Source organism: Paenibacillus sp. J45TS6 (genome assembly GCF_018403285.1).
Taxonomy (GTDB): Bacteria; Bacillota; Bacilli; order Paenibacillales; family Paenibacillaceae; genus Paenibacillus.
The window spans coordinates 1-57,671 of the sequence record NZ_BOSJ01000007.1 but is presented as its reverse complement, the minus strand read 5'-3'; the positions used below and the strand labels follow the sequence as shown (position 1 = coordinate 57,671).

Sequence of the window (57,671 nt, the reverse complement as noted above, 5' to 3'; positions counted from 1 at the left end):
TTTACACTTGGTGCAGGAATGTTTAGCTATGCGGAGATCTCCTCACTTATCTCTCCAGAAGGTCTGCTCTTTTTACTATTCTTCTCGGGTATTGGAGTGGTCTGCTCCTATGGTGTGTGGGCCCGGCACAAGAATCTTAGTAAATCCCCCTTCTATGCTTTATCCGGGTTGATCATCATTGCTTTTGTAGTCCTTATCGTTGTACCTCTTGGGTAAAAAAAGGGGGTATCCCTTTGCTTCTACGTATCTCTTGTTTACAATGGATACGTTAGTATCAAGAAGTAAAAGGAGGTAGTCCCTTGAATATCCTCATTGCCGAAGATGAACCCCATATTGAAAAGCTGCTTATCTCCTGTGTTCAGGAAGTCTCTCCTTCCGCTGATATTTATACAACAGGGAGGTCCAGCGAGGCGCTCAACATCGCCCGCAACCGAGCAATAGATCTATTTATTCTGGACATTCAGTTAGAAGATTACAAAGGGACACTGCTAGCTCATGAACTCCGTTCCATGGAACGTTATTCATATACACCTATCGTATTTGCAACTGCGCTTGCGAATGAGGAGCTGACTGCATATCGGCAAATCAAATGCTACAGCTTTTTGATCAAGCCTTTTACGAAGGAGGAAGTGATAAACGTACTGCATGATACCATCCGGTACAGCCAGCATTTTGCCTTAGAGCAACGCGTGAAACCTAAAATGCTACATATCGAACAAAAGAGTCATATCTTCGAATATGAACAAGATCTTATTGTATACATTGAATCATTCGGTAAACATCTAGAACTGCATGTGAAGTCTGCACAAGAAAGCTCCATCAGATCTGACCGCATTTCGGGATTATCTCTTAAAAAAATGAAGGAAATGCTCGGTAATGGCACTTTCGTTCAGTGTCATAAAAGTTATATTATTAACACTTCGTATATTTCTAAAATTGATAAGTCCGAAGGCTTTGTAGAACTGACGGGTATAAATTCAGCCATACCAATTGGCAATAAATTCAGAGACGCGCTGATGAACAGAGGCAGCGTATGATTTATTTTCAAATTCTGCTCGACACCATTATTATGCTTGTACTCTGTTATGCACTGGCGGGACAGCCGCTTCGGCTTGAAAAAAAAGTCCTAATGTGGTTCCTTTGCTTTCATGGACTATGCGTATTATTTCGATATCAAGGCTCGAGCATTCCAGGATTTGAGATCAACAATTATGATTTGTTGCCTGTGAATAATCCCTTACTGTTATTTTTGCTATTCCTAGGTGTCTTAATCCTCAACAGTTCTCTAATTCAGCCCTTATCCGATATGAAAACGATCGTGGTGACGTTCCTCAGTTTCCTAACCTGGATTCTGATTCGTACGTTTAGCATTGCTGCTACAGAATTCGTAATAGATCAAGAGGCAGCGTTATTCCCTTATGTCCACCGAGGGGGCACGCTGTTTATAGCGTTAGTGATCTACTATGTTCTCATCATCAAAAGAGGAAATTCTTTTCTTGGAGATTATAGCGGCGTATTTACCAAAATAATGTTGATTCAGTCTGCGCTAGTCGTCTTTGTGATGATAACTTATGCGAATTTTGAAACCTCATTTGTGACTCAGAATTTGTTGTTCATTCTGATTATCTTCTCCCTCGTCATCAGCATGAATCTCTGGATTATTTACGAGCAGAATAAACGATCCCGTCATGAAAAAAGAGTCTCTGCCATAGAACAATACCTCCCCGTCATTGATGAACTGGTATCCGAGGTGAGGGCAAGACAACATGAGTTTCATAATAAGTTGCTAGCTATTCACAGCATTGTGGAGACGGCTCCCTCTCTTCCAGAAGTCCGCTCCCAAATTACGGCCTATACAAAAGATGTCATGATGCAAACCGAGATACGTGAAATCCTACAGCTTGATAGTAAAGTCATCGGCGGGTTTCTGTATACTAAAATAAAGATTGCTGAGCTTAAGAAGATAACACTGACGCCGCATGTTCATACCCTATTTTCTCAGGTGCAGACCGAGGAGCATCAGTTGGTTGAAATCTTGGGTGTTCTGATTGATAATGCAATCGAAGCTTCCTACCCGGGAGATGAGATCGTTGTTAGTGTTACACGGAATCAAGAAAAATCCTTTACGGAAATTACCGTCATGAACCCTCACCCACCTAAATCTAGTACACAACTCATGCAAATGTTCTCAAAGGGGTATACCACCAAAAGTCAGGCACACGGCAATCGCGGATATGGCTTATATAATGTGAAGCAGATTGTTTTACAGCAAAAAGGAAAAATCATTACACGTAATATAGAAATAGAAGGGATCCCTTATCTCTGCATTGGTGTTCAAATTCCATAGAAATGTTAAAGCATAAACAAGGGTTTTACGGGAACGAAAAACGTTCATTCCTGTAAAACCCTTGTTTGTTCCTAATCTATTGAACCTGATCTGTGGACAAGCTATATTGTAGACACTTAAGGAGGTAAGCGCATGAAGAATTTATTGCTTTTGGAGTGGAGAAAGCTGCGATGGCCTGTTCTTCTTAGTATGGTGGGTCTCACCATAACTATTGCTATTTTGAGCGGAACAATATATAAAAGCTACTCGCTTGAACATGATTTAGAAGCTTGGGAAGTGGGAATTGCCATCATCGTTTTTCTATTTCCCTTGATCTCCGTTCTCCCTGTAGGCTGGCTGATGTATTTTGAGAGGAAAGATCAGTTTTTAATGTACACTCTTCCAAGAGTGAAAAAAAGCCGCTATCTGTTATCCAAATGGATCGTCGTTGCAAGTAGTTCATTTCTGATCATGTTCGTTGCTATGTTCATCGGTGTCATTACAGCTCTCTATATTAAACCTAACATTGTACCCGAGTATGGTTTGATAAATCCAGATACGGGAGAGCTCATGCCCAGGCTGGAAAGTCAGCATTTCATGGGGGCCATGTTTGTACATCATCCCTTAACTTATGGATTTTTACTTAGTTTATGGCAAGGGTTATTATCAGCGATTATTGCCACGCTTGGCTTTATCTTGTCTCTATTTATCAGCAATATATTTATTATTCTTACAGGACCCTTCATCTATGTCATTATGGAGAATTTCATCTTTCAGATTCAGCCTCTTAGAAACTCTCTTAGAATCTACCGAATCTATCTTAGTTTTAGCCCTGAATTTTACGATACAGCCAAATACGGATATTGGCCGCTCTTGATCGGACCACTACTTGCTCTGCTCTTCACAGCATTCATTGCATTATATTGTAGAAAAATCAAAAAAATTACGGTCTATCCGTCGTAGGAGGGATTCCGTATGAGAGCTATTTTTCTAAGAGATATTCGTCGTTTTTTATCTTTGAGACTCCTATTCCTGATGCTCGGATGTACTCTATTCAGCCTTGCGAAACGCCGAGGATTCTCACAGTCTTACGATAGCTTTGTGCTATCTATGCTGTCTGATCATTACTACATTACTTTTTTTATGGTTCCTGTGTTTCTCTACATCCTGTTTACCCATCTAGAAATGGATATGGAGTATGTACTGATTCGTTCCAAGAAGTTTGCGTATTATTTTATCGCGAAAGCAGCCGCTATAACTATGAATGTGTCCATTTTTGTTCTGCTTCAACTTGTCGTGTTTCTGGTTGTTGGGATCGGGCTGGAGGTAAACTCTATTTTTCCTTCACCTGATTCGCAAAATTCGTCACTTGAAGTGCTGATTATGCTAAGTCACTATTTTCATTATCCATGGCAAGCTGCGATCGTAACCACACTTTACATGATAATGGGACTCAGTATACTTAGTATTTTTTTCTGGGCACTCCATCACTTTCTGGAGAAAAGGACATTCGCAATCCTTATCATTACACTTTATTTTCTAATGGTGTTTGCCATGAAATCCAAAATTACAGGACTCACCCGAATTCCTTTCATCTTTATTAATAACTACATTATCTTTATGTACAATCTAACGTACCCTTATGGATTGCAAATCAGCTTGATAACACTGGCTATGATTGCCGGAGTTACAGCTTATGTGATTAAGAAACACTGGAATAAGCGTCCTGAATGGAAAATAGCCCTACGAATACCAAGCGGTATTACTTCTTACTACGGTGCTCAGCTCTTTTCAGCTAAAAATGGGGCTATTCTTCTTGCATTCGTTATAGGGTTTGGACTATGGAAACTGCTACAAGTACAGACTATGCCGAATAGTACACAAACTGATTACTTAATCTATGCCTTCTGGGGACATGGACATGGATATATGAACATGCTGGATTGGATTGCGATGATCCTGATCAACGGGGTACCCATTTATCTGCTCGCCCATTTTCTAGAGAACGAGAAAAAAGATCACAGCATTTTACTAACGATACGTCTGCGTTCAAAATGGCACTGGGGAGCCGCAATATTTGGAGTCAGCACTCTCTTCTTACTCATGTATACACTATTGCTAACTGGCGGGCTTCTGCTTCTAGCAAATGTCGGGGGATTCCCTGCGGGTGAAGGCACCCTTATTCCGGGTCTATCGATCGGTATGAATGAACTTATGCTGTATCTTATAGGATCCAAACTACTTGATCTGTTATTTCAGTTCCTATTCCTATTTGTTATCTTTCTATGGACCCGACACATCATCGTTGCCTTCATCGGTATTTTAGTAATGTATGCTCTATACTTATTTCCTTTTTCATGGACAACTTATATTCCAGTCGGCTTATCGAGTCTTGCACAAAATCTCAATTTCACAGCACTCGCTGATTCTTCTATTCCTGGGCTGCCGGGTAAAATAATCATGCTCCTGCTTGGGAGCCTTGTCATCATACCAAGCCTATATGTACTCCTCTTTGGGTACAAGAAACGCTTTCAGTAGAATAAGTGCACCAAATGAAAAATAAAAACAACGAAGAGGTGATATAAAGTGTCAGAGATTCGCGTTGAAGGCGTATCAAAAGCTTTTCATGGTATTAACGTACTATCCGATATCCATCTGGAGATTGAAAAAGGTTCTACCATCGGAATTGTTGGTGCGAACGGTAGCGGAAAATCAGTTCTCTTCAAGATCATCTGCGGGTTCACTGCGCCCGACCAAGGTGCTGTATTTGTTAGGAACAAACGGCTGGGTAAAGATATTGATTTTCCTGAGAATGTAGGTGTCTTTATTAACTCTCCCGGCTATATCGGAATTTACAGCGGATATAAAAACCTGAAATTCCTTGCCGATATCAATCGTAAAATAGGCAGTATAGAAATTAAGAACGCCATGAGACTTGTAGGACTAGACCCTGATCTCAAAACAAAAGTAGCCCATTACTCCCTTGGCATGAAACAGAAACTTGGTATAGCACAAGCTATTATGGAAGGACAGGATATTCTGGTGCTGGATGAACCTTTTAACGCACTAGATTACCAAACCTACAACGATATGAAAGAGATTATCATCAGGTTAAAAGAAGAGAACAAAACGATGCTGTTAACGAGCCATAATTATGAGGACCTCGAGTCTCTATGCGATACGCTCTATATTATCCAAAACGGACAGATGGAACTGTTGACAGAAGAACGTAAAGCCATGTATTTTAAAAGACGATAGATTGATCATTTGAAGTGAACCCTATTGAGTAGACACTTTTTAAAAAAAGGGATACGCCGTATTTAAGCGGCAATGAGATGACTTCGGTATGCTGTATGCTGCAGAAGTCATCTTTTTTATGGGTGTAGAGAATAGAAAAACCCCGAATAGGGCCACTTTCTTAAAGTGTCTACTATTCAGGATTCTGTTCAATGTATGAAACGATTACTTTTCTTTTATGTGGGGGTAATATCGCAAAATAGTGCAAATCCTATTTAATGACTAACCTATTTTGCTGGTTTGCTCGTAAATTTCTAACCCTTCTTCTTCATGATTACCAACAATAAATTGTATATGATTCTGAGAAACAATTAGACTATGCGTTTGCATTTCTTTTTTCTCATTGATTTGTTTTACCCCATCCAAGATAATTCCTTCTGTGACACCTGTTGCACTAAACAAGCAGTCTTCTGATTTCACTATTTCATCAAGTAACCAAATATGCTTTGGATCGCTAACTCCCATTTGTAGGCAACGTTCATATTCCTGCTCGGTTTGAGGCAGAAGCTGCCCTTGAAAATCACCATTAAATCCTTTTTGTGCAACAGCTGCAATTACACCTTCTGGCGCACCGCCAATCCCAATAAATAGGTCAACTTCACATTGTTCTATCGATGTAGCCAAAACGCCTGTGATATCCACTTCAGAGAATAGCTTAACCCTTGCACCTTCTTCGTGTACATCATCAATCCATTGTTGATGGCGCGGGCGGTCTTGAATCATTACTGTTAACTCGTTAACCTGTTTACCTAATGCCTTTGCAACCCGGTGCATATTATCTTTAAGTGAATCTTCTAAGCAAATAGCTCCCTTTGCTTTCTTGCCACATGCTATCTTTTTCATGTACATATCTGGAGCATGCAGCAGTGTCCCTTTAGGCGCAACTGCTAATACAGCTAGGGCTCCATGCATCCCTTTAGAAACAAGGGTGGTTCCTTCAATAGGATCAACAGCTAAATCTACTTTTAATTCTTTACCTGCTCCTAATTCTTCACCTATATAGAGCATCGGTGCCTCATCCATTTCACCCTCACCAATGACAACGGTGGATGCAATCGGTAATTGATTCAACACGTTGCGCATCGCATTTGTTCCCGCTCGGTCTGCCTCTATTTTATTTCCACGACCTATCCATGAATACGTATGAAGTGCAGCCATCTGTGTAACTTTCATAAAATCATTAGTAAAATGCTTAATTTGTACAGTCATTTTCCTCATTCCTTTCAAAAAAGACAATAAAAATCACCCATCCTTAAAAGTATGTTTTGAAACATCATTCAATTAAGGATGGGTGACGACAAAATTACACACATGAATCAATTTCATAACTCGTTAAATCAATTTATAACTCATGAAAAGATATTATGAAATTGATTCACATACAGAAGATTTTACGGTTTGCAGAAATACTTCTAGAATGGCTGCTGCTGATGTTGCTCCTGGATCTTGTGCACCAATCGAACGTTCACCTAAACGACTGGAACGGCCGCGTTTTGAAAGCATATCCTTTGTAGAAGCTGCACCATCTTTAGCGGATTGCACAGCAAGTTCGAACGATTTTATAAAATCGCCTTCTTGCTCAAATGCATCTACTAATGTATTACGTGCTGGAATTAAAGCATCCATCATCGTTTTATCTCCAAGTTCCGCTTGACCGCGCTCTTGAACCCCGTCTACGAATGCCACCCAATACTCCTTCCATGCCGTATCATCTAATACTTCTTTCCCTTTTAGCGCTTTTGCACCACGCATAAAACCTGTAGCATAAAGCGGGCCGACAGATGAACCCACAGCACTCAAAAATGTACGCCCTGAAGTCGAACTTAATTTCACACAATCTTGTTCCTCTGCTAACGGTCCTTCAAGCTGTTCCTTTACTGCTTGCCAACCGATTGACATGGTTACACCATGATCTCCATCACCAAGCTTACGATCAAGCTCGCATAAATAATCTTTTTGTTCTTCTATCATCTCTACTACATTAAATAAGAATTGTTTAAATTGAGTTGCTGATATTTCCATTATTTGCTCCCCCTATCGTTGTACGTACATCGGGCAATCTGCCGCAAAGTCTATCATTTCTGCTAATTCATCATTCAATTTGGCAATGGAAACAGATGCACCCCCCATTTCTAAGGATGTGCTGTAGCTTCCAACAAAAGAACGATGAATATGAATGTTCTTACTCGATAAAATTTGCTCAACTCTTCGGAACATAATATATAGCTCCATATTCGTTGTTGAACCTAAACCATTCACCAGAACAGCCACCTTGTTACCGCTTTCAATAGGCATATCTTTTAAAATATCTTCCACCAAACGATCTACTACTTCATCAGCCGTTTGTAATTTACCCTTTTCAATACCAGGCTCTCCATGATGCCCTAAGCCGATCTCCATCTCATCTTCTGCTAGTTCAAAGCTAGGCATCCCTGTTTGTGGTAATGAGCAAGGTGACAGGCCAACCCCCATCGTCCGAGTCACATCGTTCATCTGTTTAGCTACACGAACAACATCCTCAATGGAGTAACCTTTCTCAGCCGCTGCTCCTGCTGCCTTAGTTACAAAAAATTCTCCTGCAATACCACGGCGCTTATGCATCTCCTTTTTAGGTGCTGAGGCCACATCATCCGTGACAATAACGCATTCTACTTTAATATCTTCCTCAAGATCAGCAATTTCTGCTGCCATGCCGAAGTTCATTAAATCGCCTGCATAATTCCCATAAATATAAACGACACCTTGTCCGTTATCTATTTTTTTGGTTACTTCAACAATGGGATCAGGTGACGGGGATGCAAAAATATTTCCTACAGCCACACCATCAGCCATTCCATAACCGACATATCCCATAAAAGCCGGCTCATGTCCTGATCCTCCGCCAATCAGTACACCTACTTTGTTTGTTTCTTCTTGGCGAACGGCTACCAGCGCTCTTTTATTTTCCTCTAATTGCTTCACATAGTTAGGAAAGGCTTTCACATAACCTTCGATCATCTCATCGACAACATTCGTTGGGTTGTTCATTAATTTTTTCATTACAGCGAAACCCTCCCGTTCATGTAGATCTTTTCTTGTTCCGAAATCTGCTGCACTTTACGGGCAGAATTTCCTCCAGGGAACGTTGAGCTTAAGTACATTTCAACCACTTTTTTTGCTGCTTCAATCCCGATTACTTTTTCGCCTAAAGTAATAATTTGTGCGTCATTACTTTTGCAAGCTCTCTCTGCAGAATAAACGTCATGAGTGGTAGCGGCTCTAATCCCTGGTACTTTACAAGCTGCGATAGCCATTCCTAGTCCAGTGCCGCAAACAAGAATCCCTCTGTCCAGTTTATTCGCCATGATGTCTGTTCCTACCTCAAATGCAACCCCAGGATAATCAATAGCTGTACAATCATCTTGTGAGCCGTAATCTACAACTTCATGTCCTAATTCTTCGATATATTCCCATAAAGCCTGTTTTAAACCGTGAGCATTATGATCTGAACCTAAGCCAATCTTCATGTTACGTCCCTCCCCTTCATTCCTATCTATTTATTTATATTTTTGTTTTCCAAGAATTACAACACTATTTTCACATAATATTCTTTCATTTGTCAATTTTTAAACTTTCGTTTACTTTCGTTTATTATCGATAAAAGAATATAGAATGAATATTCTATTGTTTTTATGTTAGTGAGCTGGAGCTACTTCTGCAGATAATTGTTCTTGCTGTACATCTTTAGGCAGCTTCACAAAAATCATAATGAACGTGCTAATCACATGCATTGCTATATAAGCCCAAATCACACCTGACGCTCCTAAACTTCCAATGAGCGCACCAGCAATAGCGGGTCCTAAAAATGTACTTAATCCAGCCCCTAAATTTAGGATAGACATGGCTGCTCCGCGATTTTCAGGTGCTAGCGACGGTACTAATGCAGAAAGCGGCACATAAGCGGCCAAACACGAACCAAAACAAATGGCTGCAGTGATCGTTAACAAGTAATTCGCACCGAAGAAGTAAGGGAAATAGTAAAGGCAAGCCAATGATACAGCGCAACCTATACCTCCGATCCACATCACGGTAAATTGCCAGCCAATTCGGTCTGCAGCTGCCCCCCAAATTAGATTAAAAACAACATTACTTGCCCATAGTGCTCCATAAATTTGAAGCCACTGTGACATCGTAAATCCTGAATCAATCATATAAGCAGGTAGAAATACGACCAGTCCATATGCACCGGCTGTATTGATCGCGCGTACAATTCCGCCCAGTCCAACTTTGGGACGTTCAAAAGCAATGGTGATCCCCTTAGTTATTTGCTTTAACGCCTGTTTTATAGTTAACTCTGTTTTCTCAATATCAGTCTTGCATAATAAAATACCAAATATAGAGCCGATTGTTGTGAATGCCAAGGCACTCCAAAGGGTATTCATTTCTCCTAAGATTGGTAACGCAAAACTAGAATAATAAGCTCCGAGCATATTTAGTCCGCCCGCAAAGGACACCCAAAACCAGCCTACAGCCGTACCCAGTCTTTCAGCCGGTGCATAGTAAGTAATCCATACTAGAAAAGAATAAGCAAATAAAGGATAACCAAGACCACGCAGTGCATAGGTTGGTAACATGACCGATAAATTCATCGTTGGAATACCAACGGTTAAGAAAACCAAGGTACCCAGTACGAATAGGACAAGCCCGGTAATCATCATTTTACGGGGACCATAAATTTCAGCTAATACTCCCGACAGCCAAGATGCAAAAGCAACTGCAATCCCATAAAAACTTAATAGGGTTGCTACCTCTTGTACTGTCATGTTATTTTGGGTCAGATAGGTTGAAAGCCAACCTTGTTCTAATCCATCACCGATCATAAAAATCAAAACACCCAAGTAACCCATCATCATTTTTCTGTCCATACCTAGTTTTCCAACTGATACAGCTTGCAAGTTCGATTTCATACAAGGTTGCCTCCTAAGATGTGCTGGTTTATAGATTTGGATTTAGAACAACCTTTAACGAATCGCGTCCACTCTTCACTAATTCAAATCCTTTTTGATACTCTTCCAGAGGTAGAATGTGGGTTACAACGCCTTCTGTCGGCAAGTCCCCGTTACTAATCCCTTTAATAACTGGTTCATAGCAGTATGGACCAAGATGAGATCCCAAGACATCTAGCTCTTTACGGTCTGAAATAATAGACCAGTCCACCGTTACTGGGTCTTTAAATACACTAAATTCAACAAAACGGCCTAACTTACGAATAAGCTTCAGTCCTTGTTCAACCGATTTTTGAGCACCCGTTGCTTCAATATATACGTCACATCCATACCCATCTGTTAAATCGTTAATGATTGTATAGATATCATCTTTCGCCGGATTCAATACCATATCTGCCCCGAACTGTTTTGCCAATTCTAAACGATCTTCAAATAGATCAAGTACAATTAACTTGGATGGTCCGGATTTTTTAATGGCACCAATCATTCCTAGACCTAATGTACCTGCACCTGCTAAAACAACTACATCTTCCAGTTCAATTTTGGCTCTTTGTACTGCATGATAAGAACACGCATATGGCTCAATTAAAATAGCTTTTTCGATAGGCAACTCGGTAGGAACTTTATAGTTAATTCCTTCCTTCGTAAATTTCATATACTCTGCCATACCGCCATTCACATTATTTTGGAACCCATATAGATCATGTTTTTGACACATCCAGTATTGACCACGCTTACAAAAACGACATTCTTCACAAGGAACGATCTGTTCCGAAATGACGCGATCACCTAATTCAAAATCATCCTTCACATTCTCTCCGATAGCTACCACATGACCAATAAACTCATGCCCCGGAATCATCGGTGCTTTAATATATGCCGGCTGATCCGCATCCCCCCAGAAACTTGGTGCACCGTCATATGCTTTTGCATCACCTGCACAAATACCGCATGCTTCTACTTTTATTAGAATTTCTCCTTCTCCAACTTTCGGTACCGGAACTTCCTCTAAACGATAATCACCAGGTTCATATGCAACAACTGCCTTCATTGTTGTAGGGATATCCTTCACACTTTTCACTACTTTTTCAACTACGACTTCATTGGTTTGAATAGTACTCATTTATTTTCTTCCTCCTTCGTATGATTAAAAGCGCTTTCATTCTTTTGCTTGCTTTATATTACCATCTATTTTTTCGAATTTCAATGTTTTATTTTTGTTTTCTTTTGTTTATTTTCTTTTCTTTTCATAATAAAAGAAATCGTTTACAGTATATATAGGCCTGTATTTCTTTTTAAGTTCATTGACGTGTTTATTCAAAATATAGTTTTTCTTATTCGATCTAGCAGCATCATCATATTTAGGGGGGTGTTTAATAGATCACTGTTTTTCCATACAGACTCTGTATATATTTATGATGAATCTCTGTTTTATCTTATTTTAAGACTAGAGTATGGTATGAATATGTTGTAAAATGATTTATGCAGAGACTTTTTTTGTAATTTAATTATGTACACGAAATATTCCCGTTCTCTTTTGTTTCCGCTGTATTGACTATGTTATTATGAAAAAACAATAATAAATAATAAAAAACAAAAGGTGAGATATGAAAAAGATTTTTGCTCAGGAACGTCATAAAATGATTTTAGATAAATTAGCGCAACAAAGTAGTGTCACTATTAAAGAACTTGCTTCTTCATTGAATGTATCTGAAGCAACATTACGTACGGATTTAACCAAATTAGAACAACAAAATCTATTACGCAGGACGCATGGTGGTGCCATTTTAGTTGATCCTAATGAACTAGATACTAGCTTCTCAACAAGACAATTGAAAAATAAAGATGAGAAAGTTGCGATTGCAAAAGCTGCGATGAAAACGATTTTAAACAATCAATGTATTATGTTAGATGCCAGCTCTACTGCATTAGAACTTGCACATCAACTAAAAGATTCACCTTATCGACTTACCGTAGTGACGAGCGGCTTAAAAGTAGCGATGGAACTCAATGATTCCCCTCAGATTACAGTCATTTTATTAGGAGGGATCGTTAAACAAGGTTCTTGTTCACTCGAAGGGACACTCGGAGCGGAAATATTAAATAAAATCCATGTGGATCAACTTTTCACATCTGCCAATGGTTTTTCAGAAGAAGCGGGGTTTACAGACTTTAGCGTTTACGAGGTAGAACTGAAAAAAAGAATGGTGAAGGCTGCAACGAAAACAACCGTTTTACTTGACCATACGAAGATTGACCGCAATTCCATTGCCGCCTTTGCCGAAATCACGGATATTGATACTTTCATTACAGACCAACCTGTTTCCGACAAATATTTAGAATTATTTAAGAAGCATCATATAGAACTCATTGTTACTGATTAACTCATTACTTAAAAAGCGAGGGATATATATGAAATTCACGGGATATGACAAAAGCTTTAGCATTGAGGATAAAGTAGCTATTATTACAGGTGGAGCAAGTGGTATTGGTTATGCTGTTGCTCAATTATTTTTAGAAAAAGGTGCTTCTGTTGCACTCTTGGATTTAAAAGACGATGTTTCAGAAATTGCGACTGCTTTACATACCTCAAAGGCCATTGGTCTATCATGTAATGTGACAGACAATCAAAGTATGGAAGAAGCCATTCATCAAGTGCAGTCTCATTTTGGTAAAATTGATATTCTTGTAAACTGCGCTGGCGTTGTCTTCTTAGATGATGCAGAAAATATTTCAGATACGTACTGGCAGAAAACATTAGATATTAATGTAACAGGTACTTTTAAAATGGCACAAAAAGTTGGAAATATTCTCATCAAGCAAGGCACCGGTGGGAAAATAATCAATTTAGCATCACAAGCCGCTTTAATTGCACTGGATAATCATGTTGCTTATTGTGCAAGTAAAGCCGCTGTCTTAGGCATTACCCGTTCTCTTGCATTTGAATGGGCACAATTTAACATTAACGTGAATGCAATTTCACCAACCATCATCTTAACCGAACTCGGGGAGAAAGCTTGGGCTGGAGAAGTAGGCGAAAAAGCGAAGAAAGAAATCCCTCTCGGTCGTTTTGGTTATCCGGAAGAAGTGGCAGCTGTAGCATTGTTCTTGGCATGCGATGCCTCCAATATGATTACGGGTGAAAACATCGTCATGGATGGAGGTAACACTATTAAATAAACAGGGAGTTTTACCATCCCCCTGTTCATTTGAAATGCAGCAAAGATCAATAAATCAAATTATAAATTACACCGCATAAAGAGAGGCTTATCCAGAAAATTTACTAACACATCTGGGTAAGCCTCATTCTATAGCTATTTACTCAACTCTTCTGATATGAACTCCCATTCTTTAGATACTTACTTCATTTTTTCGAATGTCTCGCAGGAAGCTCCTCTCTACACAGCTACAGTACGATTCATCCCTATACCGAGGTCTTCATCATCGCTAGCACCTTATGTATCGTCATGCAAGAAAAAAAGATTCAGCTCTCGGTAAATCTCGATAATCTGTTTCATCGGCATACGCACTAGCCCGCTTGAAGAAGGCGCCACGAATTCATGCATCCCGGCTAGAAAAGGCTCTGGCTGAAACCCCCAATTGACTTTCGTCCTTTTCGTGTACTGCGTGTAGACCCCTTTTCCTACAAAACAAGCCACTTCCGGGCGATACTTCTCAAGCTTCTGCTTCAAAATTTCCCGACCTTCTGCATACTCTTCCTTCGTTATATCATCTATGCCGACGGTTGGTCTTGCCACAATATTGGTAAAACCATATCCCAGCTTCAGCAGATCCTGATCTTCTTTTGCCTCATACAGGCGCGGGGTCAGTCCCGATTGATGCAAGATCCGGTAAAAGTTATTTCTCGGATTGGCATAATGATGTCCGGTCTCGCCTGACTTAATACTCGGATTAAAGCCGATAAATACAACCTGAAGCCCATGCTCCAGATGATCGGATATGGGTTCCATCTGATATCCTGCTCCTTTATTTCTTGAGTCTGCTTGATAAATCCTAATGTTAATAGATTACCCAAGCGAGTCTAAAGATAACGTAGTTCGTTAATTAATACTTACAAAGAACCGTTCATTTCCCGTCCCACAATTCTACCAAGATGCTATAATGTAACAAGTGTTTCTGAAATATTCAGAAAAAATGTGAACCTTTTTATAGAAAGAAGCTGACAAACTTATGATTTTAGACATCTTGCTTGAAGTTGTCCTGCCCGTATTTGTACTGATTGGGGTAGGCTCATTAATGCAGCGTGTGTTTGAACTCGATCTATATACACTCGCCAAAATTAACTTTTACTTTATTACTCCGGCTGCCGTGTTTATGAGTATGTATTTATCGGAAATGTCCGGTGAATTGCTTGGAACGATAGCCCTCTTTTATGCAATGTACTCCCTTATTCTCTATTTAATCGGCTGCATTGTGGCGAAATCATTCAAGTTCAACAAAGGAATGAAAGCTGCTTTTAACAACAGCATCATGCTGGACAATGCAGGAAACTACGGTATGCCCATTAGTGCACTTGTATTCAAAGGCGATCCGCTTGCCGCTTCGATCCAGGCTTTTATTATGTCGATGCAGAGCTTGCTGACGTTTACATATGGGGTGCTTTCGATTCAAGGGGCGCAGCTAAAAGGGAATTACCGCAGTCTTGTTGTCGGTTTTCTTAAAATGCCTGTCCCTTACGCCCTGCTGCTAGGTATTCTATGGAATGCACTCGATGCACCGCTTCCTACTTTTCTGTCGATGCCGTTAACTTACGCTCAGCAGTCTATGGTTGCTGTCGCGCTGTTGACCCTTGGAGCACAAATTGTAAAATATCCGCTTAGACTAGGACGGATCACCGTATATGTCAGTATGTTCATTCGTTTGCTAATAGCTCCTGTAATCGGCATTGCACTTGTATATCTTCTCGGTCTGGAAGGAATGACAGCACAGGCCCTCATCATTGCTTCGGGTATGCCGACTGGCGTTAATGCTTCTATCCTGGCAGAAGAGTACCGGAATGAACCTGACTTTGCTGCTCAAACCGTTCTCATTTCTACACTATTTAGTGTCGTAACGCTGATTGGACTCATTGCCATTGCTCGTACTTTTTAATCGCTTGGCAAGCTCGTTTGCTCCAAGCGATTGGCATGTAAAATGTTAAAAAATCCTCTTCCCGTTTAATGGGAAGGGGATGTAATAGAAGTCCAACATCGTACCAAACAGATGTTGGACTCTTTTTTTCTATAAATAAAAAAAGAGTAATACAAAATCCCCATCACTTTAAAGACATATAGTGTACGATTTCAGCAATTCTTTTATGGATAATTTTTACAGTAAAATGCTATACTAAATAAGGATTTAGTCAATCGTGTTTTAATGTCTCACATTTGATCTAAAGGAGCTAAGCTGATGAAATTGCTAACCATGTATCAATTAGCAAAATGGATATGTATTCTATGTGTAGGTACGCTCATATTCAATGGTTTCTTGTATTATCAATTTCAAAAGCAAGAACTCCTGTACAGTCTCGTTCCCGCCATTGTGCTAGCCTTAATTACAGGTATGTTCTTACTCACTGCAGCTAATAAAAAGGCTTGAGCATTTCATAGTAAAAAGCGTCTCCCATCCGTTAGGTTAGAAGACGCTTTTTACTATGATTTTTCATTATTCTCTTTTCACGAAAAAACCTTCATACACACATTCTTCCACTGGATTGCTTCTTGTTCCCGATGCGCCTCTGCAAACTCCTCTGCAATCGCTTCAAATTCCCCTTCTATAATAAGAAGAGAATTGGGACTTCGTGTCGATACCATCCGCTCATAAGCAGCCACTGCCTGATCTACCCCTTGATGGACCATTACTTCCGCAAGAGGTCTTGCGATGGCATAAGGAAGATCTTCCGGTTCTTCCCCAAGCACAATATCCATCAGCGTTCTGTTCAGCACCTGTAACCCTATATGATCAGCATTACACATTAGAATTACCGCAGATCCCGTATCCGGCAACAAAAGAAAGTTCGAACGAAAACCTGTATCTCTTCCGCTGTGAGATAGTACTCTTGCTCCCTTATAGTCACCCATAAACCAAGCACAGCCCACATCACTCATCTGCCCGCCCCAACCTGTCTCTGCATGTGGTGACCACATTTCCTGATAACTTTTTCGGTGTAGGATCGGTGTGAACTTTGTGAAAGGAGCGCTCTTCCCTGCTGCACCAGAAGCTGCCAAATGTACAAGAGCCGCCTCGCACATCTCCTCTGCACTCGAAAGAAGAGTCGAACTTGGCCCATGAGCCCGGTGATAAGGGAAGATCTGGCTCACACATGTCCTGTAGCTTCCTTTTGCATCAAAAACATGGGGACTCGCGATCTGCTCTGGATTTACATTCCGTTTATAAAAATCACTATGGTTCATCCCCATCGGATTCAAGAGATATTCTTTCATATAGGACTCAAAAGATAACCCCGAAATTCGGCTGATGAGATGACCCAAGATTTCATATCCGATATTGCTGTAACCGAACTGCTCTCCAGGAGCCGCATCCAGGCTCTTGTCACGAATCCCGCGTACATAATGCTCAAGCGCATGTTCTTCATATACAGGAGAATGCCATTCATAATCCTCTTCATCCGGCATGCCGGAAGTGTGGCTTAGCAGCTGGCGAACCGTAATCTCACTCGCCCTGTCATCCTTCATCAGAAAATAAGGAATAAGATCTGCGATCTTACTGTCGAGAGAAATGGCTCCCTGCTCTACAAGCTGCATGACTGCACTTGCTACAAAGGTCTTCGAGACGGAAGCCGTATGAAACAAGGTGTCCCCTTTTACGGGTTCATTTGTCTCTATATTTTTTACACCATAGCCGTCTGCTACGATGATTTCATGTTGATGGACAATGCCGACAGCAAGCCCAGGCACACCTGTATTTTTCATAAATTGCTGGATGATCTGATCTGCTCTTTGTTTCTTTGTCATTAATATTTCTGCGTTCATTCTTCCTCCGATTTCTGGCCCTAACTATGGCAATGTATCTGTATTTTTTCCGTTTTTCTGTACTCGGTGGACTCGCTCTGTAAACTTGCCGTTTTGGTTATAAAGGATCAATGGGTACACCCCTCTTCGTTTTTTTAGTAAATCTTACTTTAGTAATAATATACGGATTTACATTTTATGGCATTGTATTAAATAGATATAATAAAACTCTACGAATCGCCTCCACCAATACGATTCCCCTATATATAAGGTTGTGAAGTAAGAAACATCTACGATAAAATAGGATGATATTCATTTATATGGAATCTTTATACTTTATAAATCGTCATTAACAGCACTACCTGTAGAGAAACTTACATAAGTAAATGGAGGACGAATGAATGAGTGAACAACGCGTCATTACTGCCGAAGATCTGTACCGCCTAGTCTGGACCAGTGATCCATCCGTATCCCCAAATGGTGATCGTATTGCCTATGTATCTAAAAAGGTCAATCCGGACCGAGATGGTTATCACTCTCATATCCGCATACTTGAACGAAACAGCCACGAGGATATGCCTTTTACCAATGGAGAACAAGATAGCAATCCTCTTTGGTCTCCCGATGGGAGCAAGCTGGCCTTTTTACGTAATAAAGAAGGGCAACGTCAAATTTGGACAATTGCTGTAAATGGAGGAGAAGCGCAGGTTGTTACCTCTGCCAAACATGGGGTCAGCGGATATCAATGGTCACCGGACAGTTCGCAGCTGCTGTATCGCAGCCAAACTCCTTCTGCGAAAGAAGAGTCTTCTATAGAAACCGATATAAGTAATACATCAAAGACCTCCCCTCCTAAACCGTTGGAAGAAGAAATTATAGATCGCTTGCGGTACAAAGCAGACGGTAGCGGACGGTGGAATGGCCGTAGATCTCACTTGTTTGTACATACTCTTGGAAATACGGAAGCAAATCAGCTAACAACAGGTGATTACGATATTGGCGATTTTTGTTGGTCACCGGATGGAAGTCAGATTGCATTCACTTCGAGTATAGCGGAGGAACATAGTCTAGAGGACCTCGATCTCAGTTTAATGAATGACGTCTATGTCATGACAAATAGCGGAGAAAATCGCCGTAAATACACATCGTCCAATACCACCATTTATTCGGTTTGTTTCTCTCCAGATGGACACTCTTTAGCCGTGTTTGGAAGTGATCATTCCCACCTCAATGCCACTCATGCCGGACTGTACATCCGATCTTTAGATGAAGATGCAGCTTGGACACCGTTAACCAAGTCATATGATATCCAGCTAACGAACTCCATGGTGTCAGATATGCGTTCCGGTATTCGTTCCAATGGTCCTGTATTTAGCGAAGATGGTGCCTACATTTACGCTCTTGTTACTCGTGAAGGCGGCGTTAATCTAGCAAAGATTTCCGTATACGGCGAAGGATACGAATGGGTATCGTACGGTAAGCGAGATATCTATCAATTCGAATTGTTGAGAGGCGGCCATTTCATCCTCGCAGCAGCAGACCTGACTCATCCTGGTGATTTATATGAATTGAGCCCTGAGACAGGTCAAGAGAACCGGCTTACACAGCATAATGAACAATTACTAAACGAGCTGATCATTGCTACTCCCGAAGAGTTCCAAATGGAAGCTTCTGATGGCGCTTTTCTTCAAGGATGGATTATGAAACCAACAGGTACGAAAAAAGGAGACAAAATCCCGACAGTGCTTGAAATTCATGGTGGTCCGCATGCCATGTATGGATACACCTTTATACATGAATTTCAGTTGCTCGTGGCAAGAGGATACGCGGTAATCTACACCAATCCGCGCGGCGGGTATGGATATAGCCAAGAATTCGTAAGCAGTGTACGAGGCGATTATGGCGGAAGAGACTATCAAGATTTAATGGAATTTACCGATTATGCGGTTGCACATTATGATTATATTGACGAAAAAAGACTACTCGTTACGGGAGGAAGCTACGGCGGTTTTATGACAAACTGGATAGTCGGTCATACGAATCGCTTTAAGGCAGCGGTAACGCAGCGTTCCATCTCCAACTGGATTTCATTCTATGGGGTAAGCGACATCGGTTTCTTCTTCACGGAAGATCAGATTGGCGGGAATGTGTGGGAGAATACGGAACTACTATGGAAACACTCCCCGCTAGCTTATGTTCACAAAATAGAGACACCGCTCCTTATTTTACACGGTGAGGAGGATCTTCGCTGCCCGATCGAACAAGCAGAGCAGCTGTTTAATGCCTTGAAACGTTTGGGTAAGAAAACACAGTTTATTCGTTTCCCTAAAGCAAACCATGACTTATCGCGCGGCGGTCATCCTGGACTTCGGGTAAAACGTCTGAATCATATTGTTCGCTGGTTTGATGAGCATAAAGATCTGTAGAGCCGTATCATAAATCAGTTACTTAAACATAAGGAATCATCCCCTCTTTTAACCAAATAAACGAAAAAAGACAGCCAGAACAAATCTTGTTCTGGCTATCTTCCTTTTATAGAAACACATCGTACCTTGTCATGCTTCTAGATCAACTGTTTGCCTGCTCCAGCTATAATTTGTTTGACCTTCATTTCCAGGCTGATGATGCTCTCTTTCTGGGCAACAATCTCCCCCGCAATCGTTGCGAGCTTTGTTAGCGAGGCGAGCACTTCTGCGCCTTCTTTCTTCTTCACAATGACATTGAAGTTTTTCATTTCTGCGGTGAATCGTTTTTTCGCCGCACTCATATTGCTTTTCGTAGATTTGATCTGCACTTTTACGGGGTCTTGTTGAGCGAGTGAGTTTTTCACCTTTTTGACCGCTTCATCACGGGTTTTCTTTGCCGCGCTAAGCTTGGCCTGCTTTCTTCGAATATCTTCTTTTGCCAAGGTAACCGCTACTTTTGTCGTATCCACTTGTGCTTTTACGGCAGCAGTCAGTTCCTTGTTTTTTATTTTTCGAGCGAGAGCCAGCTCTTTGGTGAGTGAAGAGTATAAGGTGAACAGCGGTTCATATCGTTTCTTGGTACTCGTCACATCTTGATTAAGTGTCGCGATTTTGTCTGCCTGATGCTGCTTTAACTGAGTACGCAGTCTAGCTTCCGCTTCTTTGTTCTCATAATAGATAGCTGAGGTCTGCTGTGAAAGCGTAGTATCTTTTTGCTGAAGACTAACAAGATTGGCTTCTTGCTTCGCCAAAGCCTGGGCGATCGAAGTCGCTGACGAAGTTTTTGTCTGTGCGAGCATCTTCTTACCGGTAATGGACAGTTCAAAACCGGCTGCTTCTACAGACGGCATTACCGTCATCGTCACGAGCAAACTTCCAGCGAACAAGGAGATGACTCCTTTTTTACACATAGATAGTAACCTGCTTTTTCTGTCCCTAGTCTTGTTCCTATTCCGCTCCAAGAGACTACTCACTTGTTCCTTCTGCCTGCTGCATTCCTTTTCTTTTATCACTTGATTACCTCTTTTCCGGATCAACATAAACGCAAAAAAAACCGCAAGAAGAGGCTGATTCGCCTTCTCTTACGGGTTCTTCCCATATATGCCGTTCCTGTATAAATTTTCTTATCCTTTTATATATACTGTATTCTCTCTCTAACCGTCAAGCTAATCTAGCTCTGTTTAACCTTTTTTAACTATTTTTCTATTTTCGATTTCAACGATAATTTCAATGTTTCTTTTTACTGTAACCCCTCAGGAAAATCCTCCAGCGACCAGATGACGCTCTCTCCATCATTAAGAGTGACCTTGACGAGGTAAGGATTGTTCTCTTCGTTATACTCTCCGTACACGTTGAAATCCTTTTGATTCAGGATAATATTCTCTTTATCCTCTTCCTTCATTACCCGAGTTTCTCCTGCCAGTTTAGCCATAAACTGATAGTAATCTAATGTAGGATTCTCCGCATTCAGATCTACCACAAAGCCTGTGTTTGCGACATTTCGTGTAATAGTCATTGAAGTAATATCCGCTGGGGTCATACGTATTTGATCAGCATACCCTTTTTCCTCTAACCAAGCTCCAAGCTCCGTAAACGATTTATTCCAGCTTCCATAATAGTTATTATTTCTATTTCCAACATTATAAAATTCGATATACGACCAAGCCATCTGGTTTCTTGCCTTGCGCTGATCTTCATAACTCGCATTCATCAATTCTTGAATATACAATGCTTTCAACTCTTTAATTTCATTGGCATCTGTAATTTCAATCCGGCCACCTCCATATGGACCATCTAAAATAATTCGGGAGGTCGGATCCTCATTCAGTTCCTTTATTTTATAGGTCAGCTCCTTATAATAAGCACTCTCCATAATCGGTTTCAGAGAACCCTCAAATTCTGAAGCAGTAACTCTATATTTACGAATAACCCGATGACCATTCTTTAGTTCATACCCAATGGTAACGTCGATGGTGTCACTGGTATACTCTTCATTTTCAGTCAGCTCGCCTTCTTTATACTTACTGACCAGAGTCTGATGCAGCTTGATCACAGCTGCAGTGTACTCTTCATCTTCAGTAAAATAAGAACTTAAGTTAATATTTTTCCGCTGTCCGTAATCATCATATTGATTAGCAAATGAAAAATCGGAATCACTATACAGTACACTTTTTACATCCGCTTGTTCAGGAACACGGGACTCATATCCACCGATACCCGATACAGGAACATACAGAATAGCCGCCAGCGTGATCATGTAGATCACACCATGTACAAGTACCTTCCGCGAAAACACCAACCAAGTACGATGAAGGACCATCTGCACAACAAGATATCCCAATCCTCCTCCAAGGATATAGCCGATCATCATCATTATTCTGCTGTTGTCTCTCATTCCGGACATATAAATTCCGCCAACCAACGAGCAGAACAGCATCACGAGAATAATAAATAATGGGGTGAGAAAACGGTATACAATCGTCTGACTTGCCGCTGCCCCATCTCTTTTGCGATAAAGAAAATATCCAACCCCCAAGAAGAAGAAGGCAAGTACGAGGTACATCGTCAGTTCAAACCAGCCAAAAGGTTCTCTTGAGGCTCCCGCAATTCGGAGCAGAGGGGTTACCTTTTCTAACGTGAACAAGTTGCTGTACCCATTCTCAAAATAATTATCATGAAAACCAAACAGAAATTGCCTGATATGCGCGATACCCAGCACCATGAGCCACGCAGGTGTAAATAACAGCCCATAGGTAATTACCATCTGAATCAACGTTTGTCCAAAACATATCGCCATCAATATGGTAAAAGCACATACAAATAGCCCCAGAATCGTGTATATAATTCCGAACTCCCATACCATCGTAAGATCATACACGTAATAATCGGCATAGGGCCGGATCAGTGCCGTAAGAATAGCTGTTATCCATACCGGAACCGTAATGAGCACAAGTGCACTGCATAGGTGTGATGTTAACAGCTGGCTCCTTGTGATCGGCAGTCCATGGTAGAGATCCGACGGCGCCTTCGCGTGAAGATAACGAAAGATAAACGTTCCAGCGAGTACAGGGAAAATGAGTAATAAGACAAGTGATATTCCGTTTGCTATATCGTATAACGAGTTCAATTGTTGAACCGGCTGACCTTCGCGAACTTCAAACAACATAAGGAATGGAATGAAAAATAACAGTGCAAGCAGATACAAGATTCCGATCCATCCATACTGTTTCAGGTCTTGACGAATGATGGCTTTATTGAAGTACGACCTTATGGATGTCATAGCCCACGTCCTCCATTTCATAAATAAAGATTTCTTCCAGTGTTAACGGCAGTACATCGAGTAAGTAAGGCCCATACGCTTCAAACACCTTCCTTACTTCTTTTTCATTCCCTTTTACAATAAAAGTTTCTACACTGCCTCGTTTCTCGCCGTGGAGAATGCGTACATTGTTAGCAAGTGACTCTTCATGAGATTGATCTCGAAAAGCAACCTGGATTTTATGTGTATCTGCTTTCAGGTCATCAAGGTCCTTCTCTACAATCAACTGGCCGTGATGCATAATGCCGACATGATCACATAAATCTTCAATTTCTCGCAGGTTGTGAGAAGAGATGATGACGGTAAGTTCACGTTCAGCCGCTTCCTGGAACAGCAGGTTTTTAACCTGTCTGCGCATCACGGGATCGAGACCATCGATGGGCTCATCCAGCAGTAAAATATCCGGCATACAGCTGAGTGCCAGCCAAAAAGCAGCTTGCCGCTGCATCCCCTTGGACATCCGGTGCAGCTTACGTTTCCTATCCAGTTTGAACACCGCATCTAGCTGCTGATAACGTTCATCACTCCAGCTGGGATAGATTCTTTTATAAAAAACAGCCATCTGATCCAAAGAGGTCTGCGGAAAAAAGTAAGGGATATCCGACATGAAAATGATCCGCTGTTTCAGTGCATTATTCTCATATACAGGTGCACCTTCTACATTCACACTCCCCTGATCCGCTTGATAGATACCTGCTATTGTCTTCAGTAATGTCGTTTTACCTGCCCCATTCGAACCTAACAATCCAAAAATACTCCCTTTTCGGATGGTCAGCGACAATTGGTTGACTGCCGCTTCGGTCTCAAACAGTTTGGTAACTCCAGATACCTCAATCATGGTTTTCCTCCTGTTCTTTGATATGAATCTCGTTCTTTACGTTGTTATAGAGAAGTGTAATATCTGAGTCTTTGATGCCTAGATACACTGCTTCTGCAAAGAGCTTCCGCAGCTCCGTCTTTACTTCTTCTCTCCGCTTATCATCCGGTCTATGTTCAGGTTTAGCAACGAAACTTCCTTTTCCTTGCAAAGAATATATGTAACCTTCTCTTTCCAGTTCCCGGTAGGCTTTCTGGATCGTGTTGGGGTTTACTGTAAGTTGCCCAGATAAATGCCTGACGGAAGGTAATTGTTCATCTGGCTGCAATACACCCATCATGATCATCTCCTTCATTCTCTCGATTAGCTGTTCATATATCGGCTTGCGACTGCGCACATCTAACTCAAACATGTGATGCCTCCTTTCTTAACAGATTGTTCTTCGTCCTAATCTCTGTTGACTGAACTAACTGTACTACAACTCATAATACAGTATGTTTTGGTCTTGTCAATCTAAACCTTCCGATAGAAAGTGAAAGTGCTATAATAATAAGATCAAAAATTTACTCTCGTTATATCTCGTATGTACAAGATATATCACCTTACTAGAGGAGATGAGCTATATAATGACCTCACGCATTCTCATCGTGACTGCAGTAGAAGCGGAGCAAAAAGCAATTGAAAATGGCTTGCCTGCGGGTTTGTCAGCAGATGTTCAGGTGATTGCAGCAGGAGCCGGACCCGCAGCGGCTGCAGCTGTAACCTCTGCCGAACTTGCTAAGCATCCGTATCGCCTCGTCATTAATGCTGGGATCGGCGGCGGCTTTCCAGCAGAAGCCGAGGTAGGCTCGGTTGTCCTTGCGACAGAAGTGATCGCAGCTGACCTAGGCTCTGAAACTGCAGAAGGATTCCGCAGTGTAGATGAACTGGGTTTTGGTAAATCAAGTGTGCCTGTAGATCGTACCGTCGTTCAAAGATGGGCCGAGGCACTTCAAGGCGAAGAAACCCATGTTTATACAGGGCCCATTCTTACTGTGTCTACCACAACAGGTACAAAAGCTACAGCCGATGAACTGCAAAGACGCGTACCCGGTGCTGTCGCAGAATCAATGGAAGGTTTTGGCGTGGGGACCGCGGCAGCACATTTTGGAATCCCTTTTGTCGAGATTAGAGCTATATCTAACGTAGTAGGACCGCGCGACCGTGAAGCATGGCGAATTCCTGATGCACTAAGAGCACTTACACTGGCCAGTTCAAAGCTATTGGAGGTTTTATAAATGAAAATTGTATATTCCCCGTGTCCAAACGACACGTTTGTCTTCCATGCACTCATACATGGGCTCGTTCCGAATACACCTGATTTTGAAGTAAGATATGCAGATATTGATATAACGAATGGTCTAGTAACAACGCCAAATGAGTATGATATTTTAAAAATCTCATATGCTGCACTTCCTTGGCTGTCAGATGAATATCGCTTAATTCCTTGCGGAGGAGCTCTCGGCAGAGGAAACGGTCCACTAGTGCTTACAGCAAATTCAGATACAGACCCAAGTTCGCTGCAAGGAAAAAGAGTGGCTGTCCCAAGTGAACGCTCCACTGCCTACTTGTTGTTCCGATTATGGGCAGCTCAAAATGTTCCCGGCGGCATTGGTGAAGTTGTAGTGATGCCATTTGATCAGATTATGCCAGCCGTTCGTGATGGACAGGTAGACGCTGGTCTCGTCATCCACGAGGCACGTTTTACTTACCCTTCTTACCATCTTCAATTGATGGCTGATATGGGAACCTGGTGGGAAGCAGATACGGGACTTCCGATTCCGCTCGGTGCTATTGTTGCCCGCCGTTCCCTTGATCCTGCGCTCATCACATCTTGGATTCAAAGCTCCATTGATTATGGATGGAAGCATCCTGAAGCATCTCGCAGCTATATCCTAGAACATGCGCAAGAAATGGACGAGCACGTAGCCCAGCAGCACATTGACTTATATGTAAACGAGTTTACTAGAGAGCTTGGCGATGAAGGTTATCATGCGATCGAAGCTCTGCTCGGCCGCGCTGCTAAAGAAGGACTTGTTCCTGAGATTGATTTTTCTGCCTTACGCAGTTAACGAAAATACAAAAAGACGGTAGGCGAACTAGTTTAGGCTAGTTTGCCTGCCGTCTGAAGTTTTACATCTAGATTCACCTACCATCTGAAGCTTTACATATAAATTACCTACTCCGTCTGAAGCTCTGTATCTAGATTACCTACCGTCTGAAGCTCCACTTAAAGTGGAGTTTTTGTCTTCTTCTAAGCAAAAAGACTTTTCGAATCTTGATCAGATAGAAAATGTCCCATCGGCAGGTTCATATAAAGGGAGTATTAACGTAAATGTTGAACCTGATCCCAGCACACTATGTACGGTAATGGATCCCTCGTGATCTTGCGCAATTTTTTGACATAATGAAAGTCCAAGACCTGTGCCCTCATCTTTTGTTGTATAAAAAGGATTAAAAATCTGCTGTAGCATTTCTGGTGGTATACCACTGCCCGTATCTTGAATCCGTATGATTGCATTTTGTTCTAATCTGCTGACTTCAAGGTTAACCTGCCCCGGGGTATCCATAGCTTCCAGCGCATTTTTCACAAGATTCAGCAATACTTGCACGATCTTGTCTCTGTCCATATAGATGTAAAGTGAATCATCCTGAATATTTAGCAGCAGTTCATGTCCACGTGATATAGCATCCGATTCTGATAAGGAGACGACACGCTCCACACATACTTTTAAAGATTCCGCCCTCATGTTACTTGCATGCGGTTTCGAGAATTGTAAAAATTCTGCTGTGAGTTCGGTAACCCTCGTGATCTCACTCATGATGACATCATACCAAGGCTGAATGTTATAGGATTGTACTTTAGAAAGTTGAACAAATCCTCGAATCGCGGTTAGCGGATTACGAACTTCATGAGCCATTCCGGCAGCAAGTTCACCTACTACCTTCATTTTCTCTGAACGAAATAAATCTTCTTCGCGCTGAAGCCATTGTTCTCTGCGAATACGAAAGAGCTTGTCCTCTGCCCTTTGAATTAATTGATTGAGATCATCCGTCTCTTCAGGATAATGTGTAATACTGAAAGACACCTGATAACCGAGTTCATCGGGTTCCAGCAGCTGTGCAATATGCGAGGGAGTGTAACATTCTGAGGGGATGAGAATCGCATACCGATCGCCGGCATATCTCGAAATTCCGAATGCATTAGGGAATATAGACTTGAGTGCTTGTCCAACGGTAGATAAGGCTTCATTTCCACTTTCGAGCCCATCATGATTAAAAGATTTAAAGTTCTGAAGATCAAGCAGCGTCAGGTAAAAGGAGTGTTTCTCTTTAACAAGTTCCTGTATCTGATTCATATAACCAAAATAATTAAGCAGTCCTGTCAAAGGATCATGTGCGGCAAGATAGCTGTTTTCCTCAAGAAGCTTTTGTTTCTCTGCTTCCCCGCGCAGAACATGATGAAACACAATGACAACAACGACAGCAGAGATGAGATCAAATATAGTTACAAAAAGGGTGTAAGTACCAATGGGGACATAGGTCAGGCGAACGATCGTGTACTCTATAATAAGCATAATAGAGATAGGTAACGTTTTGCGATAACTTTTTTTCTCGTCAAAGACGCTCAACATCAATATATAATACAGTATAACGCACCAATTCAGCTGTGTAGAATAATGAAATAACCCTAACATCAGCCATTGGAATTTTTTAAGTATTGGAAATTTGGCATCTAATAAAACACTGCTCAAAAACAAAGCCGCAAACAAAAACATAAACGGTTCATTATGAGATGTATCCAACATACAAGAAGAGATAATGATAAAGAAACAGCCTAAAGGAAAAAAGATTAATTTAATTCGATGTATTAACAACAAGCCGCACTCCCTCATGCATGTACTTTGGACTCGCATTTCCATTTATTGGACAAACATAATCTGTATTATATACTACTATTCCGAATTTTACTGCAGAATAATGGCAAATAAACGTAAAATACACTGTTATTTTGCATCCCAAGTAACCTGCTCGAAGAACGGCTTCAAGTATTCTCTACATCACATTCTTTTTTCCTCTCTTCTCTTTAAGTTCAAACGTATTAAATCCCTCCTTTAATTTCTGATGAATCTCTCTAATCTTACGTACATCTTCAAAAGAATATCTACGGCTTCCTCCCTTCGTTCGGGCCGGAAATACAAGCTGCCTTTCTTCGTAATATCTAATTTGTCTCTCCGACAAACCGGTTAACTCCTTCACCATACCAATGCTCATAATTTGATTATCCAATAGAACCACTCCTCATGTCATATTTTATATCATTAACAAGAAGAAATATTCGGCATGTGATTTTTGTTTTTTGATCATGGAAATAATTGTATGTAATTTTTCTTTGGAATTCAATATTTATTATAAAATAAAAAAACCATGTTAGATTACCTTCCAGAAAATATCACAAATGCTTCTTTTTTGCTAACATCAGCTATATGACAAACACGTAAAAGGAGCTGATCCCTGATGAGTAAATCAGAACGCCCGCAGGATATGTCAAGAAGACAGTTTCTGACCACAGTCGGAAAAGTTGGTGGATCTCTTGCTGTATTTAGCCTCATGGGGACCATGGGCTTACTTTCCCCCGAAACCATGAAAGCTCAAAGCTATACCCCGCCTGGCCAGAATGATCTTTCGCTGACTGGCCGCAAAGGTAAAAAGATCATTATTCTCGGAGCCGGAATCGCAGGCCTTACGGCAGCTTATGAATTAGAAAAAGCGGGATATGATTGTACCGTTCTGGAAGCAAAGCCTTTTGCGGGGGGACGAAACTTCACGGTTCGCCGCGGCACCTCCTTGGCTGAGATCGGTTCAAAAACTCAATTTGCTCAGTTTGACCCAGGCTCCTACCTGAATGCGGGTCCGATGCGAATTCCTCAGTTCCACTCCACGCTTGAATACTGCCGAGAATTTAACATCCCGATCGAACCCTTTAATAACGTGAATGAAAGTGGCTACTACTACAACGAAAATGTGGGCAGCTTGTCGAGTCAAAGGATTCCAAAACGTGCGGCAAAAGCGGATGTCAGGGGCTATGTTTCCGAGATGCTGGCAAAAGCCGTTAACCAGTCTGCACTCGATCTGCCTCTGACTTCGGAAGAGAAACAGAAACTCGTCGATTATCTAAAACGCGAAGGTGATCTAAGCGCAGATTTATTTTACCGGGGATCTTCTCGCGGCGGTTATAAAGCGGAGCCCGGCGGCCATCTGAATGCAGGCGTTATCCGTGACCCTTTTGACCTGAAAGCCATTATTAACTCTGGTTTCGGTAACTATTTTGGTAATGAATACGGATATGATCAGCAGATGATGATGTTTCACCCCGTTGGAGGCATGGACAGGATCGTCCAGGGGTTCGAGAAACGACTCGGCAATCGGGTTAAACTCTCAGCAGAAGTCACCGAAATCCGGCAATCCGCTGATGGAGTCCGCATTCGTTATAAGCAAAAAAATAAAGAACTAGAATTCACCGGCGACTACTGCATCTGCACGATCCCTCTCTCCGTTCTACGCAAAATCCCAGCAGACTTCTCTTCTAAAATGGCAAGTGCCATTGCTGCAACCAAATATGCTTCTGCCGGCAAGATTGGTTTGCAATTTAAGCGCAGATTCTGGGAGGAAGACGAGCATCTCTATGGCGGCAGCAGCTTAACGAACATGGATATTACCCAAATCTACTACCCTCCTACAGACTATATGAGTAAAAAAGGAGTCCTCCTTGGCTACTATGTAACCGGAACGAACGCGGATAAGCTTGGCAGTATGAGCTATCTTGAACGTGAGAAACATGCCTTAGCTCAAGGAGCCAAGATTCATCCGCAGTATATAAAGGAATTCGAATCTTCCTACTCTATTGACTGGAAACGTGTCCCCTTCCAAGAAGGAGCCTGGGCAACGTATAGCGCAGAAGAACGATCGGGAATCTATAAGACGCTGTGCGAACCCGATAACCGAATCTATCTGGCAGGTGATCACATTAGTCATATTGTCGCGTGGCAGGCAGGTGCAATTGATTCTGCGCGGTCGGTTGTAGGACATATTCATCAGCGGGTCATGCAGGCGTAGATCAACGGCCACTTAGGAATTTTAAATAAGAGGAGGAAATACAAGATGAAAAAGACAATCCAAAGGATCATGCTCGCAGGTGTATTGATGGGAAGTTTCAGTATGACTGCATTCGCAGAGAATGCACCCATAGAAGTTAAAGGGACTGTGGTTAGCGTCACTTCCACTCCCTCCGCTTCAAGCACGCCACGCTCAGCGGTAACCACCGATTCCGGTGCAACATTTTACGGCAACCCTACTTCCTCCATTTCTAGTGGAACCATTGTTCCTGAAGGAGCTGCATACCTGTATACGAGTGGTACTGTTCCGCCCGTGCTGAATAAAGAGGGAAGCACGATCTATGAGCGGTATGGAGATACCAAGACTCAAGCTGTCGGCGTATTGAAAACCATTGAAAAGCAGCTAACAGATCAAGGACTTTCTATGAAGGATGTCGTATATCTCCGTGCCTACCTAGTGGCAGACACTGCAAAGGAGGACAAGTTCGACTTTGCGGGGTGGAACGAAGCCTACGGTGAATTTTTTAATAATGAGAAAAATCCGGTGAAACCTGCCCGTTCTACCGTTGGTGTTGCTGGACTTGTCAGTTCCGATTGGCTCATTGAAATTGAGGCTGTTGCGGTTTACCCGAAGAAATAAACCTGACTACGAAGGAGAGATGAACGATGCTTCAAAATATAGGAATTACCGGCATCATTATGATCCTTGTCCTTGTTCTGATTTTATTCGGTCCTTCAAGACTCCCCGAACTTGGGCGAGCCGTAGGACGCACTTTATTCGAATTCAAATCTTCCGCGCGTGAGCTTGTAGGGGATAGTAAAGACGATGAAGATTCTGCGAAGAAAATAGACTAGGTATTTTTCTATATATCCTTCCTATAGATCCCTTCTAGCGCTTCAACGCCAGGGGGGATTTTCCTTTTCCTTCATCTGATATACTTAAAGTAGTAAGGACTTACTCTATTTAAAGGAGAACCAAATATGCTGCAAGAGAATCAAAAGCCTGAAGAAAAATTACAGCGCTACGGAGTGAGTTATCTTCCTGAACGTTATCTGGAACACTTATATCCTTCCGAAGATGCCTACTACCCCTTTTCTTACGAAGGAGTTACGAGTCATATACAATTCTCAGAAACAGAAATTACACCTTCACTACAAAGTGTGGAATCTTGGATGCCAGAGTGGATGACACAGATCAGTGCATTCCCTATTTACTTTTGTGTGGTACTCCCCGCTTATTCAGAAGCAGAATTTAAAATCAAATTTGATGAACTGAGAGCTACCTACCAATTATCTAAAGGAAGAAGAAGCTCTATTTTCGTTGTGAAAGCACTGGATGAAGAATTATTCCGTAGATTACTCCCCATCATCTTATCCATTGGAAGTAACAATGACATAGCCCTCTGGTCAACTCGTACCCATGCTTTTCAAGTAGTGGAGAAAGAACTAATCTATAGAAAACCAAAACGCAAGAAGAAGTTGACGATCGAAACCAAAGCTACAGATTATGAGATGAAGGTCGTTCTTGAGCCAAATACTTCTGTATTCTGGGTTGGCCATGATGCAGATAATCTTCATCTTCTCTCATCAGACCCTCATATGGCAACTTATGATCGTCTTTGCTCCACTCTACCTGCTACTGTCTTGACCACCCTCGAGGGGCTTTCTGACTAATAGATCTTATCTATATAACCTGAATAAGATACAAAAAAATCCCCTTCACAGAAAACAGGTACCTAACGCTGTTTACTGTGAAGGGGATTCTTATCTTATTTACTTCGTCTTACCCTACTCGCTTCGAGTAAGGAACGCTTTTGTCCGCTCCAGCTTCGGATTTCCGAAGATCTGTTCTGGAGTTCCTTCTTCTGCAATCTCACCTTGGTCCATAAAGATCACACGGTCCGCTACATCACGAGCAAAATTCATTTCATGCGTAACAATAACCATCGTCATGTTCTCATCTGCCAGTTTACGAATAACGCGAAGTACTTCTCCTGTCAGCTCAGGATCGAGCGCCGAGGTAGGTTCATCAAAAAGCAGGATTTCCGGGTTCATCATCAGCGCTCTGGCAATGGCCACACGCTGTTTTTGCCCGCCTGATAGATTAGCAGGATAGGCATCCCCTTTATCAGAAAGACCCACTTTCGCAAGCAAATCGGCCATCCGTGGCTTTAACGCTGCTTTGCTTTCTTTTTTCACCACTTTCGGGGCAAGTTCCAAATTCTCATTGACTGTTAAATGTGGAAACAGGTTAAAGTGCTGAAATACCATTCCCATGCGTGCCGTAATTCGCTTAATTTCCGCTGCACTCACATACTTTCCATCCGATACAATGGCTTCACCGCCGATGCGAATGCTTCCTCCATTAACTTGTTCTAGATTCACTAAGCTGCGAAGCATCGTACTTTTTCCAGAACCCGAAGGTCCTATTACAGCGACTACTTCTCCTGGCTTCACATTAAAATCTATCTTCTTCAACACATGCAAATCACCAAACGATTTTTGCAGATTCGTTACTTCTATCATATTTGTCATTACACGACATCCCTTTGTTGTTTATTCAAATTTGTACTTTCTCTCCAGCGCTTTGAAGATCAGCGTCAGCACAAGTGTCATTAATAAATAGATAATGGCGGCAATCGCAAAAGGTACAATCGTTGCATCCCTGTTCACCGCCGTTTGTGCAAAATGGAGCACTTCCGGTACAGCTACTGCATACAGTAGTGCCGTATCTTTCACGAGTGTAATCGATTCATTTGCTGTAGATGGAAGAACGACTCGAATCATCTGTGGTAAAATAACTTTGGTTAACGTCTGGAATTTGTTCAGTCCAAGTACCTGCGAAGCTTCATATTGTCCCTTGTCGATCGATAGCAAGCCGCCTCTGAAAATCTCCGCAAAATAAGCAGCATAGTTCAGTACAAACGCAAGTCCTGCAGCAACGGCACGATCCATCACGAGATGCTCCCCTATAACAGGCAGCATGGGTAGTCCATAACAGAAGAACAATAGTTGCAATAGCAGCGGTGTGCCTCGCATCACATAAATGTACGTATGTGCAAAAGCCGACACTGGTTTAAACTTGCTGTTCGCCATCAGGGTAAATAAAAATCCAATCGGAATGGACAAGATGATTGCTGTGAAAAATAGTAAAAGTGTTGTCCGTGCACCTTCGAGCATCGGAAGTGTAATACTCCAAAGATAATCTAATGTCATATTCTCAGGCTCCTAAGTAAAAAGAAAACCGGATAAGAAACTCCCCGGTTTTCAATCCTATTAATGAATTTCTTAAATCAGGTCTAATATGAATGCTATAAGCGTTATTTATGAGTTCAGCTAGGCTTAGCGAAGCACCTTATCTTCACCAAACCATTTTTCCGAAATCGTAGTAGCTGTTCCTTCTTCAATTAATTCGTCTAAAGCGGTTTGCAGACTCGTCAGCAGTTCTTCATTCCCCTTCTTCACACCGATTCCGTATTCCTCTGGAGACAACGTTTCATCCAAGATTTTATACGTTCCTTCTTCAAGAGACATATAATAGTCAGCTACCACTTCATCAATGACAACCGCATCGAGGCGACCGCTCTTCAGATCACTTAGAGCAAGTACATTATCGGGGAATTCGGATATACTCTTGATCTGATCTTTGATCGGATTCTCACTCAGTGCATCCGATGCAGAAGAAAGATTTTGCAACCCTACTTTTTTTCCAGCGAGATCAGCAAGTGTTGCAAGTTGTGAGTCAGCCAGCGTTACTACAACCTGACTATTTTTAAGATAAGGCTTGGTGAACAATACTTTATCTTTGCGATCCTCTGTAATCGTATAGCCGTTCCAGATTAGATCGATACGTCCACTGTTCAGCTCTGATTCTTTGGAAGACCAGTCGATGGGTTGGAACTCTACTTCTTTACCCATTTTTTCAACTGCTGCTCTCGCATAATCTATATCGAATCCAACAATCTCATTCTTCTCATCTCTGAATCCCAGCGGGGCAAACTTATCGTCAATACCAATGACAATCTTATCTGCCCCACTTCCGCTTGTATCACTTCCGCAGGCTGCAAGAATAACGACCATTAAACTTAAACTTAATGTAATCCATAATGACTTTTTCATGTTGTTTCCCTCCGTTGTATCTATATCAAAACGCTTTAGTTCGCTACCATGTTACCAAAGTAAAACTATCATATCACAAAATAAGGGAAGCTGCCAAGAGGGAATGAAAAGCTGGGGTGCTCCAGTGGCAGATGAGGGTTCCGATCCTCGCCAAGGGCTGGAGTGCTTCAGTAGCAGATGGGGGTTCCGATCCTCGCCAAGGGCTGGAGTGCTTCAGTAGCAGATGGGGGTTCCGATCCTCGCCAAGGGCTGGAGTGCTTCAGTAGCAGATGGGGGTTCCGATCGTCGTTGGAGCTGGATTCTCACGGTTGACTCTCATAGATGTAAGCATCCAGCTCCAAATACGAACGCTCCGCTTCTTCACCCCCATTCTGCCTCTTTCGCTCTTGGTCCTTCTCTTATTTTTATAGAGCAGGGAGATGAGGTATTGTTCCTCTATACCTCACTTTAAGGAAGGAACAACACCTCAGCTATTTGATGCGTAGCGTAATACGAACTGTTTCCACTTTAATTCAGCCATATAAAAACTGCACTTCATCAGTTAGATGATATCTAATAGATGAAGTGCAGTAATGTTTTTTGTAAACATTAAGATAGTTACAGGAAAATCCCTATAATTCTTAAATACTAACTTATTAGTGGTTTGATATGCTCTGTTGCCTTATTAAGTTTTTCAACAAACCCCTTAGAATCCTCGTATTTTTCAGGTAATTCGTTTACAAATAGATGAATTTGTCTTTTGAATTTTGCATGAACCTCAGAATTAAAATCATCATTGTTTGTTATCTGATTTCTTACGAGTGGTTCATATCGAGTCCTTAGTAATAAAAAGTCGTTAACAAGTATATCTAAATCAATAGATCGAGGAGCATTACTTTTAAAAAGATCCAAGCGAAAGTTCGAAAAAACTAAAGATGTATAAACATCAAACATACCTTCAGTAATTTTATCAGGTTCTTGATCCTCTTGAATTAGATCCAAACTACGATTCAAGGTCTGGACACTTGAAACAAAACTCAAGTAATACTTTGATTCCGACTCGTTATCTGCCTTATTTTTGTTAATTAGTAGGGCGATTAATAGTAGACAAAGAAATATGAGTACAAAGACAGTTAACCTTTTTTTCATATATTAATAATCCTCCTATTTTATTGGTAATTTTGCACAACAGAAGAAGATACTTTATCATATAACCCCCTCGAATTACAGACGTTTTTTTCAAGGTCGTATCATTAATCGCGTAGTTTATACAAAGACAAAAAAGGATAGAGATTCAGAATTGCTCTGAGTCTCTATCCATATCCGTGTCATCATTTCACTTTTTTTCTATTCCTACTACCCTTTTTGTACTGTCACAATATAGCTTTGTTTCGCCTCTACAAGGAAGGAAATAAGTCCGCTACCCAGGTCAGTGGTGCTAACCTCTAGCCCATCTGCTGTTCTCACAACAAGGGAATCTGCTTTCATTCCTTCTATACAAATGGTGCAAGTTCCGGATTGATCCGGCTGTATTTCTGCTTCTTTCAGCTTGCCTTCAGACCACGAAATCGAAACTTCGTATCCTCCGCGTGCGCGCAGTCCGCGAACACTTCCTGCCGCCCAAGCATCTGGAAGTGCCGGAAGAAGTTCGATATATCCTAGATAGGATTGTAGAAGAAGCTCAATAATTCCTGATGTAGCCGCAAAGTTGCCGTCAATTTGGAATGGCGGATGTGCGTCGAACATGTTCGGATACACGCCGCCACTTTCATAGCGTTCGGAACCGTCTCGTACGAGCTGTAACAGATTTGAAATAAGGCGATGCGCCCGGTTTCCATCTTTGAACCGTGCCCACAGTCCGACTTTCCAGCCCAGACTCCAGCCCGTCCCTCCATCACCGCGCCGCTGCAGCGATACTTTCGCAGCTTCCATTAGCTCCGGTGTATCTTTTGCTGTCAGCTGGCGTCCTGGGTATACACCGAAGAGATGAGACACATGTCTATGCTCCACATCCTCGTCTTCATAATCATGAAGCCATTCCTGCAGCTGTCCATACTTCCCAATCTGCAGCGGAGGAAGTTCATCTCTACGCTGCTGAAGCTCTTTTGCAAACTCCTCGTCTTCACCGAGAATTGCTGTCACTTCGATAAGATTCGTAAATAGATCATAGATTAAAGCCAGATCCATCGTTGCTGTTGTAGTCACCTGATGAAGTTCCCCATTCACACGGAAGCGATGCTCCGGTGAGGTCGAAGGTGCCGTATACCAAGAACCGTCTTCCCCTTGAATCAGCCAATCCAGACAGAACAAGGCGGCTTCCTTCATGATCGGATACGCTTTATTTCTAAGGAAATCGATATCTTGTGTAAAAACATAATGCTCATATAAATGCTGGCACAGCCATACGCCGCCCATCTGCCACAATGCCCATATCGGATCCCCATGTCCAAAAGCACCAACCGGTGCAGTCTGTCCCCAAAGGTCAGAATTATGGTGAGCTACCCATCCGCGTGCGCCATAGTTAATCTCAGCTGTTTTCTTACCATTAACGGAGAGCCTAGTAATCAGATCAATTAAAGGTTCATGACACTCGGATAAATTCGCCGTTTCAGCTGGCCAGTAATTCATCTCGGCATTAATATTCAGCGTATAATTACTACTCCACGGTGCTCTCGTCTCGTGATTCCAGATCCCTTGCAGATTGGCAGGTTGTGTTCCTGAACGTGAGCTTGAAATCAGTAAATAACGGCCATATTGAAATAAAAGCTGAACCAGATAAGGGTCTTTCCCGCCATATTTTACGATACGCTCATCGGTAGGCAGATCTATTGATTCGAGAGCGGGTCCAAGATCAAGCGATACCCGATTATACAGCTCCTGATAATCTTCCACATGGCGATTCCGCAGGTCTTCATATTCATACACAAGAGCTTTTTCTAGATCATTTCGTGCATGGAGTGACTCATCTTTGCCTTCTTTTCCCGGAGAGCGATCATAACCGTTAAAGCTTGTTGCGCAGCTAAAATAAAGAGTTGCCTGATCTGCACCTTCCACCCGAATCCCCATGGCATGAGTTCCCGCGCTTCCACCCTTATGACGAACTGCTAATCTTCCTTCAAAACGCATTGCATCCGTCTCATCTGGTTTGCCATAACGAATTGGATCATCCGTAGGATAATAACTTGGATTCACAACCTCTGGTGCATATCCTTTGATAATCGCGTGGTTCTCTTTAGCTTCTGTTTCATGACGAAGAAGACTGCTAAGACTCGCATGGAAAGACAATCTTCCTGGTACGCTTGCTTCTAGATGGATGACGATGACCTGATCAGGGTGTGATACAAAAATCTCCCGTGTGTACGTCGTATCTCCAATACGGTATATCGTTTTTGTTATTCCATCCGTGAGATCCAGTCTCCGGTTATAATCTGCTGTGATATCTCCATGATCAAACGTAATCTGTAAGTCTCCAAAAGGCAGATAAGACTGTGTATAAGCCCCTAGCATTTCCTTTGTCAGCTTGTCTGCTTCAGCATATTTCTCTTCCTTTATAAGCTGTCTCACCTGCGGAAGCACTTCTTTGGCATGCGGATTGTTCCAATCTTTCGGTGGACCTGACCATAATGTATCTTCGTTCAGTTGTAAACGTTCTTGCTCCACACGCCCAAACACCATCGCCCCTATTCTTCCGTTCCCAATCGGCAGTGCTTCGGTCCATTCCTTAGCTGGACGGTTATACGTTAAAAACATATCGTCTCCCCCAATATAATCACTATAGTTATAACAGAAAAGCTAAAACGTTTTAGAATACTTCTAAACCCTTATTGTCAAGGCAATGAACCATATAAATCTCGTCTTTTATGTAAGCGGATTCCACTCTACTAGTATCGTCCTAAAAATTAGTTCAAAAAGCAAGCCTTTACCATAAAATATTTTTAGAAAGACAGCTAAAAGAATTCTTCAATTAACATGAAAAGGCCACTCCCACAGCGGAAAATGGCCTTCCGATATAACCTAATATACTTTATGAATAACATCTTCAAAATCAGGTTCCTGCATCTCTACGTCTGCAAGTTCACCCCATTCGCCAAGCTGTGCCAGGATTTGCATCGTACCAATACGATTCCGATTCGCTTCTACCGTAATTGTTCGCTCTGTACAGTCTATGATCTTGACCGCTTCGTGATGGAATCCCCCGAGATTTGAACTCTTGATATCCTCAAGATACGAGACTTTAATAATGGTAGGAAGACCTATATTCTCTCTTAGAGACTGCACCGTACCGTCATAAGTAAGCTGTCCATGATTAATGACCATTACTCTGCTGCATAGCTGTTCGATATCATCCATGTCATGGGTTGTCAGCAGAATCGTTTTTCCGAAATCTTTGTTCAACAGTTTCAAAAATGAGCGGATATTGCGCTTCGCATTCACATCAAGCCCGATCGTTGGTTCATCAAGGAACAGAATATCCGGATTATGAAGCATCGCTGCACCTAGATCGGCACGCATCCGCTGTCCAAGCGACAATTTGCGTACAGGTGTATCCCAGAATTCTTTCAGGTCTAGAATAGCTGCAAACTCTTCCAGCCGTTCGTGTTTATCCTTATCATCCACACGGTACATTTTGGCGAGGATATCATAACTGTCTTTTACCGGAAGGTCCCACCACAACTGACTGCGCTGACCAAACACCACTCCAAGCCGTCTTACGACTTGTCTTCGCTGCTGATGCGGATCCATTCCATTTACTCGTACGTTTCCTGAACTCGGATGAAGGATACCTGCTAACATTTTTATCGTCGTCGATTTTCCTGCACCATTCGGCCCGATGTAACCTACAAATTCTCCAGGTTCAATCCGGAAACTGATATTCTGAACGGCTTGTTTGACCGTGTATTCTCTAGAAAATAAAGCGCGGAGTCCCGCAAAACTCCCGTCTTTCACGACAGGCGTTTTGAACTCCTTATGTAAGCCTTGTACTTCGATCATACCCGACGCCTCCTTAGCTACCTGTACTCTGATATTTTGTCATGCCAAATTTCCAAAACCGCAGGCTGAGGGTGAGAAAGCCTATCGCTGCCAATAGAATGATGAGAAAAATCCACGGCCCCCATTCCCCTCTCAAGATATAAAGAGCAGGTACATAATTGACTAGACCTACTGGCAGCACAAAAAGGAGCATTCCGGCAAGCCATTTCGGATAAAGGGAGAGTGGAAATCTTGCTGCCGTACCCGCTGCATCTTCCGTAAATGTCTGGAGTTCGCTGATTCTTGTCGTCCAGAATCCAATAGTCGCAGTAGCAAGGCCAATGGAAAATAAAAGAACGGCCCCCGTCAAGATCACAAATAATGACTGAGGTACAGCAATCCATCCAATCTGACCGCTATTCATCATTCCATGAATAGACCAACCAAAGACAAACCCTCCCTGCAGCCACTCCCCGAGCATGATACGAAAGCGCTGCGGCAGTAGAGTGAAAAGAACGGGCAGCGGTCTTGTTAGCAGCTGGTCCATATCTCCGCTGACTAAATATTTTTCAAGATGATGTACTTCGTTCGCAATGGAGCGGTACACCGTTTTTGATAAAGTCATGATGGAAAATAGATAACCAACCTCATAGATATTCCAGCCTTGAATGGCTCCAAACCGATGAAGCACAATCGCAATCATCAGAAATTCAGCAATTTGAATAAAAGCGGCGAGAAAAGAACCGAGAAAGAAATTGAGTTTGTATTGCATGGAACTTTTAATGCTCGTGCGGATCAGTAATACGTAAAGTTCTAAGTAGGTGCGAAGTGGATAGAAAGTGGTATGTTTTTGTGATGAATGTGTCTCCGTATTTGTGTTCATCCTCCCTGCACCTCCACTTTTCTGCGAAGATAGTAGGTAGCAAGAAAACAAATCAGCGTGAGCAGCAGCATCCACACCATGGTTCCTAATAGTAGAGAGCCATCATCATAACCAAGGTAAATGCGAGTCGGTACATACAGAAGATACGGATAGGGCGACCACCAGGCAATCGTTTGGAGAATCTTAGGCAGCCATTCAATAGGGATGAAAAATCCCGCAAGTAAATTAATAAGTGCATGGTTAGCCCATTGCAGCCAGCTTGATTCGGTGGTCCACATCGCAGTGACTCCAATGAGATAGTTGATACAGATTCCCATGTAAGTAGCTCCGAACAAACTTGCCGTGGTTAAGACATACGTCATTCCGTTCTCTGGCAGCCTAAGCTTGAAGGCAATGAGATACACGAGATAGATAGGAATGGACTTGTACAGAAACTGATAGAGAATCTGCCCCCATTCTCTAGACATGAGATGTGTAAAAAGATGGACAGGCCTCATCAGATCCATAGAGATATGACCTGTTCTTACAGACTCCGGGATCCCCAGGCCATTCGTAAGAAAAGACGTTACCCAAAGAGATGCTTGCGTAAATGCAATGTAACTGACCATCCCCTGCGTTCCGTATTCTCCAAGAGAGCGCCCTTCCCCAATTCCAATCCAGATACAGGCGTACAGATAACCGAATAAAGCACTTGCGACATTGTGCACCATATGTGCACCGCGATACTGCAAGTTTCTTGCATAGGCCTTACGGGCCAGAGTGAAATAGAGCAATGAATACACCTCCGATAAGCTTGGTTGAGACGCCAGCCGTGCGTCTACTTCAGACAAGGTGAAATGCGAGAAGGCCACTATCATACCAAATATGGAAGGTAAATACAATTGTTTTTTGCAGGTAGAAATTTACGTCTTAGAACTTTAAAATACGCAAAAAAACCACCGGGTCTAAGTTGTCTCATGCTTTTTACAATATCTCTTCCTGCGCTAGTAACAGAGCTCTAGAATCTACGCAGAAGAGATGAAAGCAGCAGCCTTCCTTCGTTGTCCCGATGGTCTTATTTATTTAATTATTTATTTGAAATTAAAATTACAGATCTTTCTTGCGGAATCGCAGGACTCCCCATACAAAAGCAATGGCAGCATATAGCATCGCATAGACTACAAAAGTACCCGATGGAACATCTCCAATGAAAAATCCAGATATCATCTTGCTTACATTAACGACACTGCCTAGTTCATCAAGACCGATGAGTCCATGCATCATTTTTCGCTGCAACGCATCCACTGGCATAATGATGGACATGAGTCCCGAAATATTAGACAGCGTATTACCGATTTCTTCTGCGCCAAAGGCCTCAAAAATCCCGATCTTCTGCACCTTCTCCAGCATGCCGCCAAGCCAGCCTGCTCCAAATAACATGGTTATAAACACACCGTTTCCGAGCGATGAAAATTTAGTAGAACCGAGCATCGTAAGTGAAACGAGCAGAACAATAATGAGAGCAAGCAAGAGCAGTGCCTTAACATGAACCATAAAGGCTTTAGGGATTGCTGCATGGATATCCGTAATGACCATAATTGCTGTATATAAAATCAGCGTATAACAGCAGAGCAACGTGACAAATCCGAGCCACCGCCCAATATAAAACTGTGTTCTTGATATCGGACGTGTAAGCAGCGCCTGCATGACTCCTTGCTCCGCTTCCCCAGCGATCGAAGAGAATGAGCTAAAGATGGAGAGCAGCGCAATGACAAAACCAGCAAAGAAGAAGCCGATCATCATCATGAGAACTCCCGTCGTATAGTTAGTAATGAGAGAATTCCCCTCCGAAAACATCCCAAAGCTCTCACTTCCTGCGACAGCATCCGCAATAAACCAATAAGCAATTAGGAATAGTATCGTAAGAATCATAGCGAGCACCATAACCCGCTTACGAATCATCTCTTTCCAGGTCATCTGCATAATGAGCATCATACGTCTCGTTCCCCCCGATGACTAAGCCCCTTCACTGCCGTTAAGAACCAGTCTTCCAATTTACCGCTCTCTTTCCCAACTTCATAAAGCGTAAGCCCTTGTTCAATGAGTAATGAATTAATCCATCCCGCCTGTTCTTCATTCTGTAATTCGGCTTTGAGCCAGACCGTATCATGTCCTGAAATAACAAGTTCTTGCTGCGCTGTATTAGTAGAAGAATCCGGCTTATGTACCGTTTCTACTTCAAATTCAAAACCCGTTTCATCCTGAAGCCAAGTTCTTACAAGCGGTGTATACCCGCTTACTTTAAAGCGATAGGTTACTTTTTGCTGAAGGACATTTCCTACATCGCCCGTACGTAGAATCTCCCCATTATTAAGTAGTGCAATCTGGTCACATACCGCTTCTACATCCTCAAGCATGTGAGAGTTCAAGAAGATGGTCTTACCTTCTGCTTTCAATTTCATCAGAATAGAGCGAACCTCTTTACGCCCAACAGGATCAAGGGCTGAGGATGGTTCGTCCAGAAAGATAATATCCGGATCACTAACAAGCGCTGCCGCAAGTCCAAGACGTTGCTGCATCCCTTTAGAATAGTTCTTAATCTTGCCTTTTCCTCGGCTGCCAAGTCCTACCTCATCAAGCAATTTTGGAATTCGCTCTTTGGCTGTTTTTGTATCTACTCCGCATAGTTTTGCATGAAGTTTAATTACCTCTTCTCCTGTCAGCCATTCTTGATACCTGAATAACTCCGGCAAGTAACCAATCCGCTTCTTCGCTTCCAGACTATGAATCGGATGTCCAAAGATGGTTGCCGTTCCCTCTGTAGGATGAATCAGACCGACCAGCATTTTCACAAAAGTGCTCTTCCCTGCTCCATTCGGGCCGAGGAAGCCAAAGGCTTCCCCTTTCTGAACGGTGATCGATACATCACGGCAACCACGACCATTATCGAACTCTTTCGTCAATCCTTCGGTATGAATAGCTGCTGTCACTGGTTCATCAGCTCCTTGATTTCTTCGATCATTTTCTCTTTTGTATCGAACAAAGTGTACCCCTTCAAGCGATACACCACATCATTTTTAGTCCATGTAGCCGTATAATTAACAATCTCTTCTTTACCTGATTCTCCATAGTAATTGTCACTATTCTGTTCTAAAATGACAGAATTGCCATCAACACTTATTTTCTCAACAGTACCATTAGTAATTACTGGAATCGGCAGTTTTCCGTTCAATATCTGTTCCGTTTGGATTGCTGACTTCATTCGATCTGGCAATAGTGGAAAGTTCAGCACTGCTTTTACTGCATCTTCAATTGCCACAGAAGAGTCTACGTTAACTGTCGGAATTTTTTGTTGATATAGAGATGCGCTTTTTTCATTGTCATCTGTTTGATAGATCTGATATAACGTTGCCGGGACCTCGAATGTAATGACCTGACCATCTAGTGATTTTGGCATAAGATCATCTGCTCCCAGTCGTTTCATCGTTGCATTCACTTTAGGTATATCCAGCTTCATCGTTATCGTCTGTGAACTGTTAGCAATTCCAGAATGTTTCGGATCAATCAATTCATCAGTTACGGCTTGTAAACCGATCATATTCGCGATCTGCTCTGCTGTCTTGTTCTCCGTTTTGATGTACTCCCCAGATTCACTCGTAAAAGTTCCATACTTATTTATAAACTCTTGCTCACCGGCTCCTTCTGAGATCGTGCTAAACAAGTTCATCAGTTCTCCTTCATCTACCGATGTGACTTCCTCCATTCGGAATTGATTAAGGATCGCAGCAAGTGCTTTATCACCAATAGGTGTTGCTACCATCACGCCGGCAATCGCTGCAGCAGCTGCGATGCTGATCCACTTTTTAGCAGGATGTCTCTTTGCTTTCTTCCTCTTTGGCTTATTGTCTTGATTCTTATTCATTGAGTTCTTATTATCTTCATTTATCTTCATTTCTCTCATCTCTCCTTTGAATGTATTTGTGGAAACTCGATTTGTTTGATCTATTTCCAGCTCTTCTGATTTCTTCATATCCAGTTGGCTCGACGCCCAAGCTGCCCATTTGGGGCTCTTCTCCTCTTTCTGGAGCTTGGATGTGAGCTTTTCCCATGCTTCATCTATCCGTTCATTTTCGTTGTTATCTTTTATAGAGGTCATGGATTCATTCAACTCCTTATCATTCCATATTCTCGTGAGGCGAAGATCCTAAGTCACCGATTTTCTTAGTACTTTCCGTTTCAATTTATTCGTTGCCCGGCTCAGCATGGAGCCGACAAGAGGCGGTCTTATATTCAGTTCCTCGGCAATTTCAGCGTAGCTGTAACCAGAGTATTTTAGCATCAGCACCTTACGATCTCGTTCAGGCAGCTCTTCCATCCACTTCCGAACTTCTTCTTGGTCCATGCGCCTAAGCACTACTTCCTCTCCGGAGGCTATCTGCTGCCCCATATCATAATGTTGCTCCTGTTTATCTTTTAATTTTCGCTCTCTAATTTGTTTACTTATATAGTCATATCCGATGCGAGTCAGTACACGATGTAACCATGCACCCATTGCGGCCGGATCATCAGGCGGATTACGGTATAACCTGATAAAAACTTCTTGCGCAAGATCTTCCGCCGCGGCTTCATCCTGAACCAGTGCAACGAGTTTACGTCTCACGATCGGATAATGCTCTTCAAACACGGTGCGGAAAATATCAATTTCTGGTCCTTCCATGCGTTATTCGTCTCCTTTCAGCTGCAGCTATCTATAAGACGGACCTTGTATTTATTTTGTAGCACTAAAATCAATTTTCAACATATCTTTAGTTGCTTTAATGAGTTAAGAAATGGATTCACTTATTATAAAATATCAGACATCGTAATTCAGCGTTCAGATAGATGAATAAGAAGGAGATGTAGAAAAAACCTCGAATTATAGAAAATATGGAAATTTTCTGGATAATAACTTACTGAAGAGAAGTGTAAGATTAGTTCATTGTTAAACTGATATTAGGGACAATAACAGTGCACTCAGCTCGTCCAGATAAGAAGAAACAAATAGAACATCCATCTTATCACTTCCTAAAACAACCACAATTCGACATAAACTGATAGATTTATAAATCACTTTAGATATGAGGGATAAAAAATGTTCAGTTCAACGTTGACTATTCATGACACAGCTATTATTCATCCAACAGCGGTAATTGGAGAGAATGTTACCATTGGGCCGTTCAGCATTGTTGAAGAAGGAGTCAGAATCGGAGATGGATGCAAAGTTGGAAGCCATGTTCTTATTGGTTCACACACACAGTTAGGGAGAAATAATCAGATATTTCAAGGTGCTATCATTGGTGCAGTCCCACAGGATAAATCATGTAAAAACGGTGGAGATCGCCTGATTATTGGTGATAACAACACCATAAGGGAGTATGTAACAATTAGTAAAGGAACACACAAGAGTGATGGTGTAACACGTGTAGGAGATGGCAATCTCCTTATGAATTACGTCGTCCACATCGGGCATGATGCTATACTGGGTAATCACATCGTCATTGCTAATAGTGCTCAATTAGCCGGTCACGTGGAGATTGAAGATTGTGTATTTATTGGCGGCCAGGTTTGTATTCTTCAATTCTGTAAAATTGGTAAGCTTTCCATGATCGGTGGGATGAGCGGTGTTTCCCAAGATATTGTACCTTACTCTTTTGCTAACGGTGAACGTGGAGATATATGTGGTGTAAATATTCTCGGGTTAAGGAAAGAGGGAATATCCAGGGATGAAGTGAAGATCATAAAAGAAATACACTCTATTTTATTTCGCCAGAAGTTATCACTTGCTAAATCGATCGAAGCAATAAATGCCTTACCTTCATCGGAATGCAAGCACCATACACTCCAATTTATTAATAAATCCACACAAGGAATCGCAAGAATGAACGATAAAGTTCACTCCTCCTAAATAGTAACAATGCACTCATGCTTTATTATTTATTATTTTCAGATTACTCAAAAAAGCTGCCGAGGATTGCTCCTCAGCAGCTTTTTTCGTTTATATACCGGAGAATTAAACCCTAATAAATCGTCCGGTTCTGTTCATCTGCAATCCCTGATTTACGATAGAAATAGGTATTAATAATATCTCGCCATTCTTTAGCATGCTTATGCTGATGTTCAAGTCTTGCCATCACACCTGCATAACGTTTCGCATCGATTTTCCCTTCCAGACTGCTCCACTGCTGAATAAGATTCTCTACTCCTTCTACTCCGGCAAAGTGAGTATCATAGATATGCTGAATTACCGTACTTCCCGAATGCAGCTTATGCGTATAAGGCACATGATGGAAGAAGAGCAAAAGCTTATCCGGGCAGGTCACAAGTGACTCATATCGTTCGGCATTTTCCGGGAAATATTGACCTGTGTACCCTGTACCGTCTTTTACCGTACGATTCACCCCAATTCCATCGCAATCGGCAAAATGATACGTACCCCAGACCGAATATTCATATCCATCCACATTAGGGCCATAATGATGCTCTGGATTGACCATCCAGCCTACTCCAAGCGGTGAGGTATAACTTTCATAGATCCCCCAAGACGCAGCAAGCATGGAGCTTACATGTTCTACAACATCGGGGTCATTTCCAAATGTCTGATGGATCCACTCCGAAGTGATTTGCTGTTCTGACAGATCTGGATTCCAAGTCAGTCGTCCGTATCCATACAAATTCGCTTGGGCAAGCGTATGTCCTGTCCAGTTCTCATCATCCCCGACATTAATTACAGCTGAAATCCCGCTATGTGCATACGGATACAGTTCGCCAGACACTACTTTCTTAATCTCGGATTTGGAACCTTTGGCGTATGTATCAAAATCAAGTATCTCTTTCCACTGCGGAATCAGATAACAGAGATGCCTTTGCTGTCCCGTGTATTCCTGAGTGATCTGGAATTCCAGTATTTGATTTGTCTTCGGCATGGCACCAAGCAGCGGAGATACCCCTTCACGCACTTGGAAATCCATCGGACCATTCTTAATCTGCAAAATCACATTATCTTTAAACTGTCCATCGAGCGGTTTGAAATGATCGTATGCTGCTCTTGCACGATCTGTTGTTCGATCCCGCCAGTCTTGCAGGCAGTTATATACAAAACAGCGCCAAATCACGATTCCGCCATAAGGTTCTAGTGCTTCAGCGAGCATATTCGAGCCATCTGCATGGGTTCTTCCATACGTAAATGGTCCGGGTCTGTGCTCCGAATCTGCTTTGACTACAAACCCGCCGAAGTCTGGTATTGCATGATATATTTCCTCCGCTTTCGTCTTCCACCAGGCACCGACTCTTTCATCAAGAGGATCTGCCGTCTCAATTCCTCCAAGTTGAATCGGGCTCGCATAATTGACACTTAGGAATAATTTGATCCCATAAGCTCTAAAAATCCCAGCTACTTTCGCTACATCCGGTAAAAACTCTGACGTAATCAGCTTCGTCTCTACTTTATGGACATTTACATTATTAATAGAAATTCCATTGATCCCAATCGAAGCCATCATCCTTGCGTAATCCCGAATCCGCCCATCATTTTGCACAAACTGATTATCTTTGAAAAAAATAGACCGTCCTGCATATCCTCGTTCAATGGAACCGTCCATGTTATCCCAATGATTCATCATGCGAAGCGGGTTTCTCGGATTTTCGATAACTTCCAGCTGAGTGAGCGTCTGTCCCTCTGACTGCAGAAGCCGCAGCAGATGGAATGTTCCATACAGTAAGCCCTTCTCTGTTTTTCCTATAATAAATACGGATTCACCTTCTTCTTGCAGCAGTGACCTCAGGGCAAAACCTTCCTCCCCCAGCTGCTGAGAGAGTTCCTTTGTCTGTAACGCTTCAGGCAAATCTTCCGCAGAGACCAAAGCAAGCTGAATATATAAACCATGAGCAGCATCATCAGATAAGTTCGCTGTCGTTGTTAGTTCAGGTTCATTTCCAGTCATCTGGAGAATAGCGTAACGAAGTTCCCGTATGGCGGACTCTACTGCTTCTCCTGATGCGGAGCTATGTCTTACAATCGTGGATAAACAAGGTGAATCCTGTCTTTTCTCATATCGTAACCAACCTTTGTCGGCCGAAGAATAAGGAAGCTGTTGTAGCTCAGTCATGAGGTCACTCATCCTCTCTATTTCTGAAAGTTTTTAAAGCCAATGAATGGACTATGAAATGGATTCAATTAGACAAAATAATGCGGATATTTCTCTAACAAGAAATCTTGTTCCACTACAGCGAGCCGCAAATGATTCTCCATGATTTGAACAGCCTGTGATGTCTCTTTGTTCACAATCAGTTGATATATTTCCTTGTGCTGAGAAATGATGTTGTCCCAGTTCAAATCTTTGGACAATCTTAGCAGTCGAAGACGATTGAAATGAATATTGAGCTGCTGCAACATTTTCCATGTCCGTGCTTTTCCTGTACCCTCAAACAAAATCTGATGGAACTCTTCATCAAGCTCATACAGTTTGTAAACATTGTTTCTGCCTGCGCAGACATCCTGCAAAGCAATATTGGTTTCCATCCGAAACCTGTACTCTTCATCAAAAGATTCGCATGCAAGAGCTACAATCTCTCTCTCAATTTTCTCTCGTATGAATCTTCCTTCTTCCACATGCGCAAGATTAATCAGAGATACCGAGCTTCCACTTTGCGGAATAATATCTAGCAGCTCTTCTTCTGCCAGTTTCATAAAAGCCTCACGTACAGGAGTTCGGCTGACATTAAGTTCCTCTGATATCTCTTTCTCGGAAATTTTCTTACCCGGTTCTAATTCCAAGTGCATGATTTTATTTTTTAAATAATGATAAGAGTAAGCCCGAGTAGAGCCTTTGAGCTTTGATTCTGTAGACATACGGTTCCCTCTTTCTTCTCCAATACTTAACCGCTTTTCTCTAGTTATCGACTATGTCACAGCACCTTAAGGACCTGGGATGTGGGTATAAAATAAACCGGGAGATCCGGAAAATGGTCTCGAATCTGCTGAGCAACTGCCTTCATTCCCGGCTCTTCACTAGCTGCATGACCAATCAGGATTTGTGATTGCGGGCTTCCTTGATTCACCGCATCCTGTACATATTCGGGTGTTTCCCACTCAGGACCTTCTCCTGCTATTAGTAGATCGATTCTTTGTTCCGTGAATAAAGGAAGCGCGATATTACTTCCGCCCCGATAACCGGCAGTAAGAGCAATTTCACTACACTTTTGTTCACTGTCTCCAGCAAAACGAACATAAGGAAGATCAAGTCTATCTTTCAGATGTTGAACGATCTGCTGCACGCTGAGCGGCTCGGGAAGGGTAACCAGACAAGCATACTTCAGATGGCTATATTGATACGTATCCCAGTCTAACGCTTGTAGAAGTCCATGCGTGATGATATCGGGAACCGCTTGATGCGGACCATCATGATATCGGTATAAGATCATTTGGTGTGATTTGATCTGTTCCTTTTTTCTTAAAATGACAGGATTCTTTAGTTCCTTTTCTGCTCTGCTCCCATGATGTTCATAAAACACACCTTCATGGGTGATGAAAAGATTTGCTCCAAGCTGTGCTGCTTTCTCAATCGTCTCATGGGAAGCAGTAAAGGAAACAGCCACTCCCTGAACCTTTTGGTTCAGATTCCCCGTGATAAGCCCATCCACCGTAGAACCTTCAGGTCCAGATGAACGAGGAAGCACACGAATCACGTCTTGAACGGTCAATGACAAATGATCACCTTACCTTCTGCGACTTAGATCAGATAACTGAAAGCTTATTTTCCTTCTTTGTACTCTTTATATGTTGTGTTCGCAAGTTCCAGGTACTGCGTTAGTCCTTGGCTCTCCAGTTCTTTTACAAACGCATCAAACTCGGACAAATCTCGGTCACCCAGAATAAATTTGAGTGTATTTTGATCTGTATAATCTTTAAGCGGTGTACTGAGGAGCGTAACTCTCTCACGTTCTTCTATAGAATACGGGATTGGAGGTTCTGCTGGAAGGACCTCTTTGACTTCTTTCATGTCATTTTGGAACTTCAGTTCTTCTTCACTAAACATAGAGTGCAGCAAATCCGTCGTCCCGCCATAGGCGAATACTCCACCAGAGAAACCATAATCAATACGTAAATCTTTTGTACCTTTTGGATTCAGACCATTGAAGTTAATATCATCAGCGAGTTTACGCACCCCATTTTCTTTCGTATATGTCTCTCCTTCGACTCCCCATTTCGCAAACTCTTGACCTTCATCGCTGTAATACAGCCAATCGATAAACTGGAGAATCGCTTCGAAATTTTCACTTTGTTTTGCTTTTGCTGAGATCATGACACCGTTCTCAAGTCTTCCTCCAGACATGAGCTGACCTGCCGGCCCGCCAGGCACCGTAATTTTGGCAACAGAGAACTTACCTTCACCAAGCGTTTTATTCATATCATTACGGTGCAGAACAACGGTTTGAGAATTTCCATTAATAATAAACGATTTCCCGTTTATAAATTTTTGAATAGCCTGATCATCGTCTTGAGTAAAGCTTTCTTTATCCAGCAGACCCTCTGCTACGAGCTCGTGGAAATAAGTCAGCATATCCTTATATTCCTGTGTAGCCGCAGTATATACAAACTCATCTTGTTCTGGCTTGTAAGTCAGGCCGCTTCCAAATCCCCATCCGCCTTTCGTTCCAAATCCAGTTGAAGCAACATTCAGTGTGCTTAGGAATTTAAAACGATCCGAGAATGGGATAGAGTCCGGGTACTCTTTTTTAAGCTCCTGCATAACCGTCTTCAGTTCATCCCACGTCTTCGGTATGGCTAGATTATGTTTTTCCAAAATATCTGTACGTACGAGCAGCGTATAATCTGGCCAAATTTCTTCGTGTAGTCCCGGAAGAACATAATATTTTCCGTCTTCTTGGCGAAGACCTTCTAGCTCAGTATCAAGGCCCCACTTCTCTACTTTATCCTTGAAATTCGGCATCAAGTCAATGTAGTCACTGACAGGCAGAATCGCATTAGAAGAAACAAAAGCCGATTCTTCACCCGGATACGTTTTAGGGATAACGAGCGGTGCATCACCCGAACTAATGAGCAAAGATCGTTTTTGAGCGTAATCACTCATGGGTACAATAACAGGATCCAGCGTAACACCGGTCATCTCTGTGATTTTCTTAAATAACAACCAATCTTTTTTGTAAGGATAAAGCGGCTGATCACTATACATAATCGATAGATTAAAAGGTTCCGTTGCTTTAAAAGTTTCTCCTACGGCGTAGGATTCCATTGCTCCTTTATTTTGGATCTCTGCTTCTTTTCCGCCCATACCATTGCTGCATGCCGCCAGTGATAGACTGAGTATAGCTGCAAGTGCTGTTTTTCCCATCACGCGAAGAGAAGGTTTCTTCATTTTTTTGCCCCCCATAATTTGATGATTCACTTACAATTGAACGATCTTTTCATGTCTTAGGTGTTAACCCTTGACTGATCCAAGCATGATACCGGATACAAAATACTTTTGGACAAAAGGATAAATCGTTAAAATAGGTAAAATCGTCAAAACCATGGTGACTGATTTGATGTTAGCAGAAATTTGAGTCAAATTATCAGCAGATGTAGCTCCTGCCGAAGTTCCTCCTGTAGCAGCAGCAATCATATTTCGAAGGTAAATCGTAACCGGGAACTTTTCTTTTTGATCAAGGTACAGAAAGGCTGGAAACCAGGAGTTCCAGTGCCCAACGGCATAGAATAGAACCATCGTGGCCATAACCGCTTTACTAAGTGGCAGAATGATACGAAATAAAATCCCGTACGTACTTAGTCCATCAATAGCTGCGGCTTCTTCTAATTCTTCCGGCATATTCTCAAAGAAAGATTTCATAATGAGCATGTTATATATGCTGATTGCCCCCGGAATAACAAGAGCCCACATGGAATTACTAAATCCAAGGCTGTTAATCAGTACGTAGTTTGGAATCAGTCCCCCATTAAAAAACATAGTGAAGACGGCAAACATCGTTAGAAACTTGCGCCCCATGAGTCTTTTTTTAGATAAGGCGTAGGCAAAAATCGTAGACAAAAACATAGAAATAGCAGTTCCCACTAAAGTATAAACAACGGTGTTTTTGTAATTAGTCCAGAACATGTTGTCTTTTACTACGGTCTTGTAAGTATCGATATTAAATCCTTTCGGAATGAGATTCACCTTTCCCGAATTAATATAGGCTTCACTGCTGAACGACTGTGCGACTACATTGAGAAAGGGATACAAAGTGATAAAGACAATACATAGTAAGAAGACCGCATTACAAGTTTTAAAAATTTTATAGGACATGGATTCCTTCATATCTCACTCCCCCTTACCATAAGCTTCGTTCTGTCAGTCTGCGTGAGATTGCATTCACCGAGAAAACAAGGATTAACCCGATAACGGACTCAAACAGACCAATCGCTGTTGCATAGCTGAAGTTGCTAGACCCAATACCGACACGATAGAGATAAGTGGATATCACATCGGAAGTTTCGTAGATAAGTGGGTTGTATAGTAAGAGAATTTTCTCAAATCCTACCGCAAGGAAACTTCCCATATTTAGAATGAGCAGCGTTACGATTGTTGGTAAAATACCTGGAATCGTTACATGCAACGTCTGTTTCCAGCGATTCGCCCCGTCAATTCTTGCTGCTTCATATAGGGAGTCATCAATTGTAGTGAGTGCTGCGAGATAGAGTATGGCCCCCCAGCCCATGCCTTGCCAGATTTCAGAAATAATATAGATGGTACGGAACCACTCCGCACGCTGCATAAAGTTAATCGTCTCACCTGTGAAGAATTGCACCAGTGCATTAATGGAACCATTCGTGGCAGTCAGCTGCAGAATCATCCCTGCGACGATAACGATGGATAGAAAGTGTGGAAGATAAGATGCAGTTTGCACAAATTTCTTAAACTTTTTACTCTTCACTTCATTAAGCAGAAGGGCAAAAATAATCGGCATCGGAAAAGTAAGAAGCATCGTAAATCCGCCTAGAATAATCGTGTTTGTGAATACTCGCCAGAATGTAGGATCATGGATGAACATCTGGAAATAATGCAGTCCGACCCATTTTTCTCCAAAGATACTTCCTCCAGGTACAAAACGACGAAACGCAATCACATTTCCAATCATCGGTCCGTATTTAAATATAAGTAAGTAGATAATAGGCAATACAAGCAAGGAGTATAACTGCCAGTCTTTACGAAGAAGAGATCCTATCATTTGCAGTTTGCTTTTAGGTGCCATTTTTATTTGGGGCTGTGTACTGCTTACGGTTTTCGTATCCATGTTCATCATTCACTCCAATCCATTTAAGCTCGGCCCTGACTGGTGTCATTACGGTTCTTAGAATCTAAGTTTCAACTCACGAATGAGCTCACGAATGAATATCCTCATCACCCGATGAGTAACCCTTCTATTAAATCTGCGATTCAATCCCCCTTTTCTATTTAGATCAATAGGTCTCTACAATAGACACATTCCATATTACATAACGTATCCTTGGACCCAGCCATAAAAAAGCGCTTACAATACAGCTTTTAAAACAACACCGCTTTTTCAATAGACTCTTTACATAACGCCCCTTGAAGAACAAGCAAATACGGAAATGCCTCAAAACTAACTTCAGCTACTTTTTGAATACTAGTCATACTAGTATGTTAGTTGGGTTTATTGTAATCTACCGTTTCCATTAATTCAATATATTTCTTGTATTTGGTCCCGATTTTTTTCTGAGGCTCTCTAACCGCTTCCATTTGCTCACAAAAAAAGCACCCTCAAGAATCAAGTATCCTAACCCTATGGTTAGTTACCTATTCTATAAAAGTGCTATAGTTATTCATCTATTCTTTTTTTGATATTGCATGAATTAGACGATCCGCCATCTTCACCATCTCTTCTTCACTTAAAGCTTCACTTGCACTATCTTCCATAAAGTATGCTGTGGAAGTTGATTCATCATACCAAGCGATTTTGGTGTTAAAGTAAGTATTACTTGAATCATGCATAATTAGTGCTTGCTGTGTACCTATCTTTATTTTCCTGCTTATCGCGCCAGCTGGTTGAGGTACCTGTAGTCCTAGACCATATGAAGCTATAACTGTAAGACTGTTTGGTTCATTCTTTGTAGAAAAGTAGAGATGAACGCTACCGGCCTTACTCCACTGCAGAGTCTCTGAGATGATTTTCTCGTTGGTTCCTATTGCCTTCGAACTAAGCCTTTGAAGCAGCTTATCATATTCAGAACCTTCTCCATCTCCAGCTGAAGGATATTTCGGCCAGATTGTTGCAAAATGAAACGTGTATCCTTTGGACAAATAGGAGGGGGATAACAGATCTGGTGCATTTGTACTTTTTGCTTTCTTATACAACTCGTTGATATCGTAATATTGGATGGGTTTATACTCATAAAGAATTTTAGTTGGGCCAAGATAGGCTTGCAAGTCAGTCTCTATGGGGAAATATGCTATGAGTTCACCGGGTTTGGCTTCTGGTTTCAATTTCTCTATCCGTTTAGATTCTTTTGAATAATAGTTACGATCTTTCATAGGATACGTGTCAACGACGACTTTCCCCTTCTTATTATAGATTTTCGCAAATTCCTCGGCAGCATAGGTTGTTACCGAAGCAATACACACACAGAAGAGAAGGAACAAAGACACTGTTTTCCATCTATGGTTACTTTTTTTCTTCATTGTTGAGTTCGTGATCTGTTCTATAACGCGAGGGACAACCGAAATCTGCTTAAGTTCTTCGTCCGTTACACTATGTCGCCTTATGCTTTGGTTCTCATTAGTGAAAATGTCCATTCCTCCTCATCCTCCCGCTCCATCCATGTTTTTTTCACTTTCATCTTTGTTCTGCTGATTCTTTTTCGGACAGCTTCTGAGCTGGTTCCTGTGATCTCCGATATTTCTTGATAGGTTTTTTCATGAAATACATGAAGAATAAGTAGACTCCGCTCCGCATGACTGAGACTGAGAAATACTTTTTCAAATGCAGGACTAAAAATACTTCGCTCATGAACTTCCGTATTTGTTTTGCTTCTCTCCTCCATAAAAAGCAAAGACTTAGCCTTTTCATATACTTTTCTTTTTCTCAAGACATTAATACAGTGGTTATAAGCGATCTTGTACAGCCAGGAGTTAAAACTATACCTCGGTTTATAGGAATCAATCGACTTGTACGCCTTAAAGAAAATCTCTTGGATCGCATCTTCCGCATCTTGTTCGCTGTTCAAAATCCGGCTGCAATAGATGAATATCTGCCTTTCATATTGATGTACAATATAACTGAATTTCTCGATGTCTCCAGCCTTCACGTCAGCTATGTATTGTTCCATTCGCTCCAGTGCCCTCTCCCCCTTTCTGCTTGTTTATCTATATAACAGTTGTGAACTTAGAAAACGGACACAGTGAACTAAATATATAAATTTTCTTTAAGTACATTACTTCTAAAAATGCATCCTAATACGTTGCTATACCACTAAAGATAAGGGGTTTTAATTACCATTCATCACAACAAAAAAGACCCTGATAATCTATCAAGGCTCGCATCTCCATCTCGTATTAATACTCCAGTTTGTAAACTACTTCTCCCTCAATTATACGACCATCTGCTGCAAATCCTAACTTCTCATATAAATGCTTTGCCCAAGTATTCTCTGGTTCAAAACTTATGTAAATTACTTCATGCTTTTCATCCTCTTTAATCCTGTCGATTAACTTCTCCATTGCAGCCTTACCATAGCCTTTTGACTGATACTTCTCATCAATCATTACACGGTAGATCCAGTATTCCTGATCCTCATCATCTATACAGTACATCGTAAATCCTACTAAAAGGTCATCGTGGTAGATCGACAAACAGATACACTCCGGAAATGCCTTAGCCTGTGCCAGAGAAAACAAATTATTCGCTACAAACTCTTTCTGTCTATCTGCTACACCCAGCTTAATCACATCAAAAAAGTTATTTCTATCGATCTCCTTAAATTCGATCATATTCTATTCCCCCATAAGTTATCAGTTATCCCGATTTGTTTGTGAACAGCGCTGCCCATTAGTTCAACTTTATACTATTTGAGAAACTCTCTTTCTTTTGGTATATCATGTCATAATTAGCAACACTCGGGCAAGGGAATAATTAATTAAGTTCAAACTTTCCTGATCAGCTGCAAAAAAAGATTAACTAGTAAAACCGATTAACCACTATCTTTTTGGTATTAATATAATTTCTTATCGCATTAACACCGAGAGAAATCGTACCGAACTTTTTATCACATTTAAAATATAGCAAGCTAAGTATACAACGATCCTATTGTTAGCAAAAAAGAAGGCAACCCCTTTTATTGGTTGCCTTCTTTTCTTATTTCCTCGGAATTCCGTCGTTTATTCAGTTGTTGTCGTTTCTGTAGGATCAGTGGACTCTGTAGATTGAGTAGTCTCTTCTTCCTCAAGTTTATTGGTTATCTTTGCATTGGAACGCAGATCGGACAACCATGTTGAAGAAAGTTCACTAACTTGTTGATCTACTAGCAACTTACGAATCTCTTCTTTTTTATCTTCAAGTGTTGGATCTGTGGCTTCTTTATAATCTGTTTTCTTAATAATATGGTAGCCATAATCTGACTTAATCGGTTCGCTAATCTCATTGATCTCCATGGAGAAAGCCGCTTTCTCAAATTCTTCTACCATGTCCCCTTTTCCGAAGAATCCAAGGTCTCCGCCATTTGCTGCAGAAGAGTCAGTAGATTTTTCTTTAGCCAAAGTTGCAAAGTCTGCTCCTTCATCCAGCTCTTTCTTTATCGCATCGGCTTCTTCCTTAGTTTCCACCAGGATATGGGATGCTCTTACTTGCTCCGGAGTTGCAAACGTATCTTTGTTCTCCTCATAGTAAGTGCTAATCTCTTCGTCTGTCACCTTCGTTTGCGGCTCCAGAATTTTACGAATTTTCACTTGAATTTCTGTGTTTTTCTTGAGGTCATCTAGTGTCATGCCTGATTGAGCAAGAGCTGAATTCAGCGCTTCTTCACCGCCAAATTGAGTCTTCAGCGATTCAATCTCAGCATTCACGTCTTCATCGGTAATAGTAACGTTAGCATCCGCAGCCGCCTGGTCAATGAGTTCCATAGTAATCATGTTATCAAGTGTGGACGTGCCTCCGAGTGCCACCAATTCGTTATATAGTTCATCCTTAGTAATCTTGGTACCGTTGACTGAAGCCACGGCTTCATTGTCTCTGGATCGTCTACACTTAGTTGGACAGAAAAATTAAGGGCTAGTAGAATGAAGAGAATACGATTAGGAGCGGATCTACTATGCCAAAGCAAAGACGCACATTCACAGCAGATTTCAAAAGACAAATGG

55 protein-coding genes (1 of these 55 running past the window's edge) are annotated in these 57,671 nt (G+C 41.8%); 19 read left to right on the top strand and 36 right to left on the bottom strand.

The window, feature by feature from the left end; genetic code table 11:
- The 6 genes from KJS58_RS12195 to KJS58_RS12170 all read left to right on the top strand — a co-directional run.
- On the top strand, positions 1-216 hold the final stretch of the coding sequence (locus tag KJS58_RS12195; protein ID WP_213532791.1) for a hypothetical protein. It extends 273 nt beyond the left edge of the window; 216 of the gene's 489 nt are visible here — the last part of the coding sequence; its start codon lies off the left edge, out of view; it ends in the stop codon at positions 214-216.
- 83 nt (positions 217-299) lie between these two features.
- A complete protein-coding gene (locus tag KJS58_RS12190) occupies positions 300-1,037 on the top strand; it encodes a LytR/AlgR family response regulator transcription factor (RefSeq protein ID WP_213532790.1) in 738 nt (245 codons plus the stop codon).
- Positions 1,034-2,347: a sensor histidine kinase gene (locus KJS58_RS12185; protein WP_213532789.1), complete on the top strand. Its 1,314-nt coding sequence runs from the start codon at positions 1,034-1,036 to the stop codon at positions 2,345-2,347. Before KJS58_RS12190 ends, KJS58_RS12185 begins: the two co-directional genes overlap by 4 nt.
- Positions 2,348-2,479: 132 nt before the next feature.
- A complete protein-coding gene (locus tag KJS58_RS12180) occupies positions 2,480-3,289 on the top strand; it encodes an ABC transporter permease (protein WP_213532788.1) in 810 nt (269 codons plus the stop codon).
- A 12-nt stretch (positions 3,290-3,301) separates the two neighbouring features.
- Positions 3,302-4,864 (top strand): hypothetical protein, encoded by a 1,563-nt coding sequence (locus KJS58_RS12175; RefSeq protein WP_213532787.1) that lies wholly within the window; start codon positions 3,302-3,304, stop codon positions 4,862-4,864.
- A 48-nt stretch (positions 4,865-4,912) separates the two neighbouring features.
- Entirely contained in the window at positions 4,913-5,584 is a 672-nt protein-coding gene (locus KJS58_RS12170; RefSeq protein WP_213532786.1) for an ABC transporter ATP-binding protein, read from the top strand.
- Between the two features lie 261 nt (positions 5,585-5,845).
- Here KJS58_RS12170 and glpX read toward each other — a convergent pair whose 3' ends face one another.
- From glpX to KJS58_RS12140, 6 genes are all read right to left on the bottom strand, one after another.
- On the bottom strand, positions 5,846-6,841 hold the full coding sequence (gene glpX / locus KJS58_RS12165) for a class II fructose-bisphosphatase (RefSeq protein WP_213532785.1): 996 nt from the start codon (positions 6,839-6,841) through the stop codon (positions 5,846-5,848).
- Positions 6,842-6,985: 144 nt separating this feature from the next.
- A complete protein-coding gene (dhaL, locus tag KJS58_RS12160) occupies positions 6,986-7,645 on the bottom strand; it encodes a dihydroxyacetone kinase subunit DhaL (RefSeq protein WP_213532784.1) in 660 nt (219 codons plus the stop codon).
- 12 nt (positions 7,646-7,657) lie between these two features.
- Positions 7,658-8,662, bottom strand: coding sequence for a dihydroxyacetone kinase subunit DhaK (locus KJS58_RS12155; RefSeq protein WP_213532783.1), 1,005 nt, complete (start codon positions 8,660-8,662; stop codon positions 7,658-7,660).
- Entirely contained in the window at positions 8,662-9,129 is a 468-nt protein-coding gene (locus tag KJS58_RS12150; RefSeq protein WP_213532782.1) for an RpiB/LacA/LacB family sugar-phosphate isomerase, read from the bottom strand. Before KJS58_RS12150 ends, KJS58_RS12155 begins: the two co-directional genes overlap by 1 nt.
- Before the next feature lie 168 nt (positions 9,130-9,297).
- Complete coding sequence (locus KJS58_RS12145; RefSeq protein ID WP_213532781.1) at positions 9,298-10,569, bottom strand: MFS transporter; 1,272 nt, start codon at positions 10,567-10,569, stop codon at positions 9,298-9,300.
- A 28-nt stretch (positions 10,570-10,597) separates the two neighbouring features.
- On the bottom strand, positions 10,598-11,731 hold the full coding sequence (locus KJS58_RS12140) for an MDR/zinc-dependent alcohol dehydrogenase-like family protein (protein WP_213532780.1): 1,134 nt from the start codon (positions 11,729-11,731) through the stop codon (positions 10,598-10,600).
- Positions 11,732-12,215: 484 nt separating this feature from the next.
- Here KJS58_RS12140 and KJS58_RS12135 point away from each other — a divergent pair, with 484 nt between their 5' ends.
- Together KJS58_RS12135 and KJS58_RS12130 are read left to right on the top strand one after the other, a co-directional pair.
- Positions 12,216-12,992 carry a DeoR/GlpR family DNA-binding transcription regulator gene (locus tag KJS58_RS12135; protein WP_213532779.1) on the top strand — a complete coding sequence of 259 codons (777 nt, stop codon included), beginning with the start codon at positions 12,216-12,218 and terminating at the stop codon, positions 12,990-12,992.
- Between the two features lie 28 nt (positions 12,993-13,020).
- On the top strand, positions 13,021-13,788 hold the full coding sequence (locus KJS58_RS12130) for an SDR family oxidoreductase (protein ID WP_213532778.1): 768 nt from the start codon (positions 13,021-13,023) through the stop codon (positions 13,786-13,788).
- A gap of 275 nt (positions 13,789-14,063) precedes the next feature.
- On the opposite strand, the gene KJS58_RS12125 is transcribed toward KJS58_RS12130, so the two are convergent.
- Complete coding sequence (locus tag KJS58_RS12125) at positions 14,064-14,579, bottom strand: mismatch-specific DNA-glycosylase (RefSeq protein WP_213532777.1); 516 nt, start codon at positions 14,577-14,579, stop codon at positions 14,064-14,066.
- A 220-nt stretch (positions 14,580-14,799) separates the two neighbouring features.
- Here KJS58_RS12125 and KJS58_RS12120 point away from each other — a divergent pair, with 220 nt between their 5' ends.
- The gene (locus KJS58_RS12120) at positions 14,800-15,720 is read left to right on the top strand and encodes an AEC family transporter (protein ID WP_213532776.1); all 921 of its coding nucleotides are present in this window, start codon (positions 14,800-14,802) and stop codon (positions 15,718-15,720) included.
- A 297-nt stretch (positions 15,721-16,017) separates the two neighbouring features.
- Positions 16,018-16,206: a hypothetical protein gene (locus KJS58_RS12115; RefSeq protein WP_213532775.1), complete on the top strand. Its 189-nt coding sequence runs from the start codon at positions 16,018-16,020 to the stop codon at positions 16,204-16,206.
- A 77-nt stretch (positions 16,207-16,283) separates the two neighbouring features.
- Here KJS58_RS12115 and KJS58_RS12110 read toward each other — a convergent pair whose 3' ends face one another.
- Positions 16,284-17,582 (bottom strand): serine hydrolase domain-containing protein, encoded by a 1,299-nt coding sequence (locus tag KJS58_RS12110; protein WP_213532774.1) that lies wholly within the window; start codon positions 17,580-17,582, stop codon positions 16,284-16,286.
- Positions 17,583-17,980: 398 nt separating this feature from the next.
- Between KJS58_RS12110 and KJS58_RS12105 the strand changes: the two genes are divergently transcribed.
- Positions 17,981-20,005 (top strand): S9 family peptidase, encoded by a 2,025-nt coding sequence (locus KJS58_RS12105; RefSeq protein WP_213532773.1) that lies wholly within the window; start codon positions 17,981-17,983, stop codon positions 20,003-20,005.
- A gap of 137 nt (positions 20,006-20,142) precedes the next feature.
- On the opposite strand, the gene KJS58_RS12100 is transcribed toward KJS58_RS12105, so the two are convergent.
- The 4 genes from KJS58_RS12100 to KJS58_RS12085 all read right to left on the bottom strand — a co-directional run bounded on the left by KJS58_RS12100 (position 20,143) and on the right by KJS58_RS12085 (position 24,592).
- Positions 20,143-21,057 (bottom strand): hypothetical protein, encoded by a 915-nt coding sequence (locus KJS58_RS12100; RefSeq protein WP_213532772.1) that lies wholly within the window; start codon positions 21,055-21,057, stop codon positions 20,143-20,145.
- A 227-nt stretch (positions 21,058-21,284) separates the two neighbouring features.
- Positions 21,285-23,324, bottom strand: coding sequence for a DUF6449 domain-containing protein (locus KJS58_RS12095; RefSeq protein WP_213532771.1), 2,040 nt, complete (start codon positions 23,322-23,324; stop codon positions 21,285-21,287).
- Complete coding sequence (locus KJS58_RS12090) at positions 23,296-24,201, bottom strand: ABC transporter ATP-binding protein (protein ID WP_213532770.1); 906 nt, start codon at positions 24,199-24,201, stop codon at positions 23,296-23,298. The genes KJS58_RS12095 and KJS58_RS12090 overlap by 29 nt, the downstream gene beginning before the upstream one ends.
- Positions 24,194-24,592: a GntR family transcriptional regulator gene (locus KJS58_RS12085; protein ID WP_213532769.1), complete on the bottom strand. Its 399-nt coding sequence runs from the start codon at positions 24,590-24,592 to the stop codon at positions 24,194-24,196. Before KJS58_RS12085 ends, KJS58_RS12090 begins: the two co-directional genes overlap by 8 nt.
- Positions 24,593-24,806: 214 nt before the next feature.
- Here KJS58_RS12085 and KJS58_RS12080 point away from each other — a divergent pair, with 214 nt between their 5' ends.
- On the top strand, positions 24,807-25,457 hold the full coding sequence (locus KJS58_RS12080; RefSeq protein WP_249717241.1) for a futalosine hydrolase: 651 nt from the start codon (positions 24,807-24,809) through the stop codon (positions 25,455-25,457).
- Entirely contained in the window at positions 25,458-26,291 is an 834-nt protein-coding gene (locus KJS58_RS12075) for a 1,4-dihydroxy-6-naphtoate synthase (protein ID WP_213532767.1), read from the top strand.
- A gap of 210 nt (positions 26,292-26,501) precedes the next feature.
- Here KJS58_RS12075 and KJS58_RS12070 read toward each other — a convergent pair whose 3' ends face one another.
- Both KJS58_RS12070 and KJS58_RS25635 read right to left on the bottom strand, forming a co-directional pair.
- Positions 26,502-27,797, bottom strand: a complete 1,296-nt coding sequence (locus tag KJS58_RS12070; RefSeq protein WP_249717239.1) for an ATP-binding protein — start codon at positions 27,795-27,797, stop codon at positions 26,502-26,504.
- A 478-nt stretch (positions 27,798-28,275) separates the two neighbouring features.
- Positions 28,276-28,494 carry a MerR family transcriptional regulator gene (locus tag KJS58_RS25635; RefSeq protein WP_191803866.1) on the bottom strand — a complete coding sequence of 73 codons (219 nt, stop codon included), beginning with the start codon at positions 28,492-28,494 and terminating at the stop codon, positions 28,276-28,278.
- 243 nt (positions 28,495-28,737) lie between these two features.
- On the opposite strand from KJS58_RS25635, the gene KJS58_RS12060 reads away from it, so the two are divergent.
- From KJS58_RS12060 to KJS58_RS12045, 4 genes are all read left to right on the top strand, one after another.
- Positions 28,738-30,336, top strand: a complete 1,599-nt coding sequence (locus KJS58_RS12060) for a flavin monoamine oxidase family protein (protein ID WP_213532766.1) — start codon at positions 28,738-28,740, stop codon at positions 30,334-30,336.
- A gap of 45 nt (positions 30,337-30,381) precedes the next feature.
- Positions 30,382-30,975 (top strand): RidA family protein, encoded by a 594-nt coding sequence (locus KJS58_RS12055; RefSeq protein WP_249717237.1) that lies wholly within the window; start codon positions 30,382-30,384, stop codon positions 30,973-30,975.
- Positions 30,976-31,001: 26 nt separating this feature from the next.
- The gene (locus KJS58_RS12050) at positions 31,002-31,190 is read left to right on the top strand and encodes a twin-arginine translocase TatA/TatE family subunit (protein WP_213532765.1); all 189 of its coding nucleotides are present in this window, start codon (positions 31,002-31,004) and stop codon (positions 31,188-31,190) included.
- A 126-nt stretch (positions 31,191-31,316) separates the two neighbouring features.
- A complete protein-coding gene (locus tag KJS58_RS12045; protein WP_213532764.1) occupies positions 31,317-32,009 on the top strand; it encodes a hypothetical protein in 693 nt (230 codons plus the stop codon).
- A 114-nt stretch (positions 32,010-32,123) separates the two neighbouring features.
- On the opposite strand, the gene KJS58_RS12040 is transcribed toward KJS58_RS12045, so the two are convergent.
- The 3 genes from KJS58_RS12040 to KJS58_RS12030 all read right to left on the bottom strand — a co-directional run bounded on the left by KJS58_RS12040 (position 32,124) and on the right by KJS58_RS12030 (position 34,454).
- Positions 32,124-32,870, bottom strand: a complete 747-nt coding sequence (locus tag KJS58_RS12040; RefSeq protein ID WP_283771272.1) for an amino acid ABC transporter ATP-binding protein — start codon at positions 32,868-32,870, stop codon at positions 32,124-32,126.
- Positions 32,871-32,891: 21 nt separating this feature from the next.
- Entirely contained in the window at positions 32,892-33,551 is a 660-nt protein-coding gene (locus tag KJS58_RS12035) for an amino acid ABC transporter permease (RefSeq protein WP_213532763.1), read from the bottom strand.
- Between the two features lie 126 nt (positions 33,552-33,677).
- Complete coding sequence (locus KJS58_RS12030; protein ID WP_213532762.1) at positions 33,678-34,454, bottom strand: amino acid ABC transporter substrate-binding protein; 777 nt, start codon at positions 34,452-34,454, stop codon at positions 33,678-33,680.
- Positions 34,455-34,677: 223 nt separating this feature from the next.
- Between KJS58_RS12030 and KJS58_RS12025 the strand changes: the two genes are divergently transcribed.
- A complete protein-coding gene (locus KJS58_RS12025) occupies positions 34,678-34,905 on the top strand; it encodes a hypothetical protein (protein ID WP_213532761.1) in 228 nt (75 codons plus the stop codon).
- Between the two features lie 176 nt (positions 34,906-35,081).
- On the opposite strand, the gene KJS58_RS12020 is transcribed toward KJS58_RS12025, so the two are convergent.
- The 9 genes from KJS58_RS12020 to KJS58_RS11980 all read right to left on the bottom strand — a co-directional run bounded on the left by KJS58_RS12020 (position 35,082) and on the right by KJS58_RS11980 (position 44,983).
- Positions 35,082-35,582 (bottom strand): hypothetical protein, encoded by a 501-nt coding sequence (locus KJS58_RS12020; RefSeq protein ID WP_213532760.1) that lies wholly within the window; start codon positions 35,580-35,582, stop codon positions 35,082-35,084.
- Between the two features lie 207 nt (positions 35,583-35,789).
- Positions 35,790-38,183 (bottom strand): glycoside hydrolase family 95 protein, encoded by a 2,394-nt coding sequence (locus tag KJS58_RS12015; protein ID WP_213532759.1) that lies wholly within the window; start codon positions 38,181-38,183, stop codon positions 35,790-35,792.
- Between the two features lie 264 nt (positions 38,184-38,447).
- A complete protein-coding gene (locus tag KJS58_RS12010) occupies positions 38,448-39,425 on the bottom strand; it encodes an ABC transporter ATP-binding protein (protein ID WP_213532758.1) in 978 nt (325 codons plus the stop codon).
- Positions 39,426-39,438: 13 nt separating this feature from the next.
- Positions 39,439-40,287: an ABC transporter permease gene (locus KJS58_RS12005; RefSeq protein WP_213532757.1), complete on the bottom strand. Its 849-nt coding sequence runs from the start codon at positions 40,285-40,287 to the stop codon at positions 39,439-39,441.
- A complete protein-coding gene (locus KJS58_RS12000) occupies positions 40,284-41,060 on the bottom strand; it encodes an ABC transporter permease (protein ID WP_213532756.1) in 777 nt (258 codons plus the stop codon). The genes KJS58_RS12005 and KJS58_RS12000 overlap by 4 nt, the downstream gene beginning before the upstream one ends.
- Positions 41,061-41,373: 313 nt before the next feature.
- Positions 41,374-42,243, bottom strand: coding sequence for an ABC transporter permease subunit (locus KJS58_RS11995; protein ID WP_249717235.1), 870 nt, complete (start codon positions 42,241-42,243; stop codon positions 41,374-41,376).
- Positions 42,244-42,257: 14 nt separating this feature from the next.
- Entirely contained in the window at positions 42,258-43,256 is a 999-nt protein-coding gene (locus KJS58_RS11990; protein WP_213532754.1) for an ABC transporter ATP-binding protein, read from the bottom strand.
- Positions 43,253-44,422, bottom strand: coding sequence for a hypothetical protein (locus KJS58_RS11985; RefSeq protein WP_213532753.1), 1,170 nt, complete (start codon positions 44,420-44,422; stop codon positions 43,253-43,255). Before KJS58_RS11985 ends, KJS58_RS11990 begins: the two co-directional genes overlap by 4 nt.
- Positions 44,423-44,470: 48 nt before the next feature.
- Positions 44,471-44,983: a sigma-70 family RNA polymerase sigma factor gene (locus tag KJS58_RS11980; protein WP_213532752.1), complete on the bottom strand. Its 513-nt coding sequence runs from the start codon at positions 44,981-44,983 to the stop codon at positions 44,471-44,473.
- 414 nt (positions 44,984-45,397) lie between these two features.
- On the opposite strand from KJS58_RS11980, the gene lpxA reads away from it, so the two are divergent.
- Positions 45,398-46,210, top strand: coding sequence for an acyl-ACP--UDP-N-acetylglucosamine O-acyltransferase (lpxA, locus tag KJS58_RS11975; RefSeq protein ID WP_213532751.1), 813 nt, complete (start codon positions 45,398-45,400; stop codon positions 46,208-46,210).
- 112 nt (positions 46,211-46,322) lie between these two features.
- Here the strand turns inward: lpxA and KJS58_RS11970 are convergent, their stop codons facing one another.
- The 10 genes from KJS58_RS11970 to KJS58_RS11925 form a co-directional block, all read right to left on the bottom strand.
- A complete protein-coding gene (locus KJS58_RS11970) occupies positions 46,323-48,410 on the bottom strand; it encodes an alpha-glucuronidase family glycosyl hydrolase (RefSeq protein WP_213532750.1) in 2,088 nt (695 codons plus the stop codon).
- 68 nt (positions 48,411-48,478) lie between these two features.
- Complete coding sequence (locus KJS58_RS11965; RefSeq protein ID WP_213532749.1) at positions 48,479-49,153, bottom strand: GntR family transcriptional regulator; 675 nt, start codon at positions 49,151-49,153, stop codon at positions 48,479-48,481.
- 56 nt (positions 49,154-49,209) lie between these two features.
- Positions 49,210-50,004: a Nif3-like dinuclear metal center hexameric protein gene (locus KJS58_RS11960; RefSeq protein WP_249717233.1), complete on the bottom strand. Its 795-nt coding sequence runs from the start codon at positions 50,002-50,004 to the stop codon at positions 49,210-49,212.
- A gap of 50 nt (positions 50,005-50,054) precedes the next feature.
- A complete protein-coding gene (locus KJS58_RS11955; RefSeq protein ID WP_213532747.1) occupies positions 50,055-51,680 on the bottom strand; it encodes an ABC transporter substrate-binding protein in 1,626 nt (541 codons plus the stop codon).
- 63 nt (positions 51,681-51,743) lie between these two features.
- On the bottom strand, positions 51,744-52,616 hold the full coding sequence (locus tag KJS58_RS11950) for a carbohydrate ABC transporter permease (protein ID WP_213532746.1): 873 nt from the start codon (positions 52,614-52,616) through the stop codon (positions 51,744-51,746).
- Between the two features lie 13 nt (positions 52,617-52,629).
- Positions 52,630-53,550, bottom strand: a complete 921-nt coding sequence (locus tag KJS58_RS11945) for an ABC transporter permease (protein ID WP_249717253.1) — start codon at positions 53,548-53,550, stop codon at positions 52,630-52,632.
- Between the two features lie 596 nt (positions 53,551-54,146).
- A complete protein-coding gene (locus KJS58_RS11940) occupies positions 54,147-55,112 on the bottom strand; it encodes a hypothetical protein (RefSeq protein ID WP_213532744.1) in 966 nt (321 codons plus the stop codon).
- Complete coding sequence (locus tag KJS58_RS11935) at positions 55,079-55,645, bottom strand: RNA polymerase sigma factor (RefSeq protein WP_213532743.1); 567 nt, start codon at positions 55,643-55,645, stop codon at positions 55,079-55,081. Before KJS58_RS11935 ends, KJS58_RS11940 begins: the two co-directional genes overlap by 34 nt.
- 226 nt (positions 55,646-55,871) lie before the next feature.
- Positions 55,872-56,306 carry a GNAT family N-acetyltransferase gene (locus KJS58_RS11930; protein WP_213532742.1) on the bottom strand — a complete coding sequence of 145 codons (435 nt, stop codon included), beginning with the start codon at positions 56,304-56,306 and terminating at the stop codon, positions 55,872-55,874.
- Positions 56,307-56,693: 387 nt separating this feature from the next.
- A complete protein-coding gene (locus tag KJS58_RS11925) occupies positions 56,694-57,530 on the bottom strand; it encodes a peptidylprolyl isomerase (protein WP_249717230.1) in 837 nt (278 codons plus the stop codon).
- Positions 57,531-57,671 lie beyond the last annotated feature (141 nt).

Coding starts and splice junctions, on each gene's coding strand:
- KJS58_RS12185 (WP_213532789.1), top strand. CDS start 1,034: ATGATTTATTTTCAAATTCTGCTCGACACCATTATTATGCTTGTACTC.
- KJS58_RS12180 (WP_213532788.1), top strand. CDS start 2,480: ATGAAGAATTTATTGCTTTTGGAGTGGAGAAAGCTGCGATGGCCTGTT.
- KJS58_RS12175 (WP_213532787.1), top strand. CDS start 3,302: ATGAGAGCTATTTTTCTAAGAGATATTCGTCGTTTTTTATCTTTGAGA.
- glpX (WP_213532785.1), bottom strand. CDS start 6,841: ATGAGGAAAATGACTGTACAAATTAAGCATTTTACTAATGATTTTATG.
- dhaL (WP_213532784.1), bottom strand. CDS start 7,645: ATGGAAATATCAGCAACTCAATTTAAACAATTCTTATTTAATGTAGTA.
- KJS58_RS12155 (WP_213532783.1), bottom strand. CDS start 8,662: ATGAAAAAATTAATGAACAACCCAACGAATGTTGTCGATGAGATGATC.
- KJS58_RS12150 (WP_213532782.1), bottom strand. CDS start 9,129: ATGAAGATTGGCTTAGGTTCAGATCATAATGCTCACGGTTTAAAACAG.
- KJS58_RS12145 (WP_213532781.1), bottom strand. CDS start 10,569: ATGAAATCGAACTTGCAAGCTGTATCAGTTGGAAAACTAGGTATGGAC.
- KJS58_RS12140 (WP_213532780.1), bottom strand. CDS start 11,731: ATGAGTACTATTCAAACCAATGAAGTCGTAGTTGAAAAAGTAGTGAAA.
- KJS58_RS12135 (WP_213532779.1), top strand. CDS start 12,216: ATGAAAAAGATTTTTGCTCAGGAACGTCATAAAATGATTTTAGATAAA.
- KJS58_RS12130 (WP_213532778.1), top strand. CDS start 13,021: ATGAAATTCACGGGATATGACAAAAGCTTTAGCATTGAGGATAAAGTA.
- KJS58_RS12125 (WP_213532777.1), bottom strand. CDS start 14,579: ATGGAACCCATATCCGATCATCTGGAGCATGGGCTTCAGGTTGTATTT.
- KJS58_RS12120 (WP_213532776.1), top strand. CDS start 14,800: ATGATTTTAGACATCTTGCTTGAAGTTGTCCTGCCCGTATTTGTACTG.
- KJS58_RS12115 (WP_213532775.1), top strand. CDS start 16,018: ATGAAATTGCTAACCATGTATCAATTAGCAAAATGGATATGTATTCTA.
- KJS58_RS12110 (WP_213532774.1), bottom strand. CDS start 17,582: ATGACAAAGAAACAAAGAGCAGATCAGATCATCCAGCAATTTATGAAA.
- KJS58_RS12105 (WP_213532773.1), top strand. CDS start 17,981: ATGAGTGAACAACGCGTCATTACTGCCGAAGATCTGTACCGCCTAGTC.
- KJS58_RS12095 (WP_213532771.1), bottom strand. CDS start 23,324: ATGACATCCATAAGGTCGTACTTCAATAAAGCCATCATTCGTCAAGAC.
- KJS58_RS12090 (WP_213532770.1), bottom strand. CDS start 24,201: ATGATTGAGGTATCTGGAGTTACCAAACTGTTTGAGACCGAAGCGGCA.
- KJS58_RS12085 (WP_213532769.1), bottom strand. CDS start 24,592: ATGTTTGAGTTAGATGTGCGCAGTCGCAAGCCGATATATGAACAGCTA.
- KJS58_RS12080 (WP_249717241.1), top strand. CDS start 24,807: ATGACCTCACGCATTCTCATCGTGACTGCAGTAGAAGCGGAGCAAAAA.
- KJS58_RS12075 (WP_213532767.1), top strand. CDS start 25,458: ATGAAAATTGTATATTCCCCGTGTCCAAACGACACGTTTGTCTTCCAT.
- KJS58_RS12070 (WP_249717239.1), bottom strand. CDS start 27,797: ATGCTTATTATAGAGTACACGATCGTTCGCCTGACCTATGTCCCCATT.
- KJS58_RS25635 (WP_191803866.1), bottom strand. CDS start 28,494: ATGAGCATTGGTATGGTGAAGGAGTTAACCGGTTTGTCGGAGAGACAA.
- KJS58_RS12060 (WP_213532766.1), top strand. CDS start 28,738: ATGAGTAAATCAGAACGCCCGCAGGATATGTCAAGAAGACAGTTTCTG.
- KJS58_RS12055 (WP_249717237.1), top strand. CDS start 30,382: ATGAAAAAGACAATCCAAAGGATCATGCTCGCAGGTGTATTGATGGGA.
- KJS58_RS12050 (WP_213532765.1), top strand. CDS start 31,002: ATGCTTCAAAATATAGGAATTACCGGCATCATTATGATCCTTGTCCTT.
- KJS58_RS12045 (WP_213532764.1), top strand. CDS start 31,317: ATGCTGCAAGAGAATCAAAAGCCTGAAGAAAAATTACAGCGCTACGGA.
- KJS58_RS12040 (WP_283771272.1), bottom strand. CDS start 32,870: ATGACAAATATGATAGAAGTAACGAATCTGCAAAAATCGTTTGGTGAT.
- KJS58_RS12035 (WP_213532763.1), bottom strand. CDS start 33,551: ATGACATTAGATTATCTTTGGAGTATTACACTTCCGATGCTCGAAGGT.
- KJS58_RS12030 (WP_213532762.1), bottom strand. CDS start 34,454: ATGAAAAAGTCATTATGGATTACATTAAGTTTAAGTTTAATGGTCGTT.
- KJS58_RS12025 (WP_213532761.1), top strand. CDS start 34,678: ATGGGGGTTCCGATCCTCGCCAAGGGCTGGAGTGCTTCAGTAGCAGAT.
- KJS58_RS12020 (WP_213532760.1), bottom strand. CDS start 35,582: ATGAAAAAAAGGTTAACTGTCTTTGTACTCATATTTCTTTGTCTACTA.
- KJS58_RS12015 (WP_213532759.1), bottom strand. CDS start 38,183: ATGTTTTTAACGTATAACCGTCCAGCTAAGGAATGGACCGAAGCACTG.
- KJS58_RS12010 (WP_213532758.1), bottom strand. CDS start 39,425: ATGATCGAAGTACAAGGCTTACATAAGGAGTTCAAAACGCCTGTCGTG.
- KJS58_RS12005 (WP_213532757.1), bottom strand. CDS start 40,287: ATGAACACAAATACGGAGACACATTCATCACAAAAACATACCACTTTC.
- KJS58_RS11995 (WP_249717235.1), bottom strand. CDS start 42,243: ATGACCTGGAAAGAGATGATTCGTAAGCGGGTTATGGTGCTCGCTATG.
- KJS58_RS11985 (WP_213532753.1), bottom strand. CDS start 44,422: ATGACCTCTATAAAAGATAACAACGAAAATGAACGGATAGATGAAGCA.
- KJS58_RS11980 (WP_213532752.1), bottom strand. CDS start 44,983: ATGGAAGGACCAGAAATTGATATTTTCCGCACCGTGTTTGAAGAGCAT.
- lpxA (WP_213532751.1), top strand. CDS start 45,398: ATGTTCAGTTCAACGTTGACTATTCATGACACAGCTATTATTCATCCA.
- KJS58_RS11970 (WP_213532750.1), bottom strand. CDS start 48,410: ATGACTGAGCTACAACAGCTTCCTTATTCTTCGGCCGACAAAGGTTGG.
- KJS58_RS11965 (WP_213532749.1), bottom strand. CDS start 49,153: ATGTCTACAGAATCAAAGCTCAAAGGCTCTACTCGGGCTTACTCTTAT.
- KJS58_RS11955 (WP_213532747.1), bottom strand. CDS start 51,680: ATGAAGAAACCTTCTCTTCGCGTGATGGGAAAAACAGCACTTGCAGCT.
- KJS58_RS11950 (WP_213532746.1), bottom strand. CDS start 52,616: ATGAAGGAATCCATGTCCTATAAAATTTTTAAAACTTGTAATGCGGTC.
- KJS58_RS11945 (WP_249717253.1), bottom strand. CDS start 53,550: ATGGCACCTAAAAGCAAACTGCAAATGATAGGATCTCTTCTTCGTAAA.
- KJS58_RS11940 (WP_213532744.1), bottom strand. CDS start 55,112: ATGGACATTTTCACTAATGAGAACCAAAGCATAAGGCGACATAGTGTA.
- KJS58_RS11935 (WP_213532743.1), bottom strand. CDS start 55,645: ATGGAACAATACATAGCTGACGTGAAGGCTGGAGACATCGAGAAATTC.
- KJS58_RS11930 (WP_213532742.1), bottom strand. CDS start 56,306: ATGATCGAATTTAAGGAGATCGATAGAAATAACTTTTTTGATGTGATT.